We start from the raw sequence: 57,671 nt of genomic DNA, 5'->3' as shown, positions 1-57,671 counted from the left end.
CTCTCTTGAGACGAGCTCAAATTCGCGTTCGGTCAGCTTGAAGCCGTCGACATAATCGACCCGGTCGCCGCGCGGGTTCGGCAAGAAGATCTGCGTCGGGCACTGTTCGATGATCGTGTGGGCGATCGGCGAGACGATCGCGTCGCGCGGGCTCTGGGTCGCAAACAGCATGAGCCCGTTCTGTTTGCGGATGGTCTTGAGCTTGTTCTGCGCGAGATCGCGGAAACCTTCGTCCTGGAGCGCCTTCCAGAATTCGTCGATGACGATGATGATGCGGCGCCCGTCGATCAGTTGCTCGATGCGGTAGAACAGGTAGGCCATCAACGGCGTGCGGATTTCCTCGTTGTCGAGAAAATCGGTCATGTCGTAGCCGATAAACTTGGCGCCGATGCCGATGTCGTCGGTCTCGTTGTCAAAGACCCAGCCAAGCGGCCCTCCCCTCTCCCATCTCCTCAGCCGCGAGGCGATACCCTCGGGATCGGTGTTGTTGAGAAAAGTGCGCAGGGCGCCGATGGAGCGGCGCTCCACCGGCAGGTCCGCCACCCCGTCGACCGCCGAAGCGATGTCGCGCAACTCGGTGGTCGATCGTTCGCCAGACGCGGATCTAACCAGCTTGGCGATCCAGCCGGTGAGGAACACCTTGTTTTCCGGCGTGAGATCCAGCGCCTTCAACGGCGCACAGCCGGTGGCGATACCGTTCCTCAGCGGCAGATAATTGCCACCTGCCGCGCGCACGAAAAGGTCGGCGCCGCGGTCCTTGTCGAAGAAGACCATATGGGGATCATGCTTTTCCAGCTGGGACAGCATGAAGTTCAACAACACCGTCTTGCCGGCGCCCGACGGTCCGCAAACGAAGGTGTTGCCGAGATCGCTGTGGTGGAAATTGAAATAGAAGGGAGAGCCCGATGCGGTCTTGAGCATGGCGACCGGCGGACCCCATTCATTGCCGTCCTTCTGGCCCGCGGGATAGGAATGATAAGGAGACAGGGCGGCAAAGTTGCGCGAGGTGATCGCCCCAGAGCGTGCCCGATATCGGAAATTACCCGGCAATTGCGCCCACCAGGCAGCCTCAAGCCCGAGATCCTCGCGGGCGACGACCGCGCCGCCGCTGGTGAGATAAGCGCGTGCTTTCGCCATGTGATCGGTCAATTCGCGAACCGAGGAGGCGAAAACCGAGAGCGCAAGGTGATGCTCTCCCAGAACGAAGCGATTGGACTCCAGTTCGTCCATCGCCTCATCGAGCTCTTCGATTTGAGATGCTGCCTTGTCGCCGGCACCAACCATCTGGTTCTGCTTGCGGCCCATGATCATGCGGGCATCAGCCTTGGAGGCGAAAGCATAAGACTGCGTCAGGATGAGCTCGAAGGGGGCGGTCAGGATGCCGTCGAGCATGCCGCTGCGGGTGGTCGCCGGATATTCCTTGAAACCGAACATGCCGGCATAGCGACTGTCGGCCTCGTGACGGATCTCGACGGTTTCGCGCCCGAAGATTACCCGATCGGAATAGATTGCCGAGGAAATCCGTCCCTCGGTCAACGGGACCGGTTCGCGCCGCCCTCCGACAATCTGATGGAGAACTTCGCTCGGCTCGGAGAACAGGATACCGTCCTGTTCGTGGAGGCTAAGCAGCCGCGGCTCGAAACGCTGCAGCCCCGCGATGACATCGGCCACCCGGTCACGCAAATGCTTCAAGGCATCGTCATCGAGTTCGATCCCGGATCGGCGCGCCTTGCGCAGTCGGGAGAGAAGATTGGCGGCATTTTCGACGGGATCGCGGCCGGGATGCCAGACGAGGGTGAGGTAGAGCTCGTTGCAAAACAGATCTTCGCGCACCATCCGCTCGCGATACCTGGTATTGAGGCCGTCGGAGAAAGGATTGGCGAAATGTCCCTCGGGATAGGCGTTGTCACGGCGGCGCACGACATGCGTCCAGAGCGCCAACCGCTCGTCGGCAATATTGCGATAGAGCGTGTTGAGACTACGGTGCAAGCCGTTGAGATCCCTGATATCAGCGGTCTCGAAAGAAACACCCTCGAGTGCGACCATGGTCATCAACGCTCTCGACGCCAGCGCGATGGTCGTCTCGTCGACATGCCTGACATAGGGGATGAAGGTTTCCGGCCCGAGCTCGCGGGACCGGAGCGTTGCAATACTAGCCAAGGCGGAGATCCCTTTCGTCATAACGTCTGATGAGCGCCAGCGGCGAGAGTGTCGCACCGCCCCAATAGGGGGTGTTGCGCGAGCGGCCGCGGGTCTCGATCCACGCAATCAGGATTCGAAACATGTTGTGGTCGTGCTTGACCAGTGCGCGAAACAGGAAATGGAAAACGACGCCGGTCAGCGCATAGGCGATCGATCCGGCGGTGATGTAGAGGATGGTCGTCACCATGATGTTGACGCCCATCGCTTCCATGGTGACACCGGCGATCATTGCCGGGCGGGTACAGGCGAGAAACAACGTATCGTCTTCGAGGTTCGACATGCTCGCCATGGCGCTCAGTTCCCGACGATGGTATTGACCAGTTCGGTCGCGCCAAAAATTCCGCCGATACCGATGATCCAGAAGCCGGCGCGCCTGAGGTCCATGTATCCAAACATCCACGCTATGCAGATGATGATGACGGCGATGACCGCCAGCAAACGGGCGATATTGCCGGTCAGCATATCGACGATGTTCTGCAGCACGGTTTCGATTCCGGCGGCCTGAGCGAAGGCCGGCTCGACCATAAAGGCAATGATGGCGGCTGCCATGAGGGTGGACGCGGCAAGGGGGCGAAGACGGGCTTTGGAGATCATTCACTTTGCTCCGATCGATCATTGTGGAAAACGAGAACTGCGGGTCGCCGTCGGGAATTGAAAACGTCCCAGGATGCGGCTTCGACGGTTTGGGAGGCATGGGAGGGTCGTTTCGACGGCACTTGCACCGCATCGTCTTGCGGCTGCTCAGCCGCCCCGGCCCGGTCGCCGGGCTCCGCAATGGTCAGCGATGCAAGCATTGGCGATAGCCGCATTGTCTCCTGGCGCACCTGTTCGTCATATTTGACCATTGCGCCAATGGATGGATCGTCGCGGCCGAAGTAGGAACGGAGCATGACCGTCTCGGCCCGAGCCGGATCGTCCCCCGCGCGCAAAGCCTGACGGTAATATCCGTCGAGAAGCGTGGCTGTGGCCTTGAGGTTCTGGCAAGGATCGAAGGCATCCGCGACAGGCAGATTCAGTTTCTGCAGCGCCTCTATCCCAAGGCTGCCAAGGCCGATCTGGATATCCTGATGTTCGGCAATCAGAGACGTGGCAATTTCAATCGCCTCCGCCTTCGATGTGGGTTGGGCGGCAAGTGGCGGACCGCTGTTGATGCGAATGGCCAGGGGCTGAAAGCGGCTCTCCAGGCTGACGATGCCCGCGAGCATTTCCATCTCAACCATCGGCGCGCAGGTCTGGGCGATATCGACGAACGTAGCAGCCATCGTCAGTACCAGACCCGCTGCATGGCCGCGCCATCGATCGTGACATCGACATAGTGAGGCTGCGGCCGCACATTCGGGCGCACGATCGGGTAGCCCATGCAACGACGGCGCCCATCCTGACGCTGCCAATGCGGCGACAGCACCAAGTTGCTGTGGCGACCAAAGTTGTTGCCGTCATTCGAGCAGACGGCATTGCTCACCGGCTGCGGCGATGTCGACACGCAGGTCACTTGCCGCCCGCCGGAACCGTCCTCACTTGTCAGCCTGTATCCGGCATCGCAATAATAGGGTTCATAACCAGGCCGCGAACTGTGAAAACCGACGCCGCTGCAGGTCGGGAACGAATGCCCCTTGGCAAGCTCCCGCCACAGTTTCTGGATTGGCGGCCGGCATTCGGCATACTGGGTCGGCCCGCCGGGATTGGAAAGGCATAGGATAACCTGGCATCCCCAATCTTCGGCCCGCGCTTTACTGCCGGAAATAAGATAGGGTGGCGTCATGCAGCAGATCGACAGCAGTGAATTCAACAGAAGGCTTTTCATGGACAGGCCCCTTCGACAAGACGATGTTCCATCGCATTCGGGAAGGCTTGCACAGCTGCCATCCCACGTTCATACTGACTTATATAACATAGTTAAATGACATGACAAGCGCACTGAAAAAGCAATGGCACAATCTTGCCTTCTCGGGACTCATTCTCCACGAGATCCTCGACCATCCACTGGAGGACGAAACCCCGCAGGCGCGGCTGAAGCAGGTCGGCATGATGACGATTCTCTACACGATGAGCCAGGCCCACCAGAAGCTAACCCTTTCGAATATCATCGAGATTACCGAGCTGACGCGGAGCGGCGTGAAGGAGACCGTCGACCTTCTGGTAAAGCGCAAAATGTTGACGGAGACGATGGTGAAGAATTCCATGGGCCGGGGGACAGCACGGCAATTTGAGATCTCGGAGGATCTCTTGAACAAGCTGAGTTCCTTCCGCGTCGGCCAGGATGGCGGATTAAACTGACTGATTTTCGACTCTAAATCACGCGCGATCGCGAATCATCACTGGCTGGCCTGATCGTACTGCTGCCGCGAGGAACCAGATCGTCGGGCAACCCGCCGGCCAGGCGGGTTCCAATCAAACAATGAAGAGTATCGGAGAAATCAGCATAGCGCCGCCGAAGGCGGGATTTCGGGAATCTCGCCACGCTAAGGGCGGAACAAGGGCAGCCGCAGGAGCCTCAGCATAGCGGCCGGCAGGGAGGCGGGACCGACTGCCCCCGCCCGTGCGTTCCTTCCTCCGAAAAATGCGTCTCGTCTTCGGTGGTCGACGCCGCCCCGGAATTGTTGAAGGATGATGGCATTTTTTGGAAATGACAATGCCGTCGATCGGGTTCGAACCGATCGACGGCATCGCGTTATGATGGGCGCGGTCAGGCCGCGCTTTCGAGAAGCTTCCTCGCCTTGCCTTCGAGTTCGAGACGCGTGTCCTGATGCGTCTTGTCACGTGCCAACGCAGTGATCCCCTGAACGAAATCGAAGATCGATTCCGGCGGGCGGCCTTCTTCGGAAAGAACCGTCTCGATGATCTTGCCGGTTTCGCTCTTCGAGAAGCCACGCCGGCGCAGGAAGGTTTGACGATCCTCATCGTTTTGGGCGACGATCCGCTCGCGCGCGGCCCTAATGCCGGCGACGAAAGCCGCAGGCGAGGAATTGGCAAAGCGCGTCAGCGCCGGTGCTGCGTCATGGGCAAAGCGCTCGGCGGCAAATTTCGAGTGCCGGATGCTGATCTCCTGGAAATTTTCCGAGCCCCAGATGTTCCGGTTGGCGCAGACGGCACGGAGATAGAAGGAGGCGATGCCGAGCGTCTTCGATCCGACCTCCGAATTCCAGGCATAGAAGCCGCGGAAGAAGAGGTCCGGCTCACCGTTGGGCAGGCGCCCCGCCTCTATCGGATGGGTATCGTCGACCAGAAACAGGAAGACATCGCGGTCGGACGCGTAGAGCGTGGTCGTATCCTTGGAGATATCGACGAAGGGATTATGCGTCATGCTTGCCCAGTCGAGGAGACCCGGCACTTTCCAGATGGTGTCGCCGGTTCCGTTGCCGGCGATTTTCATCACGGCAGAGACGAGCTCGTGGTCCCAGATCCTGCCGTACTCGGGGCCGGTCACGGCGCGCAGTTCGATGCGGCCGTCGTCCATCTCCAGCGTTTTGACGAGTTCGGCACGATGGTTGAGCAGGCCATGCTGCAGGTTGATCGCGGCAAGCGGCGCGGGAAGCTGGCGCATATAGGTGGCCGGCGCTCCGACCAGGCTGCACAGCTGGCCATAGCTCCAATGCGTCGGCGCAATCGGCCGCTGGTTGCCGGGTACGATCAATTCCAGCCTCTCGGCATTGCCGCGATTGGCCTCGAGGCGGATCGACGAAGTTTCCACCGTGCGGGCTTGGGCCCGCTCCGCACGCGATTTGACTGCTCCGTGGAGTTCGCCAAGGGAAAGATAGCGCTCGTCATCAGGCCGGGAGAACCATTCGGAAGAGACGCGGCTGTTGCGCTGACCGCGTGAGATGTCGACCTTGAAGCCGGAGGATACTGGTTGCGAGGTGGAAGGGATGGTGTCCATGACGATATCTCCTTAAAAACGAATTCGGTCCGGTCTCCTGTCGGAGCCGGACCGTGCGAACGGATTGGAATTGAAGACCCGGCGCGCCGGCCGGGTCTTGGCTGGTCGGACTAAAGCCTATTCGGCAGCGTCGAGATGCTCGTGCTCCGCCTGGAAGGCGGCGTTCGGCCGCGCTGTCGCATCGCCGGCATTCGCCCCTTCGGTCAGGAAGGCCGGAAGCTGCGAAGCCTCGGCTTCGACCGGAGCGTCGTCGGGATCGTGGGCGACATCACCGACTGCTGTTTCGGGCATATCTGCCGACGCCTCTTCGCTCACCATCCTCAGCGGCTCGGGAAGCCAGCCGCTGCCGTCGAGCAGGCGCTCTGCCTCACGCGCCATATCGACTTTCTTCAGATGACCGATCAGATGAGCCGACTGCTCGCCCTTCGCCTCCCGCACTGCCTGCAGGATGTGCGCCTTGGTTATCCTGCCGAGATAGGCATCGACGGTCGGCGTCCAGCCGGCATCGACCATGTCGAAGCCGATCGAACGAGCGAGCTGATTGGCATGAGCGATCGCGCGGGTGCGCTTGTTCCATGGTTCGATCACGGCGTTCAGCGAAAGGGATGCGCAATGGGCAAACAATGCCAGCCGGCTGACCTCATCGAGCCCGATCAGGAAGTCCCAGAGATCGTCGGGCGCCTTCGGAAGGTCGTGGCCCCATGCCTCCTGCCGCTGATCGATCTCCTTGGCCCAGACGGCGTCGGCAAGGCCTTCGGTCTGGCCGAACCTGGCGCTTTGCAGCGTAAGTTCCAGGCACGTGTCCGACCCATATGGGTAAAAGGTTTTCAGGACAAAAGCGTGCAGCACGGCGATGAAGGCGATGACCGGATTATTGGCGAGCGCATTGCGCAGGGCCACCGTGCGGGTGGCCGTCAGATCGACAACCAAGCGGTCGGACAAGGGACGAATGACATCGTCTTCCTCCTCTGCCGGTTCATCGACGGCCCGGCCGTTGACCGATACCCCGCCGGTCGACGATGATCCAGGCACCTCGTGGCCGACGTCACTCCTGGAGATCACGGCATCGGTGTCCACCGTCTCGGGCTGCGGTTCGTCCTCCGGTCGGACAAAGCCGCGCTCGATCCTCAGTTCGCCGCCGGCGCCAAGCGAGATGAACACGCCGCCACGGGCGACATCCTCTGGATCGAAAATATATGGCCGGTCGTTGAACCGATCGAATTCGGTGCCGAGTTCATCCAGCCGATGTTCGGTTTCCTCGGAATGCTCCTCGGCCGCGGCATAGGCTGCATCGAGTTCGTCGTACTCGGCCTTGAGCGTGCGATGTCGAGCAATCTCTACCTCGGTCATTTCGACCTGCTGGCCATAGAAACGACGGAGCCCGGACGTATGACCGTAAGGAAAGTCGAAAGCGGCTTCCACCCACTTCCAGCCTTCCGCAGCCTTGAGCGCTTCGGCGTCTATCGTCAATTTCTCGAGTGCCAGTTGCTCGAGCAGTGCCGGATCCTGGAGCCATCCACCGTTGTCCTGCTCGAACAGGTCGCGCATCACGACGCCGCCGGCGGCTTCATAGGCGTCAATGCCGACATAGACGGCCCGGCGATCGCTCGCGCGGATCGTCGTTTCGGTCAGAAGCCTGCGGATATAATAGGGCTCGCGAACCTGCTGACGCGAGATCGTGTCCCAGACCTGCTCCTGCCGGACATGATCGTTGGTGATGGAAAAGGCCATGATCTGTTCAAGCTTCATATCCTCATTGGCGTAGAGCTCGAGCAGCCGTGGCGAGACCGAAGCCAATCGCAGGCGTTGCCGGACGGTCGCTGCCGAGACAAAGAAGCGGGCCGCGATTTCCTCTTCGCCGATCCCCTGCTCACGCAGTGTCTGGAAAGCGCGGTATTGGTCGAGCGGGTGAAGATCGACGCGATGAACGTTTTCGGCAAGCGAATCCTCGGCTTCGGGCGTTTCACCGTTGCTGATGATGCAAGGGATGCCGGCGGTCTTTGCGAGCCGTTTGCGGGAGACAAGCAGTTCAAGCGCACGGTATCGGCGGCCGCCGGCCGGAATGCGATAGAACCCTGTCTCCTTGCCCTCACCGTCGACTTCCGCCCGAACATTCAGGCTGGTCAGAAGTCCGCGGCGAGCGATGTCCTCCGCGAGTTCCTCGATCGAGACGCCCGCTTTGATCCTGCGGACGTTCTCCTGGCTCAAAACGAGGTTATTGAAGGGGATGTCACGTCCGCCACTAAGCGTGATCTTCTGGATGGCCTGTGCCATATCGTTTCTCCGAGACGAGCCGGCCGGAACTTTCTCCAACCTCCAAACCCGCCGGAAAATCCCCCTTCCCTCCTCTCCCTCTTCCGCTCGCTCAGCTTCTCAATAGGCAACCATCAGCCGCAATGCCGGTTCGGCAATAATTCCAGGCAGCGCCGCCTCGTCAGCGATTCAAACGACTAACGCTGACTACGGATGAAGACGTCGAAGGGCGCCGGCCCCTCCTCGCGGGTCCTGCCGATGCTAAACCAGGGCATCACGGTCGATGATCAGACGAGATGAATGGCAATGCCATTCTATGCAGGGGTTTCGCTCACCCTAACTCTGTCACAAGCATGTCATGAAATGCGTCGACACCTCGTGCCAAATCAAAAGCGGATACCCAGATGGATTATTTCAGACGTTTCAACTTTCTGTTCGCAACGCCGACCTTTGACAACGAGGATCTGGAGGGTGCCCGCTACCGCCAGATCGTCGAGGAGATCGAACGCTCCGGCTTTGAGGTGGTGCGCGCACGCAATCTCGAAGATGCGGAGATTGCCGTGCAGACGGACGCCGCCATCGGCTGCATGCTGGTTGACTGGGGTAAAAAGGGGCTCGAAGGCAAGACCGCCTCACTCATCAACCTGATGCGTCGGCGCGGTCTCGAGTTTCCGATCATCCTGCTGATCCGTCGCAAGCGCTTCGAGGATGTGCCGGTTGAGGTCCTCGATTTCATCGACGGCTATGTCTTCCTTTCCGAAGAAACGCCCGCCTTCATCGCCAAGAGCCTTATCAGCCGACTGAAACAATATGCAGAGACGCTGAAGACGCCGTTTTTCGGCGCGCTGGTCGATTATGCCGAGGAGGGCAACCACCTCTGGACCTGCCCGGGGCACAATGGCGGTATCTTTTACAGCCGGAGCCCCATCGGCCGGGTGTTCATGGAGCATCTTGGGGAAGCGGTATTCCGAGACGATCTCGACAATTCGGTCCTTGATCTCGGCGACCTGCTGACCCACGAGGGACCTGCGCTCGCTGCACAGAAGGAAGCCGCCAAGATTTTCGGCGCCGAGAAGACCTATTTCGTCCTCAACGGCACGTCCACCTCCAACAAGGTCGCGCTTTCCGCGCTCGTCACCGATGGCGATCTCGTGCTGTTCGACCGCAACAACCACAAGGCCGCTCATCACGGCGCGTTGATGATCTCCGGAGGAATTCCGGTTTACCTGCCGACCGCACGCAACGCTTACGGGCTGATCGGTCCCATCGATTTTGCGGCCATGGACGAGGAAGCCCTGCGGGAACGCATCCGCACCCATCCGCTGGTGAAAGACCCCGAGGCCTACAAGAAGCCACGCCCGTTCCGCGTCGCGGTCGTGGAACAGTGCACCTATGACGGCACCATTCACAATGCGGAGATGATCCTCAAGCGCATCGGACATCTGTGCGACTACATTCTCTTCGATGAGGCCTGGGCGGGCTTCATGAAATTTCATCCGCTCTATGCCGGGCGTTTCGCCATGGGCCTTTCCGACCTCGGCCCTGACGCGCCGGGCATCATCGCCACGCAATCCACCCATAAGCAGCTTGCAAGCTTCTCGCAGGCCTCACAGATCCACATGAAGGACCGGCATATCACCGGCCAGAAACGCCGGGTGGAGCACCGGCGATTCAATGAAAGCTTCATGCAGCACGCCTCGACTTCGCCCTTCTATCCGCTGTTTGCTTCGCTCGACGTCGGAGCGCAGATGATGAAGGGCCGCTCGGGCGAAGTGCTGTGGGACGACACGATCCGCCTCGGCATCGAGCTGCGCAAGAAGATCCGTGCCGTGCGCCGCGAATTCGAGGAGAAGGAGCACCGTCCCGAGCGTCGCTGGTTCTTCGAGCCATTCGTGCCGGACCGGGTTGCGATCCCGGATGTGTCCGGCCCCGGCGCGGCGCACAACGTGGCGTGGGAGAGCATCGCCACCGATCAGCTCGCCACCAATCCCGCCTTCTGGCAGCTGACACCTGATGCGGCATGGCACGGCTTTTCCGCAATGGAGCCGGGCTTTGCCATGACCGATCCGAACAAGCTCACCTTGCTCACGCCGGGCTTCGACCGGGCAAGCGGCAAATACACCGAGCATGGAATTCCGGCACCCGTGGTGGCGCAATATCTGCGCGAAAACCGGATCGTTGCGGAAAAGAACGACCTCAATTCGCTGCTGTTCCTCCTCACCCCCGGCGTGGAGGCAAGTAAAGCCGGCACCTTGATCAGCGGCCTCGTCGCCTTCAAAAAGCTCCATGACGACAATGCGCTGCTGGAAGAGGCAGTCCCGGAATTCTTTCGTCGCCGGCCAGGCCGCTATGCGGGCGTGCGGCTTCGCGATCTCTGCAGAGAAATGCACAGCTTCTTCCGCCAGGCCGATGTCAGCGCGCTGCAGACCAAGCAGTTTTCCCCTGAGCATCTGCCGCCGATCGCGCTCTCGCCCCACGATGCCGCACGTTGCCTGGTGCGCAACGATGTGGAGTATCTGCCGATAGACGCCATTGCCGGCCGCATCGCAACAACGCCGTTCGTGGTCTATCCTCCGGGTATCGCCACCATCGTGCCGGGCGAACGCTTGACGGAAAGGGCAAAGCCGATGATCGACTATCTCAAGATGTTTGAAACCTGCTTCAACACCTTCCCGGGCTTTGAGGTGGAAATTCAAGGGGTCTATCGCGAGATCGATGCATCGGGCCGCGTCAGCCTTTATACCTACGTCGTTGCGGAATAGGCTGGGAAACTCAGGTCAGTCATGAAGCAGGACAAAACGATCGTCATCCGCCCGTCCCGCGAAACCGACGTCGATGCCATGTTGGCGATCTATCACCGCCATATTCGTCGCGGCATCGATGTTGGGGTGGACGACAGCGACACGCGACAACCGGACGAACTGAGGCAGCGGCGCAAAAATTTGAAAGACCGCCGCTTTCCGCATGTCGTTGCGATCGAGGGTGAAAAGGTCGTGGGATATGCCTATGTGGTGTTGTTCCGCAAACGCCCGGCTTACCGCTACACCGTCAAGCATTCGATCTATGTGCATCACGACCATATCGGCCAGGGCATCGGGAGCCTGCTCATGCGCGGGCTGATCGACGCCTGCGCGGCGGCCGGTTTCCGGCAGATGATCGGCTATATCGCCGCCGACAACGTTGCATCGCTCGCCCTGCACGAACGCTTCGGCTTCGTTCGCGTCGGGCTGTTGCCGGGAGTCGCCTATCGTTACGACCGTTGGGCGGACAGCGTGATGGTTCAGCGCTCACTCGCCTCCGGCTCGACAACCCCACCGCCACCGCCGCCGCTCTCCACCCGCTGAATTCAAGGGGATTGAGACCGGCAACTTCTCCGAGGGTGGATTGCGTTATAGCCCTGGCGGAAGGTTCGGTGCATCGCAACCCAACGTTCCGCAATCAAAGCCCGCGACAAGACTTCAAGGAAACACGGAATCTTGATCGGCGATAACGGTTTACCGATGCAGCACCGGCCCTATCTGCCCGGCCATGAATGCTGAAATCGCTGGCCCCGGCGAGCGATCGGGAGGGTGGGGATGCTTCAGATTCGCAAATTGTTGATAGCAGTCACAGCAGTCGTCGCGGTTGCCGTGTCGTCATCGTGCACGACGAGCTCATATGACTCAGTGCAAACCGGCTCGGTTGGATATACCGGCGCCGACTATGCGCTCAGACCTGCCTGCCGTGATGGCTTCGGCAACGATCGTCCTTGCAGTTATTGACGATCGATAGAATCAAGCTCCGATTGCCGTGCAGTTCAGATCTGTCGGCATTTGCGGCATTCGCCCCGCCGCGCTTCGTCACCGCGGTGATGGCCCGATCCCCATTGATATGTCCAGCCTGAAAAGCGGCTGCCACGCCCGGCTTTCCCAGAGCCCGCGGATGAAGTACACACCGAGATGTGCTCTAGGAAAGACGGCCATGCGGTATCTTCGATCAGGGCCGCGGCGGCTTCAAACCCAGGACACGGGCGCCCCGCGCGCCAAAACAGTCGGTCTCAGATCGGGTGAAATCGCCGACCGGAATATTCGCGTCATCCTGGAAGCGATCCGCCGGCATGGACCGCTGACCCGCACCGAGCTTGGCCGACATAGCGGACTGACCGGGCCCGGCATTACGAATATTCTGCGGCGGTTGGCGGAAGAAAAGCTTGTGACGTCAAACCGTCGCAATGGGGTCGGGGGTGGCGCAACCGCCACCGAATTCGCGCTGAGGCCGGAGGGCGCCTTCTCGGTCGGGGTCAAGCTTCGCCAGAGGCGCGGCGAGATGGTACTCATCGATCTCAGCGGCCAGGTGCATGACCGGGTCTATTTCGGCCTGGATCCAGCAGACAAGGTCAAGCTGGTGCATGCGGCCGTCAGGGACATGGTCGATCGCCACGCGACATTGCCGATCATCGGGCTCGGCATTGCCGCCAACGACTGGACGGACGATCAAAGCGATCAGATCGCTGCAACGTCGACGATCGCGCGTCCCTATGTCGAGAACGAGTGTACGGCAGGCCTTCTCGCCGAACGCACGATCGGCAGTTCCAAGCGGGAAGGCGGACTGGCGATGATCATCATCGATGACGACGTTCAGGCGGGCTTCCTCGTTCGGGGCATTCCCTATTCCGGCGTCCATGGGCGGGCGGGCAGCATCGGCGAGATGCTGACCGGCCCCGACAATGTCCAACTGAACACCGTCGTTGGTTTCGAGGCCTTGCGGTCGCGGATCGGCGACGACGAATTCGCGTGCCTGCTGCAAGGCCAGGAGGTCGCCTCACCATCCCTGTCGCAATGGATACGCGAGGCAGCCGGCCATCTGCTCGATCCGATCATTGCCATGGCCGGTTTCCTTGCCCCGAGCGTCGTGCTGATCGGCGGCGACCTGCCGCAGAGCGTCATCGAAGCCCTGATCCACCAACTCTCCATCGAACGGCGCGACACCTCGACCAGACCCTTGCTGACACCCTGGATTTCGCCGATGCGGCCGGCAAGCTTCAGCGGCGGCGGTGTGGCGCTCGGTGCTGCCCTCCTGCCCTTTCTCAACACGCTGCTGCTGCCGCCGGCTTCAGCCTGATGGCTTAAAGCGGTTCAGGTTTTCACGGAAGCGCCGAACCTCTTTCAACTTTTGTTTTTACGCAATTCCGGACGGAAAACCGCTTCGCACTTTTCCTGGAATTGCTCTAGCTTAGCGCTTCGTCGGCGTGGCTGAGATCGGAGGCCAGCGCCTTGTCCAGGACCTTCTGGATATTGGCGGCGCGGCGGAACGACGGTTCCTGCGTCCTGCCGGCCCGCACCGCCTGGACGAAACGCTGGTAGTTGGTTTCGACGGGATCGAAGGGCACGTCGCGCCAGGTCGCCGTGTGCACGTCGTCGCCGAGACAGGCGCGCAACGTCGATTGTCCGGTATCGTAGATCATCTCGATCGAGCCGGTCTCGCCATAGACCCTGAGGCGCAGCTGATCCATCTGACCGGCGGCCGTGCGGGTGGCCTGGATCGTGCCGATCGCGCCATTGGCGAAATCGACATTCATCGTGAAGCTGTCATTGGCATCGAGATCGTATTCGCCGATCTTATGCCCGGGCGCTTTGTCGAAAGTCTTCAGCCGCGCAAAGACATGGGCGACATCGAGGCCGGAACCATAGGAGGCGAAATCGACGATATGAATGCCGATATCGCCGAGCGCGCCGTTCGAGCCATGCTTCCTGCTCAGCCGCCACAGCCATTTGCTTTCGCTCTTCCAGTCGCCCCAATGGCGTCCGACCAGCCAGCTTTGCAGATGCGAGGCCTCGACATGGCGCACCGCGCCGATCTCGCCGGCAAGCACCATCTGCCGGCCTTTCTGCAACGCGGGCGAATTGCGATAGGTAAAATTGACCATGCCGACCTTGCCTGAGCGTTCGATCGCCTCGGTCATCTCCATCGCCTTGACCGCATCGGTGGCAAGCGGCTTTTCGCAGAAGACATGCTTGCCGGCGGCAATCGCCTGAAGCGTCGTTGGATGGTGGATGCTGTCGGGCGTGACATTGGCGACCGCATCGAACTCGCCCCAGGCAAGCGCCTCTTCGAGCGAGGCGAAATGATTGGCGATGCCATGTTCGGTGCAGAAGGCAGCCAGCCTTTCGGGCACGACATCGACGCCGCCGACAACGCTGACACCTTCGATCGCCTTGAATTTCGTGGCGTGCTGGTTGGCCATTCCGCCGGTGCCGAGAATGAGTAAGCGCATCTTCTCCTCCATAGCATTATGTTTCCGGCCGCCGCTGCAGCCGGGCAAAAACCCGCTTCCAGCCATCGCGGCTGTCCGCGATCGCTCGTGCTCTTCTCCAGAAAATTACCGGTTCTACGCCGCGCATCCGGTGGGATGCTCCATCACTTCAATCCGGCGTACGGACGCGAAAATCGACTCGATTTTCGGCAGCCGTGCACTAGCTGCTGTTGAATGTCGCCAGCATCTCAACCTCCCAGGCTTCTCGCCTTCCAAGCTGTGGCTTGACATCAAATCAAAGTAACTTAATCTAATTAATGCAGCACGGAAATGAGGAGAGGTCAACTGACCGCCTGGCTGTATTCGTTCAAAATGGGGAGGAGACCCATCATGAAGAGCGCGACCGTCAGCGCATTGGCGCTGAGCACAATCTTATTTTCAGCATCCGCTATTTTTGCCCAGGAACTTGCCACCAAAGACCGGATCGGCACTGCCGATGCGCCGAAAACGCTGATCGTCCGCCTGACGAACGACAGCCCGAACAATTCCGATCCGAAAATCGCCGAGGGCTACCAGAAGCTCTTCGTCGATTTCATCAAGAAGCATCCGGACTGGAAATTGCAGATGCAGTTTATGTCGTCCGACATCGGCACCGAACAGGCCAAGATGCTGGAGCAGGCCAAGGCCGGCAACGCGCCGGATTGCGCCGCTGTCGACTCCTTCGTGCTATCGCAGTTCATGGTCAACAAAGTGCTGGCCGACTTCACGCCCTATTTCTCGAAGGAAGAAGTGGACGACCTCTTCCCCTTCATTCGTAGCGGCATCACCGACAAGGACCAGACGGTGCGCGCCTGGTGGTGGGATACCGACCTTCGCGTGCTCTACCGCAACAAGTCGGTCGTCGCCGATGCACCGCAGACTTGGGACGATCTGAAGAAGGCCGCTCTCGCCTCCACCAAGGAGGGTATGGAAGGCGTGCTCTTCAACGGCGGGCGCTGGGAAGGAACGACCTTCGACTGGCTCGCCAACTACTGGGCGCTCGGCGGCAAGCTCGTCGATGATTCCGGCAAGCCGGTGTTCGGCGAAGGCGAGAACAAGGAGAAATTCCTGAAGGCGCTGAATTATTTCAAGGATCTCGTCGATTCCGGCGCGGCCCCCAAGCGCGTCAGCACGATCGCCAATTACGACGACATGAACGCTGCGGCAGCCGCGGCGACGACAGCCCTCTTCATCGGCGGCAACTGGCAATATGCGCAGCTGAAGTCGACACTCGACGAAGGCGATTTCAAAAACTGGACCTTCTCGCCGATCCCCGGTCCGACGGCCGATCAGCGCTCGACAGGCACCGGCGGCTGGACGATCGCCTCCTTCAGCAAGGACAAGGAGAAGGTCGAGATGTGCGCCAACCTCGCACGCGAGGTTTATATGGGCCCGGCAAATGCGCTGCAGCAGCAACTGCCGACCCGCAAATCGCTGTTCGACAAGTATGAGGTGTTCTCGACCGAAGCCAACAAGACCTTCGCCAAGGCTCTGGTCGACGGACAGGCCCGCCCCGGCGTGCCGATCTATCCTGAGATCTCCAACCAGATCCAGATCATGATGGGCGACGTGCTGTCGGGCACCAAGAAGCCGGAGGAAGCCCTGGATGCCGCCTTCAACGCGGCGATGGAGGCTTACAAGCGGCTGTAGTGCAGCGGCTGAGCCCCGGAGATCGTGGCCAGCCCCTCATCCGGCTGCCGCCACCCCGGGGGGCGAGCCACGGGTCTCGACCCGTCCTTCAGACCCCCGCTCGCGAGGAGAAGGGACAAGACGCAACCTCTCCGTCCCTTGCCAACGCCTCGTGGGGCACGTCCCCTCTCCCCGTCAGAACGGGGAGAGGGTTAGGGTGAGGGGCAGCCATCAGCATTAGCGGCGCTCGAATACCCGGCGTCTGTGACGCTCCCAACCACGACAGCGCCTGCCTGCAGGCGTCGTCGACATTGCCAAACCCGGACAGGGAAGCCCAATGAGCCCTATTGCCATCGAGGCTGACAGCCCGCCTCAAAGCAGATCGTTCATGCGCCGTTTCGCCGGGGCGCCCCTGCCCTGGATCATGCCTGTGATCGTCGTCATCGGCATCTTCTACCTCTACCCCGTCATCGACGTTTTCCGGCTATCCTTCACCAATGCGACGCTGATCGGCGACAATCAGCAATATACGCTGGGCTCGATCGTCAATGCCTTGAGCTCGCCGCAGCTGCCGGACATTTTATGGGCGACGCTGATCTTCGTCGGCGGCAGCGTCATCGGCCAGCAGATCCTCGGCCTGGCGGTCGCCGTCACCGTCATCCGCGGCGAAAAGCGCGGCCTGTTCGGCACCACCATCCTCAGGACAACAGCGCTCATCGCCTGGGTCGTGCCCGGCATTGCCGGCGGCATCATCTGGCAAATGCTGTTTTCCGAAGCGCCCTACGGCGCGCTGAACAGTATTCTCAGGCTAATGCATATGCCCACCGTTGCCTGGCTTTCAGATCCGGCGATCGCGCCATGGTCGACGCTGATCTCCAACATATGGCGCGGCACTGCCTTTTCGATGGTGGTGATGTATGCGGCGCTGAAGTCGATCGATCCCTCGCTCTATGAAGCGGCCGAAGTCGATGGCGCAACCGCATCGCAGCAGTTCTTCTTCGTGACGCTGCCGCAGTTGCGCGCCGCAATCCTCGTCAACATGATCCTGATCACCATTCAGACGGTGAATACCTTCGACGCGATCATCACCCTGACCGGCGGCGGGCCGGGACGCGCGACCGAGGTGATCTCACTCTACGTCTTCAACATCGTCTTCAGAAACTACGATCTATCCGGCGGCAGCGTGCTTTCCGTGCTGATGCTGATCATCAGCCTCGGGCTTGCTTTCGTCTACGCGTCGTTCCTGCCGAAGGAGGAAGAGCAATGAGCGGACGGACCGGAACCCGGCTCGGCGATGCCCTGAGCTATCTCTTCATGCTGGTCATGTTCATCTTCTTCGCCGGCCCCCTCACCTATCTGCTGTCCATGGCAATGCGTGACAAGCGCGAGATCTATCGCGGCGCGGCCCGCTACATTCCGCAAAACCCGACCATCGACAATTTCATCACCGTGCTCAACAACAGCTACTTTCCGATCTATCTCTGGAACGGCCTCAAACTTGCCGCCCTCAGCGGATTGGGCGTGTTGATCGTTGCGTTGCCCGCGGCTTACGCCTTTTCCCGCTTCAACTTTCGCGGCAAGGGCCTGTCGATGATGGGGCTCCTGCTTTTCCAGATGATCTCGCCGCTCGTCATCATGGTGCCGCTCTATCGCTACATGAACCGGCTCGGCTTGCTGGACACGCATTTTGCCGTCGTCATGGTTTATATCGCCCTTGGAGTTCCGCTCGCCACCTGGCTGTTGAAGAGCACGGTCGACGGCATCCCCCGCAGCCTCGACGAAGCCGCCATGATCGACGGCTGCAACCGGTTTTCGGTCTTCTGGCGTATTGTTCTGCCCTTGTCGGCACCCGGCATCGCCTCGGTCTTCATCATCACGGTGATTGCCGGCTGGTCGCAATTCCTGGTGCCTTTCCTGCTGCTCACCAAAAATGACCTAATGCCGATCGGCGTCGGAATCTTTAACTTCCGCGGCATGCAGACCGACTCGTCCATTCAGCTTCTCGCCGCCGCCTGCCTGATCTCCGTGGTTCCGGCGATCGTCGCCTTCCTGTCGCTCCAGCGGTTGATCCTCGGGGCGATGACCAGCGGCGCGGTGAAGGGATGAGGGCCGGTTTCAATCTCCATGCTTGATGAAGGATTCGACCCCATGAACCAGACACTCGGCGCCAGGCTGTCCCCGGATCTGACGGGCGCCAATGTCGAAGATGCAGGCGAGCACAACAGGGCGGTCGTCTTGCGCTGCATCCATCGCCACGCACCGATTTCACGCGCCGAAATCGCCCGGCAGACGGGTTTTACCAAACCGGCAATCGCCCGCATCGTCGATCGGCTGCTGGACGAGGGGCTGATCATGGAGGCCCGCCGGCGGCATGGGCTGAGAGGTCAGCCGGCGATCGAACTCGAGATCAATCCGGATGCCTGTTTTGCGATCGGCATAAACATCGATCGCGACCACCTGACGATCCTGGCGGTCGACGCCGTCGGCAATGTCCGCGCCCGCGTGCATCATGAAAAGCGCTTCATCCTGCCCACGGAATTCATGCAGCTGACATCAGATGCGATCTCGCATTTCCAGCGCAGCCGGCTGATCGACGATGCACGGCTCGCAGGCATCGGTCTGGCGATGCCGGATTGGCTTGGGGAGATTTCGCTGCTCGGCAAACCCAAGGCCTACCAGGAATGGACGGAATTCGATGTGCGCGCGGCGCTGGAAAACCTGACGCAGCATCCTGTCTTCATCGAAAACGAAGCCAATGCCGCAGCTCTTGCCGAGCTCGATTATGGCCTCGGCGCCGAAAGCAGCAGCTTCTTCTATATCGCCATCAATGCCTGCCCCGGCGGCGGCCTCGTGCTGGATGGCAATGGTCACCGTGGCGCCATGGGCCTCAGCGGCGAGATCGGCTGGCTTCCGATTGCCGACAGCAGCGACGGGAAGGCCCAGAAGGTCCAGCTTCTCGGCGAGATATTCTCGCTGTTTTCCCTTTATGATTTTCTGGCGCGGCACGACGTCAAGGTGAGTGTCCCGCACGATCTGCTGACGCTCGATGCGCATGGCAGGCGCTTGGTTTCGCAGTGGCTGAAGGAAATGAGCGCGCATCTGGCCGTCGCCGTCAAGCATATCGGCCTGGTCGTCGATCCCGACGCCGTCCTCGTCGGCGGCCGGCTGCCGATCCGCGTCGTCGACGAATTGCTGCGCTATGTGCACGAACATCTCGATGCCGAGGACCCGAACCTTCCGTCGCTTCATCGCGCATCGCTCGGCGAGGATGCCTCGGCGATGGGGGCGGCGGCCATGCCGATGGCGGCGGCCCTTATGCTCGCATCGGCTGATGCTGCTCAACGCACACGTTCGCCCCTCAAGAATATGGATCGACTGAACAGCTGATACGGCCGGCAAGGCCCGGGATTTTGGTGAAGATCGGAGGATTTTGGTGAAGATCGGCTTTTACACCTCGACATTCAATGATCGCCCGCTGGAGGAAGTGGTCGACTTCGCCGCATCGGCCGGTTTCGACGCCATCGAAATCGATGTCGGCGGCCACATCAAAACGCCCGACAAGGTGGAGGCCGCCGTCGCACTCGCGCGCAGCCGCAACCTCTTCGTGTCGTCGATCACCTATTTCGGCAATCAGCTCGATGCCGACCGCGACCGGCGCCGGGAGTTACGGGCAAGGACGGCGGACTTTGCCGGCGCCATCGGCGAGGCCGGCGTCCCGATCTTCGTGATCTTCCCGGGCCGGGACGAGAGTGCCAGCGACGACGCCAATTATGACGACTTCGCCGACTTCGCGAACGGACTGATCGCGGCGACGCAATCGTCCCACCTCACCTTTGCAATCGAGAACTGGCCGGGGCCGAAGGACAATTTCATCGGAACGACGCCAAGGGGATGGCAGGAGCTTTTCCGCAGGATCGAAGATCGCCGTTTCGGCCTGGAATTTGATCCCTCGCACCTCATCCGCATCGGCGTCGATCCTTATCAGGCGATGGAGGCGGTGAAGGATCGCATCGCCATCCTGCACGCCAAGGACACGGCAATCGATGCGGAGGTCCTGCAGGCTGTCGGCTATCACGGCAAGGGCTGGTGGCAATACAAGCTGCCGGGGCAAGGCCTCATCGATTGGCCTCGGTTGCTGCGCCAGGCGCGCGGACACGGTTTCAACGGCACGCTGTCGATCGAGCATGAGGACGCCGCCTATGGCTGGCCAGGCAAGGATCTGACCGCGCGCAGGGAGGGCGAGCGTCTCGGCCTCGATTATCTCAAAACGGTCCTCGGCGGACTTTGACAGCGATTTCGGGAGGACTGTTATGGCCCATGTTTCGGTCAACAATGCGCGCAAGGATTACGGCGCGTTCAAAGCCATCAAAGGCGTATCGGTCGACATCGGCGACGGCGAGTTCGTCGTGCTGGTCGGCCCCTCGGGCTGCGGGAAATCCACGTTGCTGCGGATGATCGCCGGCCTCGAAGGCATCACCTCCGGCCAGATCCAGATCGGCAAGCATATCGTCAACGAGCTTGCGCCGAAGGATCGCGACATCGCCATGGTGTTCCAGAATTACGCGCTTTATCCGCACATGACCGTTGCCAAGAATATGGGCTTCTCGTTGCGGCTGAAGCGCATGCCGAGAACGGAGATCGACCAGCGGGTCGGCAATGCCGCCAAGATCCTCGGTCTCGAGACCCTGCTGGAAAGGTATCCGAAGCAGCTGTCGGGCGGCCAGAGGCAGCGCGTCGCCATGGGCCGGGCGATCGTGCGCGATCCCGCCGTCTTCCTGTTCGACGAGCCTCTGTCGAACCTCGATGCCAAGCTCAGGGTGCAGATGCGCTCCGAGATCAAGGAACTGCATCAGCGGCTGCAGACGACCACCATCTACGTCACCCATGACCAGATCGAAGCCATGACCATGGCCGACAAAATTGTCGTCATGAAAGACGGCCTGATCGAGCAGTCGGGCTCGCCGCTGGAACTCTACGATCGGCCGAACAACCTTTTCGTCGCCGGCTTCATCGGATCGCCGGCGATGAACTTCATCCGGGGCAGCATGACGGAAGGCGGGTTTAAAACTGCCGACGGGCTGTTGCTGCCGAGCGAGCGCCGCCCAAGCGATGCGGTAACCTATGGCATTCGTCCCGAACATATAAGCCTCGACCCCGACGGCATCGACGTAACGACCGTCGTGGTCGAGCCGACGGGTTCGGAAACACTCGTCATTGTCCGGCTGGGCACGCAGACCCTCACCTGCGTCTTCCGGGAGCGGATCAGGGCCGCCCCCGGCGAGGTACTGAAGATCGCGCCGATCCACGATACCGTCCACCTGTTCGGCGCCGACGAGCAGCGGATCACGACAGGCGAAGCGCCTCTGAACTAAACCGGCCGATTGCCCCTCCCCTTCGGCCGGGCGGCGGCCGGAGGCGCGTTGCCCGCGCCTCCGGCCCCGAAAGCACAAGTCTTTCGCGACTTCATGTCGATCCAGCCAAGTGCCTGAGCGAGCACCGAAAAGGTTAATATGCGTTAACCTTAAAATTCTTGGCCACCATTAGAGAATCGCGGATAATAACGGTTAGAAGGGCTTTTGATCCCGAAAATCGTTATCCGAAAGATTGCTGCCGATGAACGCTAATTTGACCGCCTTGCAGAAGGCGCCGTTGCATTTCGAGGATATGATCCTCGAACAGGGCGACGTGATTTCAAAGAAGCTCCATCTGCTCAGCGTGCAGCGCTTTCCGCCCAATGCCAAGAAGACGCTGCGCAACTTCTCTCTGGCAGAGGTGGCAAATTATGTCGGCGCCTCGCAAAGCACTTTGAAGAAACTGCACCTAGAAGGCAAAGGCCCCTGCCCGCAGACATCGCCTTCCGGGCGTCGGTCTTATACCGCCGAGCAGATGCTGGAACTGAGGCGCCATCTCGATGCCCATGGTCGCTCCGAGAGCCGCATGTATGTTCCCCACCGCCGCGGCCATGAAAAACAGCAGGTCATCGCCGTCGTCAATTTCAAGGGCGGCTCCGGCAAGACGACGACATCAGCCCATCTTGCCCAGCATCTTGCACTGACCGGCCACCGCGTTCTTGCCGTCGATCTCGATCCGCAGGCATCGCTGTCCTCCCTTCACGGCTTCCAGCCGGAATTCGACCAGGCCTCGTCCCTTTATGAAGCGATCCGCTATGACGGCGAGAAGAAGCCGCTCTCGGAGATTATCCATAAGACGAATTTTCCAGGCCTCGATATCGTGCCGGCCAATCTCGACCTGCAGGAATACGAATACGATACGCCGCTTGCCATGGCCGACAAATCGACCAATGACGGCAAGACGTTTTTCACCCGCATCTCGCGCGCACTCGCAGAGGTCGAGGATCGCTACGATGTCATCGTCATCGATTGCCCGCCGCAGCTCGGTTACCTCACGCTGACGGCGCTGACGGCCGCGACCAGCGTGCTGATCACCATTCATCCGCAGATGCTCGACGTCATGTCGATGGGCCAGTTCCTGCTCATGCTTGGCGGCATCCTGAAGCCGATCCGCGCGGCCGGCGCCGAAGTGAACCTTTCCTGGTATCGCTATCTGATCACCCGCTACGAGCCGACAGACGTGCCGCAGGCGCAGATGGTCGGCTTCATGTCGACGATGTTCCACGAGTTCATGCTCAGGAACCAGATGGTCAAATCGACAGCGATCTCGGATGCCGGGATCACCAAGCAGACCCTCTATGAGGTCGAGCGTTCGTCGATGAACCGGGGAACCTATGACCGGGCGATGGAGGCGATGGACGCCGTCAACGCTGAAATCGCAGCGCTTATTCATCAGGCATGGGGGCGGTGAATTTGTCGGCTGACAAATTCACGATTTCCGCAAGCCGAATCAATTGATTGACCGACATCGGAGGAAGAGCGATGGCACGAAAGAATCTTCTGGAAGGGCTGACCGACATGCCTGACGAGAATGCAGGCGCGCCGAACTATCCGATGCGCGGGGCGGGCCGCTCGCTTGTCCGCTCGCTGGACGAGCTGGCCAAACAGGCGGAAAAATTCCTCGAGGGCGAAGCAGTGGTCGATCTCGATCCCGATGTCATCGAGGCCTCCTTCGTCAAGGACCGCCTGACGCAAGACGACGATGAGTTCCGTGCGTTGGTCGAAGCGATCCGCGCCCGCGGGCAGGATACGCCCATTCTGGTGCGCCCACATGCCAAGATCGACGGCCGCTATCAGGTCGTCTTCGGCCATCGGCGGCTGCGTGCAGCCCGCGAGCTCGGCCGCAATGTCAGAGCCGTCGTCAAGGCGATCGACGACCGGACCCATGTTATCGCCCAGGGCCAGGAGAACTCGGCGCGGGCCGATCTTACCTTCATCGAGCGCGCGGTCTTCGCCGGGCGACTGGAGGAACTCGGTTACGACAGGGAAGTCATCTCGACCGCGCTTGCCGCCAATGCGGCGTCGATCTCGAAGATGATATCGGTCATGGATCGCATCTCGCCGGAGGTCGTCCAGGCAATCGGCCCCGCACCCGGCATCGGCCGCGAACGCTGGGTGGAGCTTTCACTGCTCGCCGGCAAGGCATCCAATGCGACAGATATCGCCAAGGTGATGAAGGAGGACGCGTTTCCTCGCCTGCCGTCCGACAAACGTTTCGAAGCGCTCTACGCGGCGCTGAACAAGAGCGCCCGGCCGGTCAGAAAGACGCAAGCCGCGGCAGGGAAGGTCAAATGGGAGCCGCGGGACAAAGCCGTCCAGGCGGAAATGAAGAATGACGGCAAGGCGTTCTCGCTTTCAATGAAGGCGAAAAATGCCGGCCGCTTCGGGGAATTTCTCTCCAGCAGGCTGGATGCGCTCTATGAGCAATTCCTCGCCGAGGAGAGCAAATAAGGAGACTGAACCGCAAAAGAAAAAGGCCCCCAAACGACCTGAGTCGTGGAAGCCCTTCTCCTATCCTTAAGCAAGACAGAGAATCGCATTTTCACGAATCCCCGTCAAGAGTCTTACAGCGCCGACGCGTCCTTTTAGACGCACAAGACGTTGTAAAACTTTCGATCCTCGCATCGTTTCGGTGAGCGGATTTCTTTTGCCTTATTGAAGGTGATGGAAATGGAGAGTGAATCTGTGACGACGCCCTTCGGGCGGCGGCCGATGTCGCTTGCCATGCTGCTGAAACAGCGGCGGGGCGAGACGATCGAGGCCGGGACGAAGCGTAACAAGTGGAAGCTGTTCAGATCGGTCTGCGAGGCGAGGGCGAGACTCGATGTCACCGACCGGGCGCTGACAGTGCTCGATGCGCTGCTGACGTTTTTTCCCGATGACGAGCTGTCGTGCGAACGCGGGCTGATCGTCTTTCCCTCGAATGCGCAACTTTGCCTGAGGGCACGGGGCATGGCGGCCGCAACGCTGCGCCGGCATCTGGCAGTCCTCGTCGAGGCCGGCCTCATTTCCCGCAAGGACAGCCCGAACGGCAAACGTTATGTCCGTCGCGGCAAGGAAGGCAGCATCGCCGAGGCCTACGGCTTCAGCCTGGCGCCGCTACTTGCCCGTGCACATGAAATCGAAGCGATCGCGGCTGGCATTGCCGCCGACCGGCAGATGCTGCGCGGGATGAAAGAGCGGCTGACGATCTGCCGGCGCGACATCGCCAAGCTTATCTCCGCGGCCATCGAGGAAACAGTTCCCGGCGATTGGGAGCATGTCTCTTCAATCCTTGATGGCCTGTTGCAGCGCATCCCGAGGACCGCAACGCTCGAAAATCTCCCGCCGATCCTCGAAGAACTTGAGACGATCCGCCTCAACGTCATCAACACGTTGGAATCGCAAGAGAAACATCAGAGAGCGAGCACCAATGAATCCCGAATTGAGCGCCACATACAGAATTCGAATCCCGAATCCACATCTGAATCTGAACCGGGCTTGGAAACGGTGCAGGAGGCGAACCGGGATCCCGAGCCGAGTTCAGGGTTGGAAAGGCGGAAAGCCGGAGTGGACGGGAACGGATCGCGGACCACTGCCCGGACGAATGCCGGGGAATTGAAATCCCTCCCGCTCGGCATGGTCGTCCAAGCCTGCCCTGACATCGTCGACTACGGGCCAGGCGGCAGGATCGCCAGCTGGCGGGATCTGATGACGGCGACGATCTTGGTGCACTCGATGCTGGGCGTCAGCCCGTCGGCCTATGAGGAAGCGGCGTCGGTGATGGGACCGGAGAACGCCGCCGTCGTCATGGCCTGTATTCTGCAAAGGGGAGGGTGCATAAACTCCGCCGGCGGTTATCTCAGGGATCTCACGCGACGCGCCAAACGCGGCGAATTCGCGCTCGGCCCAATGCTGATGGCGCTGTTGCGGACAAAGGATCGCTTTAAAGTTGGGCTGGAAGAGGGTTGCCGGAAGGTCAACTTCGGGAAAGAGCCTGGAGCGCCTGCTCGGCAAAACGGGGTGAGGTGAGCGCGAGTCTTCCGATGAGCTCGCTTGCGGTCAACGTTGGTCGCCGATAGGCGGCGGCTTGCATCGCGAGCGCCCTCAGGACCTTCGTCTCATTTCTCGCGAAAATTTCGGTGAGAAACTCATCAGGGGTCAAGGCAATAATGCCGTCTGGGAGATTACCGAAATCGCGGATGTTTGAGGTCACGATAATTGTGGCTTCTGCAACGGCCGCCGCGACGACATGTCGATCCTTCGGATCATTTTGCATAGCCGGCTCGATCTCTTCCCAAGCTTCAGCATTCGCTTCAGGAAATGCCTCCTCCATAACAGTTCGCAATGCTTTGGCTCTGGATGGCTCCATGCCGTAGTCGCTGACCAGGTTACGGGTCATTTCCTCCAGAATGCGAGACGACCAGCGAGCCCGAAAGCAACCTTCTGACGCCACGCGCAACAGCGTATCCCGCAGCAGCATGGGAAACAAAACATTGGCATCAAGGACAGAGACGAACATCGGCACTCATGCGAAATACCCATTGATCAAAACAAAGCGTGTCGCGATCTTTCAGATTCGCTTGGCCCGCACTTTAAGTCTTGTCTTTACGCATGTCGTTGTCGCAAACCGCACACACACACACACATTTGCGCGAGATGTTATAAGCCGGTTGCGTTTATAGCGTTTGCGCGCCATATTGTCGGCATGTCCATATCACATCGCACATCGCAGGATAAAAATCCTGCCAGAACCCCGAATACCGTTCCGGCACCCGAGAGATCGGCTGCCGCCCGCATTGCATCGCTTTTACGGGCGACGTCCAGGAAACGACAGGGGAGTGTTCAGGTCGTCGACGCCGATGGCGAGCGTCTGGAAATACCCCACGCATTGGCAGAAATCATGTATCAGGCAGCCGAGCTTCTCGCGGAGGGGCGTTCCGTGACGGTGCTGCCGGACGAAGAGATGCTGTCAACTCAAGTCGCAGCGGACATTCTCAACGTTTCCAGGCAGTATCTGGTTCGATTGGTCGACACGGGGGAGCTCCCGGCGGAAATGGTTGGCAGTCACCGCCGCGTGAGAGCAACGGATGTTGCGGCATTCAAGGCAGCTCGGGACGCCAAGCGGACCTTGGCGCTGGATCGGCTGACATCTCTGAGTGAGGACGCCGACGGTTATGAGCTCGGAAAGCCTCGCTAACAGCCCCGAACGTAGCGCCTCTCAAGGTCCCGAGATCGCATTCGATCACGAACCCTTCGTTCAAGCCGCGTCGCGATAGCTTCGCGTGCCAGGTTCTGCCCTGCCCAGTTCGAACTGGGTGACCAGTTCGCGCAGACGTTCCGCCTCGCTAGCGAGCGTAACGCCGGCTGCTGTGGTTTCTTCCACCATCGCGGCGTTCTGCTGGGTCACCTGGTCGAGCTGGTGCATGGCCGAATTGACTTCTGAGAGGCTGGTCGCCTGTTCGCGCGCCGAGGCCGCCAGCGCATCCATGCGCTGGTTGATATCGACGATGAAGCGGCCTATGTCGCCAAGCGCAGCACCGGTCTGATTGACCAGTTCGACGCCGCCGGCGACCTTGGCTGACGCCCGCCCGATCAGCTCCTTGATCTCCTTGGCCGCCTGAGCCGAGCGCTGCGCGAGTTCGCGCACCTCCTGGGCGACGACGGCAAAACCCTTGCCGGCTTCGCCGGCGCGGGCCGCCTCGACACCGGCATTGAGCGCCAGCAGGTTGGTCTGGAAGGCGATCTGGTCGATGACAGCGATGATATTGTTGATCTGCCGGGAGGATTCTTCGATCTGGCCCATGGCGTCGACCGTCTGGGCCACCACCATGCCGGATGCGAGCGCGCTGCGGTTGGCGTTGTCGGCAACGGTCCGGGCCTCTTCGGCGATCTCGAAAGCTTCGGTGACCTTGGCGGTGACCGCGTTCAGGGCCGCGGCGGTCTGTTCGAGCGTTGCTGCCTGACGCTCGGTGCGGCCTGAGAGTTCGTTGGATCCGTTGCTGATTTCGCGGGTGCCGGAATTGATGATCGACACACTTTCGGAGACAGAAAGCAGCGTGCCGCCGAGCTGCTCGACGGAGGCGTTGAAATCATGCCTGAGCGGTTCGAACTCCGGTGCGAACCGCTCCGAGAGCTTGAAGGCAAGATCGCCCTCCGCGAGCCGCTTCAACCCGGCCGCAAGCCCGGAGGTGGCGACCGTCAGCCGCTCCGCGGCAGCACGTTCCGCCTGCTCCTGGTCGGCCAACCGGTTTGCCTCCGCCAGGCGCCGATTTTCCTCGGCCTGGCCTTCGAGCTGGAAGCGGGCGATGGCGTTCTGGCGAAAGACCTCCACGGAACCTGCCATCAGGCCGATCTCGTCGCGGCGCCCAGCATAGGGGATCGCCTTGTTCGTCTCGCCGCTCGCGAGCTCCTGCATGGATTGGGTGATGCGCTGGATCGGGCGCGATACATGCCGGGCGATGGCGATCAGAATACCGAGGCCGGCGATGGCGGCAATCGCTGCCAAGGCCAACTCGATTTCGATCTTCGTTTCCAGCGCGCTGCCGGCATCGGCCACACTCTCTGTGGCGATCTTGTCGACGATGGCGTTAACGGCGGCGATCCCGGTCAGGATTGCCTGCTGCGAGCGCGAAAGCCTCTCTGTTGTCGGCACTTCGTCTGCCGGCTGTAGGCCAAGGCTGACCTTGACGTCTTTTTCCCAGACATCATGGGCTTGGCGCAGCGACCGTACTCCTTCGGTCAGCGATGTCGCGAGATCGATGCCGCCAAGCTCGTCGAGCGACTGCGTCAGCGCGCCATTGCTCTCGTCGAATTCGGTCTTGACCTCGGCCGCCGACACGAAATTGGTCATCGACAGCACCCGGTCGACGACCGATGTCGCTTGCCTGAACTGCTGCTCGATATGGGCCGATGCCAGCTTGGCGTTCACCGCCTCCTGCACCACTGCGGCGACCCGGGTCTGGCCGGTGACCGCCTGATAGCCGATCAGGAATGCGCTGCCGAAGCCGACGACGATCGTCGCCACCATGGGCACGAGGATCTGCATGCGTATGGAGAGTGTCATCGCCTGCACCTCAGTTCGGCAGCGTCGGAAGGGGGATGTCTTGCTTTTCGGCGGTCAGGGTGCCCAGAAAAGCGATCAGATCGTTGCTTTCCTCTTCCGTCAGCAGGAAGGGCGATATGGCAGGATCGAGCGACGGACGGCTGACGCCGCCGCCCTCATAATGAACGATCACCTCGTCCATGCTCTTCAGGCTGCCGTCATGCATATAGGGGCCACGGTAGAGCGTGTTGCGCAAGCCAGGCGTCTTGAAGGCATATTTATTGTTCGGGCTGCTCGCATCGATCTTGTAGCGCCCGATATCGTCGCCTGGCAGACCGATGTCATGGAACTTGTTGTCGGTGAAATTCCAGCCCGTGTGGCAGGCGGAGCAGCCGGCAGTACCGGTAAACAGCTCGAAGCCCCGCTTGGCGCTGTCGGAGACCGCCTTCTCGTCGCCGTCGACCCAGCGATCGAAGGGCGACCAGTTGGAAACCACCGTCCGCTCATAGGTGGCGATCGCCGTCAGCAGCGTCTCCTTGCTGATGCCCTTGTCGGGGAATACTTCGCCGAACCATTTCTTGTAATCAGGGATATCCTGCATTTCGGTCACGGCGGTGTCGAGCTTGCCGTTCATTTCGGCCGCAGCTGTGATCGGGCCTGCCGCCTGCTCCTCCAGGTTCGGCGCACGGCCGTCCCAGAAGAAGGGCGATATCCAAGCAACGTTCAGAACCGTCGGCGCCTGGCGCCCGAGCGCGGTATTGGCCGCACCGATCGGCGTCTTCACCGGCGTCTCGAAACCGAAGGACGGGTTATGACAGCTAGCGCAGGTCATATTCTTGTTGCCGGAAAGCCTGGGGTCGAAGAACAGCATCTTGCCGAGCGTCGCGAGCTGAGGGGAATAGGCCGTGACCCCCTCGAAGGGCACCGTCAGCGGCCGTTTATAGGCAGAAAGATCGGCGGCCGCTCCGGGCGGGACTGCGGCCAATGCGAGTAGGGAAGCTGCAATCAGGAGGCGCATTGTTCTAGCAGGTCCGGAGGAGGTTTCTGGCTGATGCTAAATTTAGCGCAATTGCATTAATGGTATGTAAAGCAACATATACTTGAGGATGGTGCGAAGGTTCTGCTGACTAGGGTTGCAGCGCCAGCTCACGAAAATGGCGCCACGCTGTTATAGTCGGTGCACCGGATTGCCCTGCGATATCAATCACGAGCGGCGCAATAAGGCGCTGATTTCGCCGCGTGAAGGCATGGCAGGGGCTGTGCCCGGGCGTGTCACGGCGATTGCGGCGGTCGCAGAGCCGAAACGGATCGCCTCGATCGGTGCTTGTCCTTCCGAAATCGCCGTCGCGAAGCCGCCGAGAAAGGCGTCCCCCGCCCCGGTTGTGTCGATGACATTCCCGGCCGAGAATGCGGGGACGAATTCGCTCTGCCCGGCACTGTGATAAAATGCGCCGCGGGCGCCGAGCGTGATGATCACCGCTCGCGCCCCTCGATCCAGCAAAGTGCGGCCCGCCGAACGGACCTGTTCATCAGTTGTAATCGGATGGCCCACCAATTCGGCGGCTTCCACCTCATTGGGGACGATGAAATCGCACAAGCCGTAGACGTCGTCCGGAATGGCGCGCGCCGGCGCGGGGTTAAAGATCGTCGTGCCCCCTGCCCTTTTTGCCATCGCCAGGCCGTGCAGCGCCGCCTCGAGCGGCTGTTCGAGCTGGGTCATGAAAAGGGCAGCGCTTTCGATCTCCGCCCGGTTCGCATCGACATCGTCAATGCCGATAAGGCCCGCGGCACCCGGGACGACGATGATCGCATTGTCGCCGCTCACCTCGTCAACGAAGATGAAGGCGGCGCCGCTGGAAACGCCGTCCATCTTCATCACATTGGCTTTGACACCCGCTTGCGAATAGGCCGCAAGGGCCATCTCGCCGAAGGGATCGGCGCCGACCCTTGAAATGAAGGTGACCTTGCCTCCGGCCTTGGCCGCGGCAATCGCCTGGTTGGAGCCCTTGCCTCCGGGCCCGAGCGTGAAGCCCGATCCCATCAGCGTCTCGGCGATATGGGGCAGGCGTTTTGCCTTATAGGCGGTGTCGGCGGCAAAAATGCCGAGAATGACGATCCCGCTTTTCTCGCTCATCGGACCGCCTCTTCCGCCGGAATGACGCCCTTTGTCAGAAGGAAACATCCATAGAAACGCAGTTCCCCGGTGGCGATGACGCAGTAGGCCTTTTTGGCGATGTCGTAGAAGGCCATCCGTTCGACGGGATACATGGGCGACGGCTTGCCTTCAGCGCGGTCGACGATTGCCTGGACCTCCTGCTGTATCGGCGGAATTTCATCCGGCTTGCCAATGACTTCCATGCGGCCCACCGAAGGCTGGATCGGTGTGTCGAGCGGCAAGACCGACAGGATCGCATCGATTGCCTGCGGCGCGGCAATGTTTTCCATGGTCAGCAGCGTCCCCAGGCGAGTCTGCCGGGCAATCGAATCCGACGGAAAATTCATGTCGGAAATGACGAGATAATCGCCATGTCCCATGTTGCAAAGTGCTTGAAGAATGTCGCCGTTGAGTTCGGCCCGAATTCCCTTGAGCATTGATCTTTCATCCTTTTCTCATGGCCGGCGCGCCGGCCCTCTTCAATTCGTGTGGCCGGCGGCATCCGCTTTGGGTCGCGGGCAGGCGCCGCTCGACCCGCGCACGATCAGGGACCCGTCGACCATTTCGTCTTCCGCGCCCGCTGGTTCCGCCAGCAGAAGGCCGACCGCGCGGCGAGCCAGCATGTCTGCCGGCTGACGTATGGTCGTCAGCCTGGGAACGACGAGATTGGCGAGCGAAATGTCATCGAAACCGGTAACCGATAGTTTTCGCGGCACGTCGATCTTGAGATCGCGCGCAGCCCGCAGCGCACCGATGGCCTGCTGATCGCTGGCCGCCGCAATCGCCGTCGGCCGCTGGTGGGACGGGCGCGAAAGCAGATCGCGGGCAATTCTTTCACCGGACTCATAGTCGAACCTGCCATAGGCAATTTCCAGTTCAACGGGTTCGCCGGTCTTGCCGAACTCCTCCATGCGACCGACGAAGCCCTCCTTGCGCATGCGCCCCGCCTCGGTATCGGCCGGCCCGGCAATATAGGCGATGCGGCGATGTCCCAGCCCATGGAGATGATCCGCAATCAGCGCGGCCGCCTGCGCATGGTTGGTCGACACCAGGGGAAAGGTGCCGAAGCGCCGGTCCAGCGAGATGATCGGGACCGATGCCGGCAGATGAAAGCCTGAACCGTCGCTCGAAGCCACCACGATGATGCCGCGCACCGACCGGTGGAGAAAGGCTGAAACGTGGTGCTGCTCCGCCTCGCGATCGTCATGCGAGCTTGCCAGCATAAGGCTATGCGCACGCTCGAGCGCCGCACGCTCGACGCTTGCCGCAAGCTGCACAAAGAACGGATTGGTGATGTCGGGAACAATGAGGCCGATGACGTCGGTTCTTCTGGTCCGCAGTGCTCTGGCGGTGACGTTCGGCCGGTAACCGAGCGCAGAAATGGCGTCGTTGACCTTTTCGCGCAGCATGGGTTTGACCGCGACTTCGCCCGACAGCACACGCGAAACGGTGCCCACAGAGACGCCTGCATAACCGGCGACATCCTTGACTGTAGGCATCTTCGACATTTTCGCCATCCCGCAGCTATTTTACGGCGCCTGCGGTCATCCCGGCGATGATGTGCTTTTCCAGCACGACGCCGACGACAACAAGCGGGAGGATACCGGCGGTCGAAAGGGCCGCCATCGACCACCAGTTGATGCCCTGGCTGCCTGTCTGGCTGGCAATCATCACCGGCAGCGTGTTGGTATTGGTGGAGGTCAGCAGTGCTGCGAAGAAATATTCGTTCCAGCACAGGATCAGCGCCAGCAGGAACGCGGCCACCATGCCCGGCAGAACCAGCGGCACGATGATTCGGCCAAACGCGCCCCATATCGACAGGCCATCGACCAGGGCGGCCTCCTCGAGCTCTACCGGGATGGTGGCGAACTGGTCGCGCATGATCCAGACGACAATCGGCAGGACCATCAGCGTATAGACGGCGATCATGCCCGCGTAGGTGTCGAGCAGCGCCAGCTCCTTATATAGAACCAGGAAGGGCAGGGCGAGGACGACGGGCGGCATGATGAGCTGCGACAGGAAGAAAAAGGAAATGTCGGAATTGCGCATATGGCCGAACTTGTAGGAAAAGCGGCTGAGGCCATAGGCCGCCATCGATCCGAGCACGACCGCAAGAGCGGACGCACTGACGGAGATGATGACGCTGTTCCAGAGCCTGCGCATGAACTCGTCACGCACCGTCGATACCTGGGAAATCGTATCGGGAGAGAGCCCGAGCGAGCGCCAGCCGAGCCAGCTGGGCGTAAAGTTGAACCAGGGGATCAGATTGCCGCGCATGACATCCGCGGCCGTTTTGAACGAGGTCGAAACCGTCCAGAACAGCGGGAAGATGCAGATGCACGCCCAGGTGACGAGCAGGCCGTAGACGGCCAAACGCATGGCCCACCAACGAATGCGCTGAGCCCGCCCGTATTTTTCGAAATCGATGCGAACCATCAGAGCCTTCCTGTCATCCGCTTGACGATACGGTCCGAGATCTTCATCAGCATTGTCATCCCGAAGACGATGATCACCAGATAGACGAGCGCGAGCAAGGTGCCGTATCCGACATTCGAACGATCGCGATATTCACGATAGATGAAACTGGTGACGGAGTCCGTCGCCCCGCCGGGACCTCCCGATGTCACCGTGATGATGATGTCGGCGAGCTTGAGCTTGAAGATCACCCGGATCATCACCGCCGTTACCGAAACCGGCAGCATCAGCGGGAACGTGACCTTCCAGAAGCGCTGCCATTTGGTGGCGCCATCGACTTCGGCCGCCTCCAGCACCTCCCTTGACAGGCCCTGCAATCCGGCGAGCAGCATGATCATCATGAAGGGAATGAAGGTCCAGGCATCCATGATCATGATCGAAAGTTTCGCCGTCAGCGGATCACCGAAGAAGGACGGATTTTCCCAGCCGAGCCAGCGGGCAAAGCGCGCGACCGGGCCGAAACGAGTCTCCAGCATCGACTTGCCGACCATCCAGCTCACCGCCACCGGCGATAGCATCAAGGGCACCAGAAAGGTAACGCGCCAGAATTTGCGGGCGACGATTTCCTGGTTGAGGAGCAGCGCCAGGCCGAAGGCGATCGCATATTCGATGGCGATGGCCAGGCAATAAAGGACCATGTTCAGCAGCGCATTGGCATAGAACGGATCGGCGATCATCCGGCGCACATTGTCGAGCCCGTTGAAACGCCGCCCCGTCGAGGAGGCGAGGTTCCAATCGGAAAAGCCGATCCAGAGCGCAAAGAGCAGTGGGAACACCACCATCGACACGACGAAAAGCGCGGCAGGCAGGACAAAAAGCGCCTTCTTGCCCGCCTCGCCGTGGATGACGACGCGCGTGACGCAAAGAACGGCTGCCCAGAGAAAATAGGCATAAAGAACCGGCCGCCAGTTGGCAAAGCCCCAACCGGTCCAGCCCATTTCATGGGCACCCTGCAATACGAAGGATGTGATGAACCATATGGCGCTTAGCCATAGGGCCGCGCGGCCCCAGAAACGACGGCTCGCGGAAATGGAGCCGGCTTCGACCGTGTGGAGCAGGTCGCCTTCGACTGTCGACATGATTTTCCTCGTCCGGACAGAATGAGCGCCGGCGAACCGCTTCCGGTCCGCCAGCGTATTGGTGTCAAGCGGTCAGAGCCCGAGGCTCGTCCGATAGAGTTTCAACTGGCTGTCGCGGCCGATCTGATCGGTGATCTTTTCCCAGGCGGCCGCAATCGCATCCGCGGTCTCCTGCGCCGACTTGTATTGTCCGGCAAAGCCCTTTGCCAATTCGTCTTCAGCGACTGAGTAATATTGGAAGATACCGGGAATGCGCGGTTCGATGGCGGCGTTCGGGTGGTTATAGCTGTCCGCATTCGAACCCAGATAGTCCTCGATATAGGCGCGATCGTAACCCGCCTTTTCCCATTCGTCGTAGTTGAAGTTGGACTGGCGGTAGGGCTGGAAACCGGAGGGATAGGCCGAGGTCCACAGCGACAGATCCTTGCCGCCGAGATGGGCGGCAGCAGACCAGGCCGCCTTGCGCTTCTTCTCGTCGCCGGAAACCTGCTTGGTGACGTAGATGCCCCAGCCGAGATAGGCCATGTTGGGCGCTTCGTTATACTTGTCTTCCCATTGCCCGGTCTTGCGGTTGTAGACCCGGTTCGAGCCGCGGTTGATGCCGAAGCCAACCACATCGCCGACGACCGACGTGTCCGAGGTGCGTGCACCGGAGCCGACGTCACCCCACCACATCAGCATGGCGCCGGTGCCTGCCAGGAACTGCGAGAAGGCCGTGGTGCCGGGATCGGCATTGATCTGATCGGCCGGATAGGCCTTGGCGGCGATCAGATCGAGGACGTCCTGGATCGCCTGGACCCAGGCAGGGTTATTGACCAGCGGCTTCATGTTTTCAGGATCGAACAGCCAAGCCGGGTCACCCGGATATTTGGCGTACGCAGTCGCGCGATTCTCGATGAAATAGAAGCCGAAACCGCCCCAGCCCTTGAGCGGATCGAGATAACCGTAGGCCGGCTGACTGGTCAGCGGATCGGTCTTGCCGATCAGCGCCTTGGAGGCTGCGTTGACCTCCTGCCAGGTCTTCGGCGGCTCGGCCATGCCGCTGATCGAGCCTTCACCGAAGTAATCCTTGCGATAGGCGAAGGTGTGGCAGTCGCCGTCGATCGTCACGCGATAGGTCTTGCCGTCCCAGGTGCCGACCGGCGGCTTCAGGTAGCTCACCAGATCGTCGGCCTCGATCTGCTTTGCAACCCAGTCAGGCATCTCGTCCAGAAGCCCTCGTCCGGCGGTATCGCCTTCGAAGGGTGCGCCCATTTCCAGAATGTCGAAATCGACCGTGCCGGTCGCGATCGACTGCTGAAGGCGGGCGTTGTAGTCAGCCTGGGCAAGGTCGATCCAGTTGATCTTGGCGCCGGTATAGGCTTCCCACGGCTTCAGGAAACCGCGAAACAGGAAGTTGTGCAGGTTCTGATTGTTGAGCCCCATGAAGGTCAGCTCGACACCGGCAAATTCGCCTTGCTTGATGTTTGCCTTGGTCGGGCCGAGACAGAGCTCGCCAACCTTCTGCCAGTCTGCATCCGTCGGCGAGCCCTTGCCGACGCCGGGAATCTGAAGGATCTGGGCGCGCACATCGTCGGTAGCAAACGCCACGCCCGGAACTCCGCCCATCGCGCCCGATAGACCGAGCAGAGCCGCCGCACTTGCCGTTCCGCGCAGGACGTCGCGGCGGCTTGCCTGACGGCACATCAATGCATCGTATATTTCGACTTTCATGCTTTCCTCCTCCACGTTGGTGCGCTGCCTCCCGCCAGTCTTTCCGGATTGGCTCCGGTCCGATTTTGGGACTGGTCTCGCGCAGAACTATTTGGTACACAAGAAAATGAAACGTTTCATATTTCTTGCTGGAAACCGCTCCTCTCGGCCTCGCCATTGAGCATTAGACGGCAAGCGGGAAAAGTCAATCATAAATGAAACGTTTCATGGAGGAGGCTTGACGATATGTTCGAGCAAGGCAGAGCGCGGTTTTCGCCAAGCCTAAGGCCGAGGATATTGTCGAGAGATACATACGTCCCGGGACTGCCGGGGGAGCTGGAAAACGAGTGGGAGGCATATGGCTGAGGTCAATATTTCAGAGGCGCGGAAAGCCTATGGCGCCGTCAACATTCTGCATGGCGTCGATATCGACATTCGCGACGGCGAATTTGTCGTGCTCGTCGGCCCGTCCGGTTGCGGCAAATCGACGTTGTTGCGCATGGTCGCGGGGCTTGAAAGCATCACCGGCGGCACCATCTCGATCGGCGGAAAGGTCGTCAACAATCTGCCGCCGAAGGATCGCGACATCGCGATGGTCTTTCAAAGTTATGCGCTTTACCCGCACAAAACCGTTGCCGAAAACATGGTCTTTGCGCTCCGTCTGCAGAAGCAGCCGGCCGACGTCATCAAGCAGCGGCTGCAAGCGGCGGCCGAAACGCTCGACCTTGTGCCCTATCTCGACCGCTACCCACGCCAGCTTTCAGGTGGTCAGCGCCAGCGCGTGGCGATGGGACGAGCCATCGTCAGATCGCCGCAAGTCTTCCTGTTCGACGAACCCTTGTCGAACCTCGACGCCAAGCTGCGCGTGCAGATGCGCAAGGAGATCAAGGAGCTGCACCAGCGGCTGAGAACCACGACGATCTATGTCACCCATGACCAGGTCGAAGCGATGACCATGGCCGACAAGATCGTGGTGATGCAGGGCGGCAAGGTCGAACAGATCGGCACACCGCTCGAACTCTACGATCGTCCCCGCAATACGTTCGTGGCAGCCTTTATCGGCTCGCCGTCGATGAATCTGCTGAAAGGCCGCTACAAGGCCGACGGTGCGATCTTCGTAACGGAGACCGGCGACGAGATTGTGCTCGGTTTCACCCCGCAGGCGACCGACGGACAGGCCGTGCTCCTGGGCGTCCGGCCCGAACACCTGTCGCTCAGCCAAAGCGGCCTCGATACGACCGTCAACGTCACCGAACCCACCGGCCATGAGACGATGGTCTTCTTGCGCTACGGGTCCGGCGAGCTTGTCGCGGTGCTTTCCGACCGTCACGATTTTGAGCCGGGGCAGCTTGCGACGATCGCTCCTCGGCCAGGAAAGCTTCACCTATTCGATGCGGTATCGGGCAAGACGTTGCGACCGGATTGAGCGGGTATCGATTCAAAAACCGTGAGGCTGTCATCGATGAAAGCTCCGTGGCAGGTCAGTTCTATGACAGGCCAATACAGCCCTAACCGCTACGCACTCGATTTGGAGTAGAGGCCAAGGTTGCTGCCGATGGTGAATCCGCAGCGCTGATAAAATTTCGACAAGGCACCTTCTCGCTGCGAGACCAACCAGACGCTGTTGCATCCCTCGGCCATTGCTGCTTCAAAAACTGCCGATAGGAGCGCGGTCCCTATTCCCTTACCCTGCGCTTCAGGCAGTACCGAAAGCTCATCAAGATAAATGACCGGACCGGCATGGCGCCGCTGTCGTGTACCCAACGCAATTCCCAGCACCTTGCCTCCATCAATGGCCGCAAGGGCAATGGATCTGGGCGTTTCAAGCGTGTTGTTTACATTTTCGACAGCAGCTTCAAGCGACCAATTCTCGTTCCACGGCGGTCCCGAATAGGCACCTATCAATACGGCGGCGGCGCCATTGAGATGTTCTAGCGCAAGACGATCAATTCGAAACGACATAAATCCACCTGACGTTGAGTGAATTGACATTTGCCGCAGTTCGATCGGTAACGCAACAGGCTCCAGAGGCGCCCGGTATAAGCGGAACGATAAAGCTGTAAGCTTGACACAATCAGCGACGGCGCTTTACGGTTGTCGGCATTCACCAGGGGGGTCCCGCAAGGGGCTGAGATACTGCTGGACAATACGGCTTTGCCTGTTGTGGCGCAGTGACCCGTTGAACCTGATCCAGTTCATACTGGCGTAGGGACGGTGCAAGCGCTCGAAGGCTTCGGATTCACGCGTGGAATCCATGCCGGCGTCTTTTCATCATTCCGGCTGATTGACTGGGTCTCCAACTGCAATTGGAGCCTCAAACCATGACCATTGCCGCAAAGAACCTTACCCCGACCGTGACCACCGGCCCGCTGCCGGCATCGCGCAAGATCCAGATTCCGGGAGATATCCATGGCGATATCCGCGTGCCGATGCGCGAAATCAGCGTCCATCCGACCGCGGGCGAACCGCCTGTCATCGTTTATGATTCCTCCGGTCCATACACGATCGAAGGCGCCGAGATCCGTATCGAGCAGGGCTTGCCCCCATTGCGCCGCGACTGGGTGCTGGCCCGCGGCGATGTCGAACCCTATGATGGCCGCCATGTCCGCCCCGAAGACAACGGCTTCGTCAGCGCCGACCGGCTGACTCCGGAATTCCCAGGGCGGCGCCTGCCGCTGCGTGCCAAGGACGGCAAGGCCGTCACCCAGCTTGCCTATGCACGCGCCGGCATCATTACACCGGAGATGGAGTTTATCGCCATTCGCGAGAATCTCGGCCGCAAAGCCAGCGCCGACGCGCTGGTGCGCGACGGCGAGAGCTTCGGCGCCAATATTCCGGATCATGTGACGCCCGAGTTCGTCCGCCGGGAAGTCGCCGCCGGCCGGGCGATCATCCCAGCCAACATCAACCATCCCGAAAGCGAACCGATGATCATCGGCCGGAATTTTCTGGTGAAGATCAACGCCAATATCGGCAACTCCGCCGTCACCTCATCGATGGCCGAAGAAGTCGAGAAGATGGTCTGGGCGGCCCGCTGGGGCGCCGATACCGTCATGGATCTGTCGACCGGCCGCAACATCCACAATATCCGCGAATGGATCATCCGCAATTCGCCGCTGCCTATCGGCACTGTGCCGCTTTACCAGGCGCTGGAAAAGGTCGGCGGCATCGCCGAGGACCTTACCTGGGAGATCTATCGCGATACGTTGATCGAGCAGGCCGAACAGGGCGTCGACTATTTCACCATCCATGCCGGCGTGCGGCTGCATTACATTCCGCTCACCGTCAACCGCGTGACCGGCATCGTCTCGCGCGGCGGTTCGATCATGGCCAAGTGGTGTCTGCATCATCACCGCGAAAGCTTCCTCTATGAGCATTTCGAGGAGATCTGCGACATCTGCCGGGCCTATGACGTCTCCTTCTCGCTCGGCGACGGCCTTCGCCCCGGTTCGATCGCCGATGCCAACGATGCGGCGCAATTTGCCGAACTCGAAACGCTGGGCGAGCTGACGAAAATCGCCTGGGCGAAAGACTGCCAGGTTATGATCGAGGGGCCCGGTCATGTGCCGATGCACAAGATCAAGGAAAATATGGACAAGCAGCTTGCCGTTTGCGGTGAGGCGCCCTTCTACACGCTGGGGCCGCTGACCACCGATATCGCGCCCGGCTACGACCATATTACCTCCGGCATCGGTGCGGCGATGATCGGCTGGTTCGGCACGGCCATGCTCTGCTACGTCACCCCGAAAGAGCATCTTGGCCTGCCCGATCGCAACGATGTGAAAACCGGGGTCATCACCTACAAGATCGCCGCCCATGCAGCCGACCTTGCCAAGGGGCACCCGGCGGCTCGCCTGCGCGACGACGCGCTGTCGCGGGCGCGCTTCGAATTTCGTTGGGAAGACCAGTTCAACCTGTCGCTCGATCCCGACACCGCCCGCAGCTTCCATGACGAGACCTTGCCGAAGGAGGCGCACAAGGTGGCGCATTTCTGTTCGATGTGCGGCCCGAAATTCTGCTCGATGCGCATATCGCACGACATCCGTGCCGAAGCGCAAAAGGAAGGGCTGGACGCGATGGCGGCGAAATACCGTGAGGGCGGCGATCTCTATATGCCGATCGACACCCGCGCCCACGGGGCCGACTGACATGCGTGTGCTTGTCAAAGGGGCCGGCGTCGCCGGCCTCACTGTCGCCCGCGAATTGCATGCCCGTGGCGCCGATGTCACCGTCTTCGACCCGCATCCGGACTTCGCTCATGCGGCTTCCTGGCTCGCCGGCGGCATGCTGGCGCCCTGGTGCGAGCGCGAAAGTGCCGAGGAGGCGGTGCTGACACGCGGCCTCGACGCCGCCGACCGGTGGGAAGCGATCCTGCCGGGCAAAATCGTCCGCAATGGAACCCTCGTCGTCGCCTCGACGCGCGACCATGGCGAACTGAAGCGGTTTGCCAGCCGCACCACCGGTTATCAATGGGTTGAAGAGAAGGATATCGCCGCCCTCGAGCCCGCGCTCGCCACGCGCTTCAGGCACGGCCTGTTCTTCCCCCGCGAAGCGCATCTGGACCCTCGCCAGGCACTGCGCACGCTGAAAGAGCGACTGGCCGCAAACGGCGTCACCTTTACCAGCGTGGATGTCAGCGAACACGATTTCTCCGATATCGTCGACTGCACCGGTGCTGCCCGCATCGGGCAACAGCGTCATCTGCGCGGCGTGCGCGGTGAAATGCTCTATCTCCATACCGAAGAGGTCACGCTCACCCGGCCCGTCCGCCTGCTGCATCCGCGCTTTCCCGTCTATATCGTTCCCCGCGGTAACGGGTTTTTCATGGTGGGCGCGACGATGGTCGAGTCCGATTCCGACGACCCGATCACCGCACGCTCGCTGATGGAACTTCTGAACACGGCCTATGCGCTGCACCCGGCCTTTGCCGACGCCGCCGTCGTCGAAACCGGCGCCGGCATCCGCCCTGCCCTGCCCGACAATCTTCCGCGCGTCGCACGCGAGGGAAAGGTCGTCATCTTCAACGGCCTTTATCGCCACGGTTTTCTGCTGGCGCCGACCATGGCGGCCGAGGCGGCCGATCTCGTTTTTTCCAACCAATCGAAGCAAAGGAACTCCCAATGCAGCTGATCATCAATGGCGAAGCCCAGACAATCGCCGCCACCACGCTTTCACAGCTTCTGGCCGCACTCGATTACGAAGGCGACTGGCTGGCGACCGCCGTCAACGGCGAACTGGTTCATCGCGAGGATCGCGACGAGCACATGCTGAACGATAACGACAGGATCGAAATCCTGACCCCGATGCAGGGAGGCTGAACATGCTTGATCTTTACGGAATCCAAATCGCATCGCGCCTGCTTCTCGGCACTGCGCGTTACCCCTCGCCGGCCATCCTGACCGAAGCCGTCACGCGCTCTAAAACGGAGATCGTTACCGTGTCGCTGCGCCGCGAAATGGCGGGCGGCCGTAATGGCGGGGCGTTCTTCGACATGATCCGTGCGCTCGGCGTCCACGTTCTTCCCAACACGGCCGGCTGCCATGGCGTGTCCGAGGCGGTGCTGACGGCGAAGATGGCCCGGGAAGTGTTTCGCACCGATTGGATCAAGCTGGAGGTGATCGGCAATCACGACACGTTGCAACCGGATGTTTTCGCACTCGTGGAAGCGGCCCGCATCCTGACCGGCGAAGGCTTTCAGGTCTTTCCTTATACGACGGACGATCTGGTCGTTGCCGAGCGGCTCATCGACGCCGGATGCCGGGTGCTGATGCCCTGGTGCGCACCTATCGGATCGGCGGCGGGACCACAAAATCTTGCGGCACTTCGATCGATGCGGGCGCATTTTCCCGATGTGCCGCTGATCGTGGATGCCGGCATCGGCCGTCCTTCGCATGCTGCCATTGTCATGGAGCTGGGCTTCGATGCCGTGTTGCTGAACACCGCTGTTGCCGGCGCCGGGGACCCCGCCGCGATGGCGGAAGCCTTTGCCAAGGCAATCGATGCAGGCAGGCAGGCGTTCGGCGCCGGCATGCTGGAGCCGCGCGACATGGCCGTGCCTTCGACACCGATGATCGGAAAGGCGGTGTTTGCATGAAAGTCGACCGTTTCCGATTGCCGGCGCCAGCGACAATCAGCGTGTCAAGTCTTCGGGTTAAGCCGTCATTGAGCGCAACTGGTTGCTGTGGACGTGCCCAGGCTGTCCACGAGGCGGGGATTTGTCGTGGTTAGCCAGCGCTCTGTCGAAAAATACGTCTTCGTTCTCACCTGCGACGCTGAAGTCGCCTTCAGACCAAGAACAAAATTAAAATTATTTCCGCTGCCGGCTTCGCGCGTGAAGCTGAGATAGGAGCCGAAGCGTTCGTATTCGACATTTCGAAGGTTTTGGATCGACGCAAGCGTATCCTCGAAATCACGCCAGCACGCCTGCTTCACGATGATTTCGAACATGCGCAGGACGGCAGGGACGAGACGTCCCTCCGCATCTGTCGTCGGCCCAATGATCTTGGCGCGAATCTCAAGAACATCGCCCATTTCATTTCCGCGAACCTTGACGAAGGTCGAGCTGAGGGGACGCACTTCGTCCCGTTCGTAGACGCGCTGAAAATAACATTCGTAACTGCGATTGCGCATGGATGCGGCTTTCCATTCGCTCATTTCAATGCCGGCCTGTCGAAGAGCCCCGCAAAGATTCTGTCCCGAGACGCGCCACATCCGCAAAAATTGACCTGCCAACTCCGGATTGGGAACCTCGACCAGTCGCTGCGATATGGACATCTGCGGGAGAATAGAAGGAGCCGCCGCATCGGGGCGGACGGTTACGGGTGACGATCGTGGGGCCTTATCGAGAGTTCGATCTTGAGATCGATCATTCGAAGCTTCGGGATGGCGGATTTCACGATAAAAAACAACGATACCCGCAAGCACAACGGATATCAAAAGCACTTGCCAGAGCAGCCGGCGGCGGTTGCTCCGCAATTGGACATTCGAATGCCGAAGCGGGATGTCGGGAGGAGGATCGACTGCTGATAACCCTTTATCCACGGCGCGACCTCACAAGCAAAATCAGCGGATGCGAGTTCGAACCCAATCAACCTCGATCCTGTTTGCGACCAACCGGTTTCGGTCGGCGCTAGAACCAAAGCCCCTGCCGGCCACTCCTTCTGAGGTGAGCAACGGATGTGAAAAACGGTACAGTCTGTCCGACTCACCTTCGACACCGCGAGTGTGAGGTCGCGTGTGTGGAGCGTCAAGCATCAGGCCGAACTGATCCCCTACGGTTCGCGGATTGCGTTATCCAGCCCCCGCAGCAACGGATACAGGAAATAGGAGATCACCGTGCGTTTGCCGACCTTGATTTCCGTGGACACGGTCATGCCGGGAAGCAGCCGCACCGGCACATCCGAGGCGTTCAGCCTTGTATCGGCAAGCAAAATCCGGGCTTTGAAGAAGGGGGCTGCAGGCTGGCTGGGGGTAGCGGTCTGTTCCTGCTGGCCGGTGAGGAACGTGTCCTGGCTGATGGTTCTCACCTCTCCCGAGGCGGTGCCGTATTTCTGGAAAGGATAGGCGTCGAGCTTGATGCGCGCTTCCTTGCCGACGGCCACCCGGCCGATATCGCGGGTATTGATCGAGACTTCGGCCTCCAGCGGCACGTTAATGGGCACGAGTGTGACCACCGGCTCGGCTTCCCGCACCACGGAACCGACCGATCGTTGCGCCAGATCGAGCACGACGGCATCGGCGGGCGCGGTCAGCGCCACCATGTTGCGGCGCAGCTGCATCTTTTTCAGTTCCTCGTCGGCCATGTCACGCTGGCCGCGCAGCTCCACCAGTTGCTCCATTGCGGCCCGGCGGAAATCCTCGATAAAGGCCTGGCGGTCGGCTCGGAGCTTGGCATAAGAGTGGGCTGCCTCGTCGGCCCGGCCGCGAACGGCGGTCAGATCGGATTCGACGTCGAGGCGGGCGTCGCGGGAGCCGAGCAGCGTGATCAGCGAACCGCTCTGATTGTCATATAGCCGCTCGCGCGCCGCCTCGATCTGCGAGAGCCCTTCACGCCTGTCATTGAGCACCGCCTCCTGGTTCTTGCTTGCCACAAGAGCGGCCGATTGGCCGGCGATCTGCTGATCGAAATTTTGCAGCTGCGCAACGTAGAAGGCCCGCCGCTGGCCGAAGAGCTGTGCCTGCAGCATCTGGTCGGGCGTATCTCCCGCCATCTTCGTATAGTCGTCGCCGGCAAGCTCAGCCTCGATCCGCCTCACCTGGGCGTCGAGTGCAGAGAATTTCGCCTGCTGCTGGCCGACATCGGCCTGGCTGAAGGTGGCGTCCAGGGTCGCGAGCGTCTGACCGGCATGCACGACCTCGCCGGCCTTCACCTCAATCGTGCGGATGATCGATGTTTCGAGCGGCTGGACGACTATGGTCGGCTGGGTGGTGACGAGCTTGCCGGGCGCAATCACCACCTCGTCGATCGAGGAGACCGAGGCCCAGGTGATCGCTGCTGCAAGCAGCGCTGTCACGCAATAGAGCGTCATGCGCGCCACCCGCGGCGGCGCGCGTTCCTCGAGCTCGACGGCATCGGACTGGAATTCGGCAATGGCCGGCGGCAGCGGCGGGCGGGCGGTCAGCGCCCTTCCCTTGTCTGAAGGGCCGTTGTCTGTAGGAGACTTGTCCGAGGCCCCCTTGCCTGAAGGGACCGGCAGGTTATCGCTGGGTTTTCTAGCGTGCGCGTTCATGCGACCTGCCTCATTTGCTGGGCCCACAGGTGGCGATAGGTCATGCAGCGCGATACAAGCTGATCGTGCCGGCCGATATCGGCGACCTTGCCGCGATCGACGACGAGAATGGCATCGGCATCGACGAGGGTCGAAAGCCGGTGCGAGACGATGACGACGGTGCGGCCGGCGGCGATGCGGCTGAGATTGTCGCGGATGATCGCCTCGCTGTCAGGGTCGAGCGCGCTCGTCGCCTCATCGAAGATCAGCAGCTTCGGATCGGTGATCAGCGCGCGAGCAATGGCAAGCCGCTGCTTCTGGCCGCCTGACAGGTTGGAGCCATTTTCCTCCAGCATCGTGTCGAAGCCGCGCGGCAGGCGTTCGATGAACTCCTCGGCGCCGGCGATGCGGGCAACCTCCATGATCTCCTCGATGCTGGCATCGGGCTTGCCGGCAGCGATATTGTCGCGAACAGTACCGCGAAACAGGAAATTATCCTGCAGCACGACACCGATGCTGGTTCTCAGATGCACGAGGTCGATCTCGCGGCTGTCATAACCGTCCATGCGCACAAGCCCTTCCTGGCTCTGGTAGAGCCCCTGGATGAGCCGGGTTATCGTCGTCTTGCCCGAGCCGCTCTTGCCGACCACGCCGAAGACGCAGCCCGCCGGAATGGCAAAGGAGACATTGTCGAGCGCCGGCGCGCTATCCGGGTCGTAGCGGAAGCTGACCCTGTCGAATTCGATGCGGCCCTGCAGATGCGGCCGAACACCGCGCCCGCGACCCGCCTGCTCCGGCCGCTGGTTCATGATCTCGCCGAGCATGCGCACCGAAAGCGCCACTTCCTGATACTCATGTACCATCGTGACGATCTGGACGAGCGGTCCCGAGACGCGGCCGGCGAGCATGTTAAAGGCGACAAGCGCGCCGATCGTCATCGCGCCGCTGAAGACATCGAGCGCGCCGAGGCCGATAATCGCGACACTCATCAGCTTCTCCAGCAGTCCGGTCATCGCCTGGGCGATAGTCGAGATCTTCTCGACCCGGAAACGCACGGAGATCGACTGCGCCGAATAATCGTCCCATACCTTGCGCTGGCGCGGCTCCAGCGCCAGCGATTTGACGGTGCGCATCCCATGCACGGTTTCCACCAGCAGGGCCTGCCGGTCGCCTTCGGCCTGGTAAAGCGCCTGCAACCGGCGCTGAAACGGCCCGACAAGCATCATCACCACCAGCCCGACGAGGGCTGCAAAACCGAGTACCACCAGCGTCAGCTTGACACTGTAGAGAAGCAGGATCGGCACGAAGACCAACAGTGACACGCCGTCCAGAAGTGTGAGGAACAGCCGGCCGGTCAGGAATTCGCGGATGCGCCCCGTCTGCTGCATATGCTTGACGAGAACGCCGGCCGAAGCCTGCTCGAAGAGCGCGATGGGCAGGTTCAGCAGATGGCCGAAGGTGCGGGTCGCGACGCGGATGTCGATCCGGTTGGTGGCGTAGAGCAGCAGGTAGCGCCGCAGGAAGGTGAAGGTCGCGTCGAAGATCAGCGCGATTGCAATGCCCGCGGTCAGAACCGTGAGCGTCGCATAGCTCTGATGCACGAGCACCTTGTCGATGACGAGCTGAAAGAAGATAGGCGTCATCAGCCCAAGGCCGTAAAGCACAAAGGCCGCGAGTGCGACATCGCGGAAGAAGCTGCGCTGCTTGATGATTTCGGGGATAAACCAGCGGAAGCCGAAGGGCCGGTCCTCGTCGGACATGCGATAATTGCGCTTCAGCAGGACGACCGATCCGAGCCAGGCCTTGGCGAACTGCTCTTCGCTGAGCATCATCGATTCGGCGCGTGACGCGAGCGGGTCGAGAACGCGGATCCTCTCCTCCTCTCCGCTCCCGACAGCGCCGGCGATGACCACCCAATTGCCGTTCGAAAGTTCCGCCAGCACCGGAAAGGCCTCGCCGAGCTGGAACAGGCTTCGCCAGTCGAGCGTCAGATGCCGGGCTCTGAGGCCGGCATCCTTGGCCATGCGCAGCAGTTGCCGCACGGCAACGGGATCGTTGCCGACGGCATAATCGTGCTGCAATCGCTCCGGCGCAAGATCGACGCCATGATGACGCGCGACGAGCGCCAGACAGTGCAAGTTGGTATGCAGAAATCCACTCATGGCCCACCCGAAACAATACGAGACCGAGGCTTAGTCTCAAAGAGTTGGAGCGTCCTTTGTGCGTCCGAATGGACGCACAGCGCTCCAGACGGTTTATCAGTTGAAGTTCGGCGAGGCGTTCGAAGCGCCACCCTGGGTCGACTTGATATCGGCTGCGGCTCCGGCCGACATATCGCCGACCCGACGGACCGCACCCGCCTCGACCAAGCCGCCGAGTGCCTTCTGCATGAGATCAACCGCATTGGCGAAGGCATCGACAGGCATGATGATGCGCTGGCGGAAGACCGGTGTCGGGTTGTTGTTGGCGTCGCGATCGGTTGCCGAAAGCGACATCAGGTCGATGCGCACGATCGTTCCCGTGATGGTGATTTCGCCGATGCCGTCTGCGTAAAGTTCGTTGCTCATTGTTCTCTCCTCCGGTTGATAATCAAAACGTCTTCACTTGGGGCGTCTTACGTTCCTTAGGATCCTCTAGCGATGCGCAAGGATATGGCTGTGCTGCCAAGCCGGAAACGGATCACGAAGACCGACGGCGGTCTGCGGATCAAAACCCGTCTCCTCGCCGGTCAGGCAATCGCCGAGCGCGGCGCGGATCGCTTCCTCGTCGAAGCCGGAACCGATGAAGACGAGCTCCTGGCGGCGGTCGCCCCAGACATCGTCCCAATGCCGGTCGATGAGCTGGCGGAACTGCGGAAAGCGCGGCCATTGTACCCGCGGCACCGAGGCCCACCAGTAACCCCTGGTCTCGATGCGGCACTGGGTCCCGGCAATCGACAGCAGGCCGATCTCGTCCGGCCTCGTCGCCAGCCAGAAATGGCCCTTTGCCCGGATGAGACCGGCCCATTTCCGGTCGAGAAAATCCTTGAGCCTCAGCGGATGGAAGGGCCGACGGCTGCGATAAACGAAGCTTCTTATGCCGTATTCCTCGGTCTCCGGCACATGATCGCCCCAGCCAAAGAGTTCCTTGTGCCAGAGCGGATGGCGGGCGGCCTTCGCCTCGCTGAAGAGACCTGTATCCAGGATGGCGCCAAGCGGCACCTGGCCGAAGACCGCCTCGACGACCTGAGCACTCGGATTGAGCGCGGCAACGACCCGGCGAACCTCGGCAAGGTGGGCGCACGGCACGTCGCCTGCCTTGTTGATGATGACGACATCGGAAAATTCGATCTGCTCGACAAGCAGTTCCACGAGCTTGCGCTCATCGTCCCCGTCACGCCGTTCGCCGCGGTCGGCAAGGAACTCGGCGCTCTGGTAATCGGCAAGAAGATTGACCGCATCGACGACGCAGACCATCGTGTCGAGACGCGCCACGTCACAAAGGGCCGCCCCGTTCTCGTCGCGGAACGAAAAGGTGGCTGCGACCGGCAGCGGCTCGGCAATCCCGGTTCCCTCGATCAGCAGATAGTCGAAACGGCCGGCGGCTGCCAGCCGGCGCACTTCGCTGAGGAGATCGTCGCGCAGGGTGCAACAGATGCATCCGTTGGTGAGCTCTACCAGTGTCTCGTCGGTGCGCGAGAGGCCTGCCTCCCCCTCGCGCACGAGATCGGCATCGATGTTGACCTCGCTCATATCGTTGACGATGACAGCAACGCGGCGGCCCTCCCGATTACTGAGGACATGATTGAGCACAGTCGTCTTGCCGGCGCCGAGAAACCCGGCGAGAACCGTTACGGGCAATCTGTTGTCTGCACTCATCATCGACACTCTCACTCTTTACAGCATGTCTGGCTTTAGATCCCCGCGGGCTTTACGCCGCGAGCTGTGGTTTGAACGCCACATCCACATAGTAGTTGGTGCTGTTATAGCTGGCTGTCGGGAACAACCCGCCCGCCCCATAAGCATAGACGCCGTTGCTGCCGCCGAGCGCCTTGAGATCGCCGTTGGTCACGTCGCTGGCGAAGTAATTGCCGGTTGCCGAGTAATTACCGTTGGTCGAGTAGGAGACGACGTAGGTCGTATCCGCCTGGATGGCGATCTGCTGGGTGAACTGCGCAGTCTGCCAGCCGCTGGCCGTCTCGTTGTTGAAGCTGACGCTGCCCATAAGCGTGCCCGAGGCGGTCCAGAGATAGCCGTTATGCGGGCCGGTATTATCGGCCCCCTTGTAGAAGCTAATGCCGGTGATCCAGCCTGACGTATCGGCCTGAAATTTCATGCCGAGATTGACTTGCTGGTTGTCGTTGACGGAGACGATTGAAGGCGTCGCGTTGGCGGCAAAGAGGTTCTGCTCCGGTCCCGCCTGACCGGCGTTGATGGTGAGGGCAACCTGCGCCGACGCCGTGCCGCCCTTGCCGTCTGCAATCGCGTAGCTGAAGCTCGCCGATCCCGAGTAACCTGCCGTCGGCGTGAAGGTCACCGTCTGAGCCTGGGCGTTCCAGGCGACCGAGCCGTTGACTGCGCCGCTGACCCCGGTGATCACAAGCGGGTCGCCATCGGCATCGGTGTCGTTTGCCAGGAGCGCCGAGGCTTGGATGGTGATTGGCGTGCCGGTATTGGCGGAGAAGCCGCTGTCATTGGCGGCGACCGGAACCGCATTCTGAGCGCCGCCCTGCTGATAGAATACGTCGACCCAGTAATTGGTGGCATTGTAGGTCGCGGTCGGAAACAGGCTGCCCGCGCCATAGGCATAAAGGCCGTTGCCACCACTCGCAGCACTTGACGGCGCCGTCAGCGGGCCGCTCGTACGGTCCGTTGTGAAGTAGTTCGCCGTCGCGGAATAGAAGCCGTTGGAATGGTAGCTCGCCACATAGGTGGCGCCCGCCGTCACATTGATCGGCTGGGTAAAGGAAACCGTCTGCCAGCCGCTCGCCGTCTCGCTGATGAAGGTCGCCTGGGCCAGAAGCTGGCCGCTCGCGGTCCAGAGCGAGCCGACATGAGTGCCGGTATCCTGGGCGCTTTTGTAGTAGGTGAGCCCGGTGATCTGGCCGCTGGCGGAGGCGATGAACTTGACGCCGAGTTCGACTGAGTTGGCGTCATTGGCGCCGGCAACCGCAGACGTGTCGGCGCCGGTGAAGAGGCTTGATGTCGCTCCCCCGCCGGGCGGCGAGCCGACGGTGAGGCTGACTGTGGCCGACGCCGTGCCGCCCAACCCGTCCGAGATCGAATAGGAGAAGCTTGCCGCACCCGTATATCCCGCCGTTGGGGTGAAAGTGACGGACTTGGTCTGGCTGTTGAAGGTCACCGTTCCGTTGACCGCACCATTGACGCCGGTGATGCTGAGCGGGTCGCCATCGGCGTCGGTGTCATTTGCAAGCAGGCTGGCTGCGGCAATCGACAGTGCTGTGTTGGAATAGGTCGTGTAGCCGTTGTCATTGGCGGCGACCGGCGCCGCGTTGCCCGCCGACTGGTTGTAGACGACATCCACCCAGTAGTTCGACGACTGGTAGCTGGAGGTCGGGAATGCAGAGCCCCCGACCGTGTAAACGCCATTGCTGCCGGCGAGCGCCGTTAGCGAGCCGTTGGTATGGGCTGACGTGAAATAGTTTGCCGTGGCCACATAGGAGCCTGTGGTGCTGTAGGAGGCGACATAGGTCGTGCCGGCTGCGATATGCACCGCGTTGGCGAATGTCGCGGTCTGCCAGCCGTTCACCGATCCGCTGTCGGCGAAGGTGACGGTCGCCACCAGCGTGCCGTCGGCCGTCCAGAGCGAGCCGGTGTGGGCGCCGGCATCGCCGGCCGCCTTGTAATAGCGGATGCCGGTAATCATGCCGCTCGCCGAAGCAACGAACCGCATCCCGAGTTCCATCGACTGACCGTCGTTGAAGCTTGCGCCCGTCGGCCCTTCGCTTGACGTAAACAGCGTCTCTCCGGCAGGGCTCGGGTTGACGGTGAGGCTGACGCTGCCCTGATCCGTGCCGCCGCGCCCGTCCGAGAGCGTATAGGTGAAGCTTGCCGGCCCCGAATAATTGTTGGTCGGCGTGAAGATGACTGTGCCGTTCTGCTTGTTGAGCGTCACCGTGCCATTGACGGCATTGCCGACGGCCGAAATCGTCAGTGCGTCGCCATTGGGATCCGTATCGTTTCCGACCAGCGTAGCGATCGAGATGACGACGGTATCGTTACCGGAGATGATGAGCCCCGTATCGTCGGTCGCGACCGGCCCGGTGTTGGGGCCGGCATCAAAAACCACGTCGACCCAGTAATTGGTGCCCGTACCGGGGCTTTGGCCGGGGAAGGTGCCGGCAGTGGTGCCATAGGTGAAGACGCCGCCGCCATCGACGGCCGTTACCGCGCCGCTGGCATAGGTGCCGCCGGTGAAATAATTGTTCGTCAGCGAGTAGAAGCCGTTGGTGTGATAGGAGGCCACATAGGTCGTGCCGGCCGCAATCTGGATCGGGCTGGAGAACATCACCGTCTGCCACCCGGACAGCGATTCACCGACTGACACGCCGGTCGCCAGCAGCGTTCCGTTGGCGCTCCAGAGACTGACGACATGGTCGCCGATATTGTAGAAGCCCTTGTAGAAGCGGATGCCCCCCACGGAGCCTGCCGTCGTCGTCTGGAAGCGTAGGCCGAGTTCCACGGAATCGCGATCGATCCCCACTTCGACCGCCGGTTTTTCCGCAAGCGTCCAGAGGCCCGTCGTTCCCGGCAGGGTGACGGTGACCTGCTTGCCGGCCGATGGCGCCTCCATATTGACGCTGTCGTCGACGGCCCGTGACATGATCGTATAGGTTCCGCTCGCCTGGACGACCCAGTTATAGCTCCAGCTCTCCCGGCCGGTGGCCTTGAACCAGTGCTGGCCGCCATCGGTAGAGACTTCCACCCCGGCAATGATGCCGCCACCGAAATCCTGCGCCGTACCGGTGATCGTCACATGCTGCCCTTCGAGGAAGCTTGCGCCGACGATCGGCGACGAGATGGACGAGGTCGGCTTCAGCGTGTCGGTCGATTGGGTTGCAAGGATCAGGCTCGCATCGAGCGTCGTCGGCTGAATGCCCATGTCCGCGAACATGTTGACCATCGCCTGCTGGACGTTGCGATCGGTCGAGGTTGCCGGGCCTTGGTGGTTGTCGCTCAGACCCCAGGACCAGAAGACGGTGCCGGCGCCGAAGACCAGCGCGCCGCTTGCCGCACGGTACATGGTGAGGCTGTGGGTGGCGACTGCCGAACCGATCGTCGCGCCGTAATCGCGCAGATATGTGTCGACCGAAACCGACGAAAGCGACAGATTGACGAGCCCGGCCGGACGGAAGCCGTTCTCGACATCGGAATCCCATTCGTAGCCGAGCAGGTTCTGCACCAGATTGTAGGTATCGCCTTCATTCAGCTGGGAGACATCGGTATTGCGCCAGAAGCGCAGGTTCGAATAGTCGTAGGGGACGGAGATCGTGTCCTGACGGTAGCTGTCCACCTGGAACATCGTTCCCGTCAGCGCATTCTCCGGCTGTTGCCCCGGATCGGCATAACGCGGATCGCGCCAGGTGCCAGTGCCGACAGCGCTGGGATCGGTGCTCGTGCCCCAGGTCTCCTTGTAGCAGACCATGGTGCGATAGGCCTGGCCGCTGCCGTCGATGCTGCTTTCCCAGCGAACCTTCCAGTAGCACTCGTTGCCGCTCCAGAAGGCGAGGTTGACACCGGCATCGCGGGCCGCCTCGACATTGGCGCGCTGTTCGGCAGACCAGTATTCGTCATGCCCGACAGAAAGATAGGCATCGTGGTTGAGCAGCAGCGTGCCGCTGCGCGCCGCATCGACGCCGGATATATAGGATACGTCGTAGCCGTTCTGCTCCAGCCACGATATGGCCGAGGATTCGACGCCGAAGATATAGTCATGCGAACCGCCGACCGGGCTGGTATTGGTGATGATCGGCCTGTTATAGCTGACCGCAGAGGCGCGGCCGATCGCGGTCAGGCCGCAGCTGCAGTTCGGCGGCAGGTAGCCGATCATGGCGGCCGGATCGACGGGCACTTCGCCGTAATAAAGGCTGGCGCCGCCCCAGGCATTATAGGCTTGCCAGGTCGTGTCCGACGTCTGGAAGACGATATCGCTGGTCGAGGCATCGTCGCGCACGACGAAAGGGATGATGCTTGCGTCCTCGGTGCCATCCTCGCGGACCAGCTTGGCGAAGTAGACGCCGGAGACTGCGTCCGTCGGAATCTGCCAGCTCGCCGAAACCGACCAGTTGCCGCAATCAATGAGGCCGAGCGACATGTCGACGATCGGATGGGGCTGTATCTGCGCCGTGGTCAGAGATTGCTCGATGGAGTCGACCTTGCGCGCCCCGTCCCCGCCATAATAGCCCATGCGGTAGATATCGATGCGGTAATGGGTGGAATCGGTGGCAATCTTGAAATCGACGGTGTGGCCGATATTGGTGCTGATTTCGGTGGCGAAGCCCTGGATGGTGCCGCCGCCGTCGCCCTCCAGACCCCACTCGCTGATCGGATTGCCCTGCTTCAGGTTTTCGAGCGCGATCTTGTTGGGCGTCGCCGCAGCCGAAGCCGCCGCGACTGGTGCCGCCAGTGCTGTCGGGGCCGCGGTCGTCTCAGCAGAAGCGTCCTGGCTCGGCTCTACCGAGAGGGATGCTATCGACGCCTGCAGGCGCAACGAAGCCGTGCCGACACTACTCGAAGAGCTGACCGCCGGCGCCGCCGTCGTGGCGCTGCCAGTATCGGCATTGCTGGTGACACCCGTCAGCGCGGGAGCGGCAGGCAGTGTCGCCGCCTCCTCGGCCGGATCCGGGCCAAGCACGGTGCGCTCGGATATCGAGGACGGCGTCTGGAAGACCGTTGTAACCGACGCTGTCTTCGTGGACGTGTCCTTCGCGCCCCCATCGGCCGCGGGGGCCGGCATCGCCGTCGGCGATGCCGCGGACGATTGCACCTCGCCTGATGATATCAGGGAAGACGTGAGCGTGCCGGTGAAGGAGGATTGGACGGTTGCGCTGGCCTGATTGGCAAAGCTCGGAGAACTATCGGAACTCGTCGAAGACACGACCGTCGCGGATCCAAGGACTGCGCCCCAGGCAGAGGGTGCACGACAGATACTCAACGCTCCACCAAATGTACTCAGATACTCACGATTACTGACATGAATTCTCCGCATCAGCGGCATCCCCTTCCGCATCGGCCGCCCTTCGACCGCTGTAGCAAGACATTCATTCTGGCACCTTTGCCAAGGGAACGTACGACAGCAATCCGGGGTATGAGGGAGGTATTCCCTACGCCGATATGATGACCCCAACGCCTACCGGGCCGACAGGCCGCAAAGCTGCCTCCGGGTGACCGCTAATTGGCGGACACTGGGTGAAAACGAAATCTGGCCGGTCGAGCCGGTCAACGCCAGCGCTGTCCTGCGCGCCATGCTACCAGGCCGGAAACGGGTCTTCGAGGGTGGCCCAGTCGCGCGGATCGGCGCTGGCGAGGCATCCGTCAAGTGCGGACCGCACACCTGTCTCGTCCATATCGACGCCGATAAAAACCAGTTCCTGCCGGCGGTCGCCCCAGGCGCTGTCCCATCGGCTCTCGAGATGCTGACGAAACTGCTGATGGGGCGGCCAATCCTGCCGGGGCACGGCTGCCCACCAGAGCCCCATGGGCTCGCAGCGCCGCTGCACCCCGGCAGCTGACATCAGACCCACGTGACGAGGGCGGGTGGCAAGCCAGAAGTGGCCTTTGGCACGCATCACGCCCGGCCAGGGCTCGTCCAGAAATGCTCGAAACCGCTTAGGGTCGAAGGGACGCCTCGTGCGATAGACAAAGCTCGATACGCCGTATTCCTCCGTCTCGGGAACATGGTCGCCCGGGCTGTACAATTCCTTGTGCCATAACGGGTGGGCGGCGGCTTTTGCTTCGTCGAAGAGGCCCGTATTGAGGATGGTTGCAAGAGAAACCTCGCCGAAGTCCGCCTCCACCTGGCGCGCATCCGGGTTGAGGGCAGCCACGACCATGCGGACTTCCGCGCGCATCTCCTCGCTCGCGTCCGAGATCTTGTTGATCACGACGATATCGGCAAACTCGATCTGGTCCACCAACAGGTCTATGAGTGTCCGCCGGTCTTCGCTGTCCCGCTGCATGCCGCGGTCGGCAAGCAGATCTGCGCTGCTGTAGTCGGCCAGGAGGCTTGCAGCGTCGACGACGGTCACCATCGTGTCGAGTTTCGCGAAATCGGAGAGCGAAACACCTTTTTCGTCGCAGAATGAAAAGGTGGCCGCAATCGGGCATGGCTCGGCAATGCCGGTCCCTTCTATCAACAGATAGTCGTATCGCCCCTCTTCGGCCAGCCGCCGCACTTCCGTCAGAAGGTCGTCGCGCAGGGTGCAGCATATGCAGCCATTGCTGAGCTCGACCAATGTCTCCGTCGTATGCGACAGGTTGCAGCCGCCGTTCCGGATGAGACTGGCGTCTATGTTCACCTCGCTCATATCGTTGACGATGACGGCGACCCGCAGGCCCTCACGATTCATCAGCACATGGCTGAGAAGCGTCGTCTTTCCGGCGCCGAGAAAGCCGGTGAGCACTGTCACGGGTAGCCGGGCGATCCCGTTCATCAATATCTCCCGGATGTGAACGATCGTCGCCGCGGCGGGCATTTGCGTCTTATGAGCCTCATTCCGATCCCGTTCCCAACCTCTCTCGATTCCTCACGCGGCAAGCTGCGGCCGGAAGACCACGTCGGCATAGTAGTTCGCTGAATTGAAAGTGCTGGTCGGGAAGAGGCCTGCGGTGGCAGAGCCGCCATAGGCATAGAGACCGTTGCCGCTGGCCGGCGCCGTCAGCGGACCGTTCGTGACGGCGGCGGTGAAGAAGGCGTTGGTCGCCACGTAGCCGCCTGTCGTGTGATACGAGGCGACATAGGTCGTGTTGGCGGCAATGGTGAAGGGCGTCGTGAAGTTCGCCGTCTGCCAGCCGCTTGCCGTGGTGTTGGTGAAGGTGGCGGTGGCAAGCTTGGTGCCGGTGGAGCTCCACAGGTCGACGACGTTCTGGCCGTTGTCGTTGGCGCTGCGATAGAACCTGATGCCGGTAATGTCGCCAGCGACGTTCGACTGGAACTTGACGCCGAGCTCGAGCTGCTGGCCGTCGTTGAGGTTCGTCTGGGTCGGCGTGCTGGAGGCAGAAAACAGGCTGTAGGTCGTTGGCGCCGTCCCGGCGGCGATAGTGAAAGTCTCGTTGGTCGAGAGACCGCCGATATCGGTTGCCGTGACCTTGACGCCATAGTTGCCTGCTGTCGTCGGCGTGCCGGAGAAGGTGCGCGTCGAGGCGTTGAAGGCGAGCCAGCTCGGAAGCGCCGTGCCGTCGGCGGCCGTTGCCGAATAGGTCAGCGTCTCGCCGCTATCGACATCGGTGAAGGTGGTCGTCGGCAGCACGAAGGAGAAGGGCGAGCCGAGGGTGGCATTCTGCGTCGCCGTCTGGACGGCGAGCACCGGTGCGTCATTGGCGCCATGGATGGTGACGGTCAGGTTTGTCGTGGAGGTGGCCCCGGCGGTATCACGCATCGTGTAGCTGAAGACATCGTTCAGCGTGTTGGTCGACAGGCGCAGCGCCTGGACGGCGGAATTGGTCTCGTTGATCGTATAGGTATAAGCACCAGCTGCATTGAGAACGAGACTGCCATAGGTGCCGTTCAGCGCTGAGCCGAGGGTGCCCGATGTGGCGCCGAAGCTGACGGCGCTCACCGTCTTGGTGTCGCCGGCATCCGGATCGGTGTCGTTGGTCAGCACGTTGCCGCTGGCAACCACACCGCCCGAACCATTGGCGACACCGCCCTTCTCGGTCGCATCCCCCGTATCGGCAACCGCCGTCGGCGTCGCGTTGTTCGTATTCGTGGGACGGAAGACCACGTCGGCCCAGTAATTGGTGGCGCCAAAAGTGGAATTCGGGAAAATGCCAGCGGTGGCGGAGCCGCCATAGCGGTAGACGCCGTTGCCGGTGGCTGTCGCCGTCAGCGGACCGTTCGTGACGGCAGCGGTGAAGAAATTAGCGGTCGCGACGTAGGCGCCGGTCGTATGATACGAGGCGACATAGGCGGTATTGGCGGTAATGGTGAAGGGCGTCGTGAAGTTCGCCGTCTGCCAGCCGCTTGCCGTGGTGTTGGTGAAGGTGGCGGTGGCAAGCTTGGTGCCGGTGGAGCTCCACAGGTCGACAACGTTCTGGCCGTTGTCGTTGGCGCTGCGGTAGAACCTGATGCCGGTAATGTCGCCGCCGACGGTCGATTGAAACTTGACGCCGAGCTCGAGCTGCTGGCCGTCGTTGAGGTTCGTCTGGGCCGGCGTGCTGGAGGCAGAAAACAGGCTGTAGGTCGTTGGCCCCGCCGCAGCGGCGATAGTGAAAGTCTCGTTGGTCGAGAGACCGCCGATATCGGTTGCCGTGACCTTGACGCCATAGTTGCCTGCTGTCGTCGGCGTGCCGGAGAAGGTGCGCGTCGAGGCGTTGAAGGCGAGCCAGCTCGGAAGCGCCGTGCCGTCGGCAGCCGTTGCCGAATAGGTCAGCGTCTCGCCGCTATCGACATCGGTGAAGGTGGTCGTCGGCAGCACGAAGGAGAAGGGCGAGCCGACGGTGGCGTTCTGCGTCGCCGTCTGGACGGAGAGCACCGGTGCGTCATTGGCGCCATGGATGGTGACGGTCAGGTTCGTCGTGGAGGTGGCCCCGGCGGCATCACGCATCGTATAGCTGAAGACATCGTTCAGCGTGTTGGTCGACAGGCGCAGCGCCTGGACGGCGGAATTGTTCTCGTTGATCGTATAGGTATAAGCACCAGCTGCATTGAGAACGAGACTGCCATAGGTGCCGTTCAG

48 protein-coding genes and 1 riboswitch (1 of these 49 cut by a window edge) are annotated in these 57,671 nt (G+C 61.1%); of the genes, 22 read left to right on the top strand and 26 right to left on the bottom strand.

From position 1 onward, the window contains the following. The 5 genes in view from RLEG4DRAFT_RS08440 to RLEG4DRAFT_RS08420 are tightly spaced (at most 5 nt apart) and all read right to left on the bottom strand, a layout consistent with a single transcriptional unit that may run on beyond the window. Positions 1–2,160: the 5' portion of a VirB4 family type IV secretion/conjugal transfer ATPase gene (locus RLEG4DRAFT_RS08440; protein ID WP_003576929.1), read on the bottom strand. 207 nt of this gene lie to the left of the window's left edge; 2,160 of the gene's 2,367 nt are visible here — the first part of the coding sequence; the start codon lies at positions 2,158–2,160; its stop codon lies off the left edge, out of view. After that, the gene (locus RLEG4DRAFT_RS08435) at positions 2,153–2,491 is read right to left on the bottom strand and encodes a type IV secretion system protein VirB3 (RefSeq protein WP_003576927.1); all 339 of its coding nucleotides are present in this window, start codon (positions 2,489–2,491) and stop codon (positions 2,153–2,155) included. Before RLEG4DRAFT_RS08435 ends, RLEG4DRAFT_RS08440 begins: the two co-directional genes overlap by 8 nt. A gap of 5 nt (positions 2,492–2,496) precedes the next feature. Then, entirely contained in the window at positions 2,497–2,796 is a 300-nt protein-coding gene (locus RLEG4DRAFT_RS08430) for a TrbC/VirB2 family protein (RefSeq protein ID WP_003576926.1), read from the bottom strand. Next, positions 2,793–3,464: a transglycosylase SLT domain-containing protein gene (locus RLEG4DRAFT_RS08425; protein ID WP_003576924.1), complete on the bottom strand. Its 672-nt coding sequence runs from the start codon at positions 3,462–3,464 to the stop codon at positions 2,793–2,795. Before RLEG4DRAFT_RS08425 ends, RLEG4DRAFT_RS08430 begins: the two co-directional genes overlap by 4 nt. A gap of 2 nt (positions 3,465–3,466) precedes the next feature. Continuing rightward, positions 3,467–4,006 (bottom strand): hypothetical protein, encoded by a 540-nt coding sequence (locus RLEG4DRAFT_RS08420; protein WP_003576923.1) that lies wholly within the window; start codon positions 4,004–4,006, stop codon positions 3,467–3,469. A gap of 101 nt (positions 4,007–4,107) precedes the next feature. Between RLEG4DRAFT_RS08420 and RLEG4DRAFT_RS08415 the strand changes: the two genes are divergently transcribed. Beyond that, a complete protein-coding gene (locus RLEG4DRAFT_RS08415; RefSeq protein ID WP_003576921.1) occupies positions 4,108–4,479 on the top strand; it encodes a hypothetical protein in 372 nt (123 codons plus the stop codon). 409 nt (positions 4,480–4,888) lie between these two features. On the opposite strand, the gene RLEG4DRAFT_RS08410 is transcribed toward RLEG4DRAFT_RS08415, so the two are convergent. After that, positions 4,889–6,079, bottom strand: a complete 1,191-nt coding sequence (locus RLEG4DRAFT_RS08410) for a hypothetical protein (RefSeq protein ID WP_003576919.1) — start codon at positions 6,077–6,079, stop codon at positions 4,889–4,891. 117 nt (positions 6,080–6,196) lie between these two features. After that, positions 6,197–8,353: a ParB/RepB/Spo0J family partition protein gene (locus RLEG4DRAFT_RS08405; protein WP_003576918.1), complete on the bottom strand. Its 2,157-nt coding sequence runs from the start codon at positions 8,351–8,353 to the stop codon at positions 6,197–6,199. A gap of 383 nt (positions 8,354–8,736) precedes the next feature. Here RLEG4DRAFT_RS08405 and RLEG4DRAFT_RS08400 point away from each other — a divergent pair, with 383 nt between their 5' ends. From RLEG4DRAFT_RS08400 to RLEG4DRAFT_RS08385, 4 genes are all read left to right on the top strand, one after another. Continuing rightward, positions 8,737–11,094 (top strand): Orn/Lys/Arg decarboxylase N-terminal domain-containing protein, encoded by a 2,358-nt coding sequence (locus RLEG4DRAFT_RS08400; protein ID WP_003576917.1) that lies wholly within the window; start codon positions 8,737–8,739, stop codon positions 11,092–11,094. Between the two features lie 21 nt (positions 11,095–11,115). After that, a complete protein-coding gene (locus RLEG4DRAFT_RS08395) occupies positions 11,116–11,676 on the top strand; it encodes a GNAT family N-acetyltransferase (protein WP_003576915.1) in 561 nt (186 codons plus the stop codon). A gap of 231 nt (positions 11,677–11,907) precedes the next feature. Beyond that, positions 11,908–12,093, top strand: a complete 186-nt coding sequence (locus RLEG4DRAFT_RS42445) for a hypothetical protein (protein WP_003576913.1) — start codon at positions 11,908–11,910, stop codon at positions 12,091–12,093. A gap of 199 nt (positions 12,094–12,292) precedes the next feature. After that, the gene (locus RLEG4DRAFT_RS08385) at positions 12,293–13,432 is read left to right on the top strand and encodes an ROK family transcriptional regulator (protein ID WP_003576912.1); all 1,140 of its coding nucleotides are present in this window, start codon (positions 12,293–12,295) and stop codon (positions 13,430–13,432) included. 106 nt (positions 13,433–13,538) lie between these two features. Here the strand turns inward: RLEG4DRAFT_RS08385 and RLEG4DRAFT_RS08380 are convergent, their stop codons facing one another. Then, positions 13,539–14,585 carry a Gfo/Idh/MocA family protein gene (locus tag RLEG4DRAFT_RS08380; RefSeq protein ID WP_003576911.1) on the bottom strand — a complete coding sequence of 349 codons (1,047 nt, stop codon included), beginning with the start codon at positions 14,583–14,585 and terminating at the stop codon, positions 13,539–13,541. Here RLEG4DRAFT_RS08380 and RLEG4DRAFT_RS40010 point away from each other — a divergent pair. The 10 genes from RLEG4DRAFT_RS40010 to repC all read left to right on the top strand — a co-directional run bounded on the left by RLEG4DRAFT_RS40010 (position 14,572) and on the right by repC (position 25,654). Further along, the gene (locus RLEG4DRAFT_RS40010; protein WP_125869625.1) at positions 14,572–14,868 is read left to right on the top strand and encodes a hypothetical protein; all 297 of its coding nucleotides are present in this window, start codon (positions 14,572–14,574) and stop codon (positions 14,866–14,868) included. The two genes, RLEG4DRAFT_RS08380 and RLEG4DRAFT_RS40010, sit on opposite strands and share 14 nt — an antisense overlap. An 86-nt stretch (positions 14,869–14,954) precedes the next feature. Beyond that, complete coding sequence (locus RLEG4DRAFT_RS08375) at positions 14,955–16,253, top strand: hypothetical protein (RefSeq protein WP_003576909.1); 1,299 nt, start codon at positions 14,955–14,957, stop codon at positions 16,251–16,253. Between the two features lie 316 nt (positions 16,254–16,569). Beyond that, complete coding sequence (locus RLEG4DRAFT_RS08370; RefSeq protein ID WP_003576907.1) at positions 16,570–17,499, top strand: carbohydrate ABC transporter permease; 930 nt, start codon at positions 16,570–16,572, stop codon at positions 17,497–17,499. After that, positions 17,496–18,338, top strand: a complete 843-nt coding sequence (locus tag RLEG4DRAFT_RS08365) for a carbohydrate ABC transporter permease (protein WP_003576905.1) — start codon at positions 17,496–17,498, stop codon at positions 18,336–18,338. The genes RLEG4DRAFT_RS08370 and RLEG4DRAFT_RS08365 overlap by 4 nt, the downstream gene beginning before the upstream one ends. Positions 18,339–18,380: 42 nt before the next feature. After that, complete coding sequence (locus RLEG4DRAFT_RS08360) at positions 18,381–19,619, top strand: ROK family transcriptional regulator (RefSeq protein ID WP_003576903.1); 1,239 nt, start codon at positions 18,381–18,383, stop codon at positions 19,617–19,619. A 46-nt stretch (positions 19,620–19,665) separates the two neighbouring features. Beyond that, a complete protein-coding gene (locus tag RLEG4DRAFT_RS08355) occupies positions 19,666–20,520 on the top strand; it encodes a sugar phosphate isomerase/epimerase family protein (RefSeq protein WP_003576901.1) in 855 nt (284 codons plus the stop codon). Positions 20,521–20,542: 22 nt separating this feature from the next. Continuing rightward, positions 20,543–21,604, top strand: a complete 1,062-nt coding sequence (locus tag RLEG4DRAFT_RS08350; RefSeq protein WP_003576899.1) for an ABC transporter ATP-binding protein — start codon at positions 20,543–20,545, stop codon at positions 21,602–21,604. Positions 21,605–21,845: 241 nt separating this feature from the next. Beyond that, entirely contained in the window at positions 21,846–23,054 is a 1,209-nt protein-coding gene (repA, locus tag RLEG4DRAFT_RS08345) for a plasmid partitioning protein RepA (RefSeq protein ID WP_003576897.1), read from the top strand. A 71-nt stretch (positions 23,055–23,125) separates the two neighbouring features. Continuing rightward, positions 23,126–24,094, top strand: a complete 969-nt coding sequence (gene repB, locus RLEG4DRAFT_RS08340) for a plasmid partitioning protein RepB (RefSeq protein ID WP_003576895.1) — start codon at positions 23,126–23,128, stop codon at positions 24,092–24,094. A gap of 219 nt (positions 24,095–24,313) precedes the next feature. After that, complete coding sequence (gene repC / locus RLEG4DRAFT_RS08335; RefSeq protein WP_003576893.1) at positions 24,314–25,654, top strand: plasmid replication protein RepC; 1,341 nt, start codon at positions 24,314–24,316, stop codon at positions 25,652–25,654. Here the strand turns inward: repC and RLEG4DRAFT_RS08330 are convergent. Further along, positions 25,602–26,144 carry a PIN domain-containing protein gene (locus RLEG4DRAFT_RS08330; protein WP_003576890.1) on the bottom strand — a complete coding sequence of 181 codons (543 nt, stop codon included), beginning with the start codon at positions 26,142–26,144 and terminating at the stop codon, positions 25,602–25,604. The two genes, repC and RLEG4DRAFT_RS08330, sit on opposite strands and share 53 nt — an antisense overlap. A gap of 369 nt (positions 26,145–26,513) precedes the next feature. On the opposite strand from RLEG4DRAFT_RS08330, the gene RLEG4DRAFT_RS42440 reads away from it, so the two are divergent. Beyond that, positions 26,514–26,822: an excisionase family DNA-binding protein gene (locus RLEG4DRAFT_RS42440; protein WP_245277938.1), complete on the top strand. Its 309-nt coding sequence runs from the start codon at positions 26,514–26,516 to the stop codon at positions 26,820–26,822. Positions 26,823–26,882: 60 nt separating this feature from the next. On the opposite strand, the gene RLEG4DRAFT_RS08320 is transcribed toward RLEG4DRAFT_RS42440, so the two are convergent. The 8 genes from RLEG4DRAFT_RS08320 to RLEG4DRAFT_RS08285 all read right to left on the bottom strand — a co-directional run bounded on the left by RLEG4DRAFT_RS08320 (position 26,883) and on the right by RLEG4DRAFT_RS08285 (position 36,089). Continuing rightward, positions 26,883–28,688: a methyl-accepting chemotaxis protein gene (locus RLEG4DRAFT_RS08320; protein WP_003576887.1), complete on the bottom strand. Its 1,806-nt coding sequence runs from the start codon at positions 28,686–28,688 to the stop codon at positions 26,883–26,885. Between the two features lie 10 nt (positions 28,689–28,698). Next, complete coding sequence (locus RLEG4DRAFT_RS08315; RefSeq protein WP_003576885.1) at positions 28,699–29,685, bottom strand: cytochrome-c peroxidase; 987 nt, start codon at positions 29,683–29,685, stop codon at positions 28,699–28,701. 186 nt (positions 29,686–29,871) lie between these two features. Further along, a complete protein-coding gene (gene rbsK, locus RLEG4DRAFT_RS08310) occupies positions 29,872–30,801 on the bottom strand; it encodes a ribokinase (protein ID WP_003576883.1) in 930 nt (309 codons plus the stop codon). Beyond that, complete coding sequence (locus RLEG4DRAFT_RS08305; protein ID WP_003576881.1) at positions 30,798–31,259, bottom strand: RbsD/FucU family protein; 462 nt, start codon at positions 31,257–31,259, stop codon at positions 30,798–30,800. The genes rbsK and RLEG4DRAFT_RS08305 overlap by 4 nt, the downstream gene beginning before the upstream one ends. 42 nt (positions 31,260–31,301) lie before the next feature. Beyond that, complete coding sequence (locus tag RLEG4DRAFT_RS08300) at positions 31,302–32,330, bottom strand: LacI family DNA-binding transcriptional regulator (RefSeq protein ID WP_003576878.1); 1,029 nt, start codon at positions 32,328–32,330, stop codon at positions 31,302–31,304. 16 nt (positions 32,331–32,346) lie between these two features. Then, on the bottom strand, positions 32,347–33,258 hold the full coding sequence (locus RLEG4DRAFT_RS08295; protein ID WP_003576876.1) for a carbohydrate ABC transporter permease: 912 nt from the start codon (positions 33,256–33,258) through the stop codon (positions 32,347–32,349). Beyond that, positions 33,258–34,376, bottom strand: coding sequence for a carbohydrate ABC transporter permease (locus RLEG4DRAFT_RS08290; RefSeq protein WP_003576873.1), 1,119 nt, complete (start codon positions 34,374–34,376; stop codon positions 33,258–33,260). Before RLEG4DRAFT_RS08290 ends, RLEG4DRAFT_RS08295 begins: the two co-directional genes overlap by 1 nt. Positions 34,377–34,448: 72 nt before the next feature. Beyond that, positions 34,449–36,089 carry an extracellular solute-binding protein gene (locus RLEG4DRAFT_RS08285; protein WP_003576870.1) on the bottom strand — a complete coding sequence of 547 codons (1,641 nt, stop codon included), beginning with the start codon at positions 36,087–36,089 and terminating at the stop codon, positions 34,449–34,451. Positions 36,090–36,426: 337 nt separating this feature from the next. Between RLEG4DRAFT_RS08285 and RLEG4DRAFT_RS08280 the strand changes: the two genes are divergently transcribed. Continuing rightward, positions 36,427–37,494 carry an ABC transporter ATP-binding protein gene (locus RLEG4DRAFT_RS08280; protein WP_003576868.1) on the top strand — a complete coding sequence of 356 codons (1,068 nt, stop codon included), beginning with the start codon at positions 36,427–36,429 and terminating at the stop codon, positions 37,492–37,494. Between the two features lie 89 nt (positions 37,495–37,583). Here RLEG4DRAFT_RS08280 and RLEG4DRAFT_RS08275 read toward each other — a convergent pair whose 3' ends face one another. Then, positions 37,584–38,030, bottom strand: a complete 447-nt coding sequence (locus RLEG4DRAFT_RS08275; protein WP_003576866.1) for a GNAT family N-acetyltransferase — start codon at positions 38,028–38,030, stop codon at positions 37,584–37,586. A gap of 137 nt (positions 38,031–38,167) precedes the next feature. Continuing rightward, positions 38,168–38,298, top strand: a riboswitch (TPP riboswitch). A gap of 91 nt (positions 38,299–38,389) precedes the next feature. Between RLEG4DRAFT_RS08275 and thiC the strand changes: the two genes are divergently transcribed. The 4 genes from thiC to RLEG4DRAFT_RS08255 are packed head-to-tail and all read left to right on the top strand — an operon-like array spanning position 38,390 to position 42,162. Next, the gene (gene thiC, locus RLEG4DRAFT_RS08270; RefSeq protein WP_003576864.1) at positions 38,390–40,216 is read left to right on the top strand and encodes a phosphomethylpyrimidine synthase ThiC; all 1,827 of its coding nucleotides are present in this window, start codon (positions 38,390–38,392) and stop codon (positions 40,214–40,216) included. Between the two features lies 1 nt (position 40,217). Next, positions 40,218–41,198 (top strand): glycine oxidase ThiO, encoded by a 981-nt coding sequence (gene thiO / locus RLEG4DRAFT_RS08265; RefSeq protein WP_003576862.1) that lies wholly within the window; start codon positions 40,218–40,220, stop codon positions 41,196–41,198. Further along, complete coding sequence (gene thiS / locus RLEG4DRAFT_RS08260; protein WP_003576860.1) at positions 41,189–41,386, top strand: sulfur carrier protein ThiS; 198 nt, start codon at positions 41,189–41,191, stop codon at positions 41,384–41,386. The genes thiO and thiS overlap by 10 nt, the downstream gene beginning before the upstream one ends. Positions 41,387–41,388: 2 nt before the next feature. Further along, positions 41,389–42,162 (top strand): thiazole synthase, encoded by a 774-nt coding sequence (locus RLEG4DRAFT_RS08255; RefSeq protein ID WP_003576858.1) that lies wholly within the window; start codon positions 41,389–41,391, stop codon positions 42,160–42,162. Between the two features lie 65 nt (positions 42,163–42,227). On the opposite strand, the gene RLEG4DRAFT_RS08250 is transcribed toward RLEG4DRAFT_RS08255, so the two are convergent. The 6 genes from RLEG4DRAFT_RS08250 to RLEG4DRAFT_RS08225 form a co-directional block, all read right to left on the bottom strand. Next, a complete protein-coding gene (locus RLEG4DRAFT_RS08250; protein ID WP_003576857.1) occupies positions 42,228–43,010 on the bottom strand; it encodes a DUF6030 family protein in 783 nt (260 codons plus the stop codon). A 329-nt stretch (positions 43,011–43,339) separates the two neighbouring features. Continuing rightward, positions 43,340–44,797 (bottom strand): HlyD family type I secretion periplasmic adaptor subunit, encoded by a 1,458-nt coding sequence (locus tag RLEG4DRAFT_RS08245; RefSeq protein WP_003576855.1) that lies wholly within the window; start codon positions 44,795–44,797, stop codon positions 43,340–43,342. After that, positions 44,794–46,938 carry a peptidase domain-containing ABC transporter gene (locus RLEG4DRAFT_RS08240; protein WP_003576853.1) on the bottom strand — a complete coding sequence of 715 codons (2,145 nt, stop codon included), beginning with the start codon at positions 46,936–46,938 and terminating at the stop codon, positions 44,794–44,796. Before RLEG4DRAFT_RS08240 ends, RLEG4DRAFT_RS08245 begins: the two co-directional genes overlap by 4 nt. A gap of 96 nt (positions 46,939–47,034) precedes the next feature. Beyond that, complete coding sequence (locus RLEG4DRAFT_RS08235; RefSeq protein WP_003576851.1) at positions 47,035–47,343, bottom strand: hypothetical protein; 309 nt, start codon at positions 47,341–47,343, stop codon at positions 47,035–47,037. A 66-nt stretch (positions 47,344–47,409) separates the two neighbouring features. Continuing rightward, positions 47,410–48,636 (bottom strand): GTP-binding protein, encoded by a 1,227-nt coding sequence (locus tag RLEG4DRAFT_RS08230; RefSeq protein ID WP_003576849.1) that lies wholly within the window; start codon positions 48,634–48,636, stop codon positions 47,410–47,412. 49 nt (positions 48,637–48,685) lie between these two features. Continuing rightward, entirely contained in the window at positions 48,686–53,629 is a 4,944-nt protein-coding gene (locus tag RLEG4DRAFT_RS08225) for a DUF4082 domain-containing protein (RefSeq protein WP_245277937.1), read from the bottom strand. Between the two features lies 1 nt (position 53,630). Between RLEG4DRAFT_RS08225 and RLEG4DRAFT_RS42435 the strand changes: the two genes are divergently transcribed. Then, positions 53,631–53,831, top strand: a complete 201-nt coding sequence (locus tag RLEG4DRAFT_RS42435) for a hypothetical protein (protein ID WP_245277936.1) — start codon at positions 53,631–53,633, stop codon at positions 53,829–53,831. Between the two features lie 411 nt (positions 53,832–54,242). Here the strand turns inward: RLEG4DRAFT_RS42435 and RLEG4DRAFT_RS08220 are convergent, their stop codons facing one another. Beyond that, positions 54,243–55,427, bottom strand: coding sequence for a GTP-binding protein (locus RLEG4DRAFT_RS08220; RefSeq protein WP_003576845.1), 1,185 nt, complete (start codon positions 55,425–55,427; stop codon positions 54,243–54,245). A gap of 93 nt (positions 55,428–55,520) precedes the next feature. Then, positions 55,521–57,671: DUF4082 domain-containing protein (locus RLEG4DRAFT_RS42430; protein WP_037093350.1), on the bottom strand; the 2,151-nt coding region annotated here is incomplete at its 5' end.

The organism is Rhizobium leguminosarum bv. trifolii WSM2297 (assembly GCF_000271845.1).
This window is presented reverse-complemented; position numbering and strand designations above follow the sequence as displayed.

Coding starts and splice junctions, on each gene's coding strand:
- repA (WP_003576897.1), top strand. CDS start 21,846: ATGAACGCTAATTTGACCGCCTTGCAGAAGGCGCCGTTGCATTTCGAG.
- RLEG4DRAFT_RS08330 (WP_003576890.1), bottom strand. CDS start 26,144: ATGTTCGTCTCTGTCCTTGATGCCAATGTTTTGTTTCCCATGCTGCTG.
- RLEG4DRAFT_RS08360 (WP_003576903.1), top strand. CDS start 18,381: ATGAACCAGACACTCGGCGCCAGGCTGTCCCCGGATCTGACGGGCGCC.
- RLEG4DRAFT_RS08420 (WP_003576923.1), bottom strand. CDS start 4,006: ATGAAAAGCCTTCTGTTGAATTCACTGCTGTCGATCTGCTGCATGACG.
- RLEG4DRAFT_RS08275 (WP_003576866.1), bottom strand. CDS start 38,030: ATGTCGTTTCGAATTGATCGTCTTGCGCTAGAACATCTCAATGGCGCC.
- RLEG4DRAFT_RS08280 (WP_003576868.1), top strand. CDS start 36,427: ATGGCTGAGGTCAATATTTCAGAGGCGCGGAAAGCCTATGGCGCCGTC.
- RLEG4DRAFT_RS08255 (WP_003576858.1), top strand. CDS start 41,389: ATGCTTGATCTTTACGGAATCCAAATCGCATCGCGCCTGCTTCTCGGC.
- RLEG4DRAFT_RS08300 (WP_003576878.1), bottom strand. CDS start 32,330: ATGTCGAAGATGCCTACAGTCAAGGATGTCGCCGGTTATGCAGGCGTC.
- RLEG4DRAFT_RS08365 (WP_003576905.1), top strand. CDS start 17,496: ATGAGCGGACGGACCGGAACCCGGCTCGGCGATGCCCTGAGCTATCTC.
- RLEG4DRAFT_RS40010 (WP_125869625.1), top strand. CDS start 14,572: ATGAGTAAGCGCATCTTCTCCTCCATAGCATTATGTTTCCGGCCGCCG.
- repC (WP_003576893.1), top strand. CDS start 24,314: ATGGAGAGTGAATCTGTGACGACGCCCTTCGGGCGGCGGCCGATGTCG.
- RLEG4DRAFT_RS08305 (WP_003576881.1), bottom strand. CDS start 31,259: ATGCTCAAGGGAATTCGGGCCGAACTCAACGGCGACATTCTTCAAGCA.
- repB (WP_003576895.1), top strand. CDS start 23,126: ATGGCACGAAAGAATCTTCTGGAAGGGCTGACCGACATGCCTGACGAG.
- thiO (WP_003576862.1), top strand. CDS start 40,218: ATGCGTGTGCTTGTCAAAGGGGCCGGCGTCGCCGGCCTCACTGTCGCC.
- RLEG4DRAFT_RS08370 (WP_003576907.1), top strand. CDS start 16,570: ATGAGCCCTATTGCCATCGAGGCTGACAGCCCGCCTCAAAGCAGATCG.
- RLEG4DRAFT_RS08290 (WP_003576873.1), bottom strand. CDS start 34,376: ATGTCGACAGTCGAAGGCGACCTGCTCCACACGGTCGAAGCCGGCTCC.
- RLEG4DRAFT_RS08425 (WP_003576924.1), bottom strand. CDS start 3,464: ATGGCTGCTACGTTCGTCGATATCGCCCAGACCTGCGCGCCGATGGTT.
- RLEG4DRAFT_RS08230 (WP_003576849.1), bottom strand. CDS start 48,636: ATGATGAGTGCAGACAACAGATTGCCCGTAACGGTTCTCGCCGGGTTT.
- RLEG4DRAFT_RS08410 (WP_003576919.1), bottom strand. CDS start 6,079: ATGGACACCATCCCTTCCACCTCGCAACCAGTATCCTCCGGCTTCAAG.
- RLEG4DRAFT_RS08350 (WP_003576899.1), top strand. CDS start 20,543: ATGGCCCATGTTTCGGTCAACAATGCGCGCAAGGATTACGGCGCGTTC.
- RLEG4DRAFT_RS08415 (WP_003576921.1), top strand. CDS start 4,108: ATGACAAGCGCACTGAAAAAGCAATGGCACAATCTTGCCTTCTCGGGA.
- RLEG4DRAFT_RS08430 (WP_003576926.1), bottom strand. CDS start 2,796: ATGATCTCCAAAGCCCGTCTTCGCCCCCTTGCCGCGTCCACCCTCATG.
- rbsK (WP_003576883.1), bottom strand. CDS start 30,801: ATGAGCGAGAAAAGCGGGATCGTCATTCTCGGCATTTTTGCCGCCGAC.
- RLEG4DRAFT_RS08435 (WP_003576927.1), bottom strand. CDS start 2,491: ATGGCGAGCATGTCGAACCTCGAAGACGATACGTTGTTTCTCGCCTGT.
- RLEG4DRAFT_RS08395 (WP_003576915.1), top strand. CDS start 11,116: ATGAAGCAGGACAAAACGATCGTCATCCGCCCGTCCCGCGAAACCGAC.
- thiS (WP_003576860.1), top strand. CDS start 41,189: ATGCAGCTGATCATCAATGGCGAAGCCCAGACAATCGCCGCCACCACG.
- RLEG4DRAFT_RS42445 (WP_003576913.1), top strand. CDS start 11,908: ATGCTTCAGATTCGCAAATTGTTGATAGCAGTCACAGCAGTCGTCGCG.
- RLEG4DRAFT_RS08235 (WP_003576851.1), bottom strand. CDS start 47,343: ATGAGCAACGAACTTTACGCAGACGGCATCGGCGAAATCACCATCACG.
- RLEG4DRAFT_RS08385 (WP_003576912.1), top strand. CDS start 12,293: ATGCGGTATCTTCGATCAGGGCCGCGGCGGCTTCAAACCCAGGACACG.
- RLEG4DRAFT_RS08375 (WP_003576909.1), top strand. CDS start 14,955: ATGAAGAGCGCGACCGTCAGCGCATTGGCGCTGAGCACAATCTTATTT.
- RLEG4DRAFT_RS08315 (WP_003576885.1), bottom strand. CDS start 29,685: ATGCGCCTCCTGATTGCAGCTTCCCTACTCGCATTGGCCGCAGTCCCG.
- RLEG4DRAFT_RS08285 (WP_003576870.1), bottom strand. CDS start 36,089: ATGAAAGTCGAAATATACGATGCATTGATGTGCCGTCAGGCAAGCCGC.
- thiC (WP_003576864.1), top strand. CDS start 38,390: ATGACCATTGCCGCAAAGAACCTTACCCCGACCGTGACCACCGGCCCG.
- RLEG4DRAFT_RS08245 (WP_003576855.1), bottom strand. CDS start 44,797: ATGAACGCGCACGCTAGAAAACCCAGCGATAACCTGCCGGTCCCTTCA.
- RLEG4DRAFT_RS08220 (WP_003576845.1), bottom strand. CDS start 55,427: ATGAACGGGATCGCCCGGCTACCCGTGACAGTGCTCACCGGCTTTCTC.
- RLEG4DRAFT_RS08320 (WP_003576887.1), bottom strand. CDS start 28,688: ATGACACTCTCCATACGCATGCAGATCCTCGTGCCCATGGTGGCGACG.
- RLEG4DRAFT_RS08405 (WP_003576918.1), bottom strand. CDS start 8,353: ATGGCACAGGCCATCCAGAAGATCACGCTTAGTGGCGGACGTGACATC.
- RLEG4DRAFT_RS08295 (WP_003576876.1), bottom strand. CDS start 33,258: ATGGTTCGCATCGATTTCGAAAAATACGGGCGGGCTCAGCGCATTCGT.
- RLEG4DRAFT_RS08400 (WP_003576917.1), top strand. CDS start 8,737: ATGGATTATTTCAGACGTTTCAACTTTCTGTTCGCAACGCCGACCTTT.
- RLEG4DRAFT_RS08380 (WP_003576911.1), bottom strand. CDS start 14,585: ATGCGCTTACTCATTCTCGGCACCGGCGGAATGGCCAACCAGCACGCC.
- RLEG4DRAFT_RS08240 (WP_003576853.1), bottom strand. CDS start 46,938: ATGAGTGGATTTCTGCATACCAACTTGCACTGTCTGGCGCTCGTCGCG.